Origin of the sequence: Pseudomonas khorasanensis (genome assembly GCF_014268505.2) — a bacterium.
GTDB classification, from domain to species: domain Bacteria; phylum Pseudomonadota; class Gammaproteobacteria; order Pseudomonadales; family Pseudomonadaceae; genus Aquipseudomonas; species Aquipseudomonas khorasanensis.
The window spans coordinates 1-57,671 of sequence record NZ_JABWQP020000012.1; the positions used below are offsets into that span (position 1 = coordinate 1).

A 57,671-nucleotide genomic window follows, 5' to 3' on the forward strand; every position below is an offset into this window, starting at 1 on the left:
TAAATAAGTAACACCAAGCCCCACCCAAGCGCACACATCGTGACCAACGCACCACTTTGGTGCCTTGAATGCACCGCAAAAACCACCCGCAAACGGTCAAATGCGTCAAAACTTACATCAATGCGACATTAAGGTACGTTCGTGCCACCGTTTAACGCCGCCGACCGCTCTGGATCTTGCATTGGGTATGGGGCCTGCATAAGTATCCGCAGGCACGACTCACGAGGTCGTACCTCACAACTAAAAAATGACAACAAATCATGAGGCCAACATGCTTAAACACGCGGTCATTCCGTTTCTAGTCGGCGCAGGCTTGTTAGCCTCCGCACCTTTCGCCCACGCTGCGACTAACCTGGTGTTCTGCTCCGAAGGGAGCCCGGCTGGTTTTGATCCAGGCCAGTACACCACCGGAACCGACTTCGACGCCTCAGCCGAAACCATGTTCAACCGCCTGACCCAGTTCGAGCGCGGCGGCACCGCCGTGATTCCTGGTCTGGCGACCAAGTGGGACATTTCCGACGATGGCCTGACCTACACCTTCCATCTGCGTGAAGGCGTCAAGTTCCACACCACCCCGTATTTCAAGCCGACTCGTGAGTTCAACGCCGACGACGTGCTGTTTACTTTCAACCGCATGATCAACAAGGACGACCCGTTCCGTAAGGCATACCCGACCGAATTCCCGTACTTCACCGACATGGGGATGGACACCAACATCACCAAGATCGATAAAGTCGACGACCACACCGTCAAGTTCACCTTGAAAGAAGTCGACGCCGCGTTCATCCAGAACATGGCCATGAGCTTCGCCTCGGTTCAGTCCGCCGAGTACGCTGCCCAGTTGCTCAAGGACGGCAAGGCTGCCGACATCAACCAGAAGCCGGTCGGCACTGGCCCGTTCGTGTTCAAGAGCTACCAGAAAGACTCCAACATCCGTTACACCGGCAACAAGGATTACTGGAAGCCGGATGACGTGAAGATCGACAACCTGATCTTCGCCATCACCACCGACCCGTCGGTGCGTATCCAGAAGCTGAAAAAGAACGAGTGCCAGGTCACCCTCTTCCCGCGTCCGGCCGACCTGAAGGCGCTGAAAGAAGACAAAGCGCTGAAGATGCCTGACCAGGCCGGTTTCAACCTCGGCTACATCGCCTACAACGTGATGGACAAGGTCAAGGGCAGCAATGAGGCCAACCCGCTGGCTGACCTGCGCGTCCGTCAGGCGATGGACATGGCGGTAAACAAGCCGCAGATCATCGACTCGGTTTACCAGGGCGCGGGCCAACTGGCCGTCAACGCCATGCCGCCGACCCAATGGTCCTATGACACCACGATCAAAGACACCCAATACGACCCTGAGAAAGCCAAACAGCTGCTCAAGGAAGCCGGCGTCAAGGAAGGTACCGAAATCGTCCTGTGGGCGATGCCGGTCCAGCGTCCGTACAACCCGAATGCCAAGCTGATGGCTGAGATGCTCCAGTCCGACTGGGCCAAGATCGGCTTGAAAGTGAAGATCACCAGCTACGAGTGGGGCGAGTACATCAAGCGCTCCAAAGGTGGCGAGAACCAGGCCATGATCATTGGCTGGAGCGGTGACAATGGTGATCCGGATAACTGGCTCAACGTTCTGTTTGGCTGCGACTCGCTGAGCGGCAACAACTTCTCCAAGTGGTGCGACAAAAAGTTCGACGGCCTGGTGAAAGAAGCCAAGCGTACCACTGACCAGGGCAAGCGCACCGAGCTGTACAAACAGGCGCAACACGTCCTTAAAGATGCAGTTCCCATGACACCTATCGCTCACTCGACGGTGTATCAACCCATGCGCGCCAACGTGCAGGATTTCAAAATCAGCCCATTTGGCCTGAATTCCTTCTACGGCGTCAGCGTCAGCAAGTAAGACAGGGCAACGGCGGCGTCTAACGTCGCCGTTACTTTATCTTTCGGGAAACTAGGAAAAGGCCTACACAAAAATCCGCTGCAGATGATTGCATCGGTAGAGGCGTGTCGACTTTTCCTACTGGTTTTCAGGCAATTACGTATTTACTGCCAGCAGCACGGTGCCTACCGTCGCGTACTGACCAGTGTCTGCGTGGGCCACCGGTTTTGCCGTACGTATTGGATTGAGCGCAAAGCGACCAAAACGTCTCAGGATTGAGACCGAGGCGCGTTGCACAACACTAAAAAAGAGGGAGCGTCATGCGCCATACCTTGGTTTTTTCCGCACTGCTGGGCGCCGGCCTGTTGGCCGCCACGTCTGCAAGCTACGCCGCCAGCAATAGCCTGGTGTTTTGCTCCGAAGGCAGCCCGGCGGGTTTCGATACCGCGCAATACACAACGGCTACCGACAACGACGCCGCCGAGCCGCTGTACAACCGCTTGGTCGAGTTCGAAAAAGGCGAGACCAATGTCGTACCCGGTCTGGCGACCAACTGGGATATTTCCGAGGATGGTCTGAAATACACCTTTCACCTGCGTGAAGGTGTGAAATTTCATACAACGCCGTACTTCAAACCAACCCGGGATTTCAACGCCGACGACGTGCTGTTCACGTTTAACCGCATGCTCGATCCGCAACAGCCGTTCCGTAAGGCGTATCCGACAGAATTCCCGTATTTCAACGGGATGAGCCTGAACAAGAACATCGCCAAGGTCGAGAAGACCGGGCCGCTGACCGTGGAATTCACGCTTAACAGCGTTGACGCCGCGTTCATCCAGAACATCGCCATGAGCTTCGCCGCGATTCTGTCCGCCGAATACGCCGACAAACTGCTGGCCGAAGGCAAGCCGAGCGACATCAACCAGAAACCGATCGGCACTGGGCCGTTCGTGTTCAAGAGCTACCAGAAAGACTCCAACATCCGCTACACCGGCAATCCGCAATACTGGGATCCGAGCCGGGTGAAGCTGAAGAACCTGATTTTTGCAATCAACACCGACGCGTCAGTGCGAGTGCAGAAGCTCAAGGCCAACGAGTGCCAGATCACTTTGCACCCACGCCCTGCTGATGTTGAAGCGTTGAAAACCGATCCGAAGCTGCAACTGATTTCCAAGCCAGGCTTCAACCTCGGCTACATCGCCTACAACGTGCGCCACAAGCCTTTCGATCAACTGGAAGTGCGTCAGGCGCTGGACATGGCGGTGAATAAACAGGGAATTCTCAACGCCGTTTATCAAGGCGCCGGTCAACTGGCCGTCAACGCCATGCCGCCGACACAGTGGTCCTACGACGACACCATCAAGGACGCCGCTTACAACCCGGAAAAAGCCAAAGAGCTGCTAAAGGCTGCCGGGGTGAAAGAAGGCACCGAGATCACTTTGTGGGCGATGCCGGTGCAGCGTCCGTACAACCCGAACGCCAAACTGATGGCCGAAATGCTCCAGTCCGACTGGGCGAAGATCGGCCTTAAAGTGAAGATCGTCAGCTACGAATGGGGCGAGTACATCAAGCGCACCAAGAACGGCGAGCACGACGTCAGCCTGATCGGCTGGACCGGCGACAATGGGGACCCGGACAACTGGCTGGGCACGCTGTACAGCTGCGACGCCATCGGCGGCAACAACTATTCCATGTGGTGCGATCCGGCGTACGACAAGCTGATCAAGCAGGCCAAGGTCGTCACTGACCGCGACCAGCGCACCGTGCTTTATAAACAGGCCCAGCAATTGCTTAAACAGCAAGTGCCGATCACGCCTGTCGCCCACTCGACGGTCAACCAGCCGTTAAGCACCAAGGTCGAAGGGTTCAAAGTCAGCCCGTTCGGCCGCAACGTGTTCTCGGGTGTCAGTATCGATTAAACCAACCGATTAGCCGCAACGCTGAGGGGAGCCGTCTACTCCCCTCACGCAAGCGCTTTGCCGAAATTCGTCAATCCCGGATTTTGCAAACGTTTGCGATGTGTGAACGAGTTCTAAACCAAATAACCGGCCCACCCAAAAAAGCCGGCATAAAAAGAAAGTAAAGGAGCTTCACCCATGAAACTGAGCAGCACCGCGATACTGGCCCTGGCCATCAGCAGCATCACCGCCACGGCTTATGCGGAAACCCAAAGCCAGGCGTTTACCCCGGTGACCGTCAACGAAAAGAGCGCCCAGGCCGAAGCCACCGGTTTCCTCGAAGGGCAATCGATCAGCGGTTCGACCCGTAACTGGTACGCCAACGAACAACTCAAGCGTGGCGGCAAGTTCGCTTACCGCAAGGACGGCCAGTCCAACGAGACCGACCGTCGCATCAACTGGGTGCAAGGCACGATCATCAAGTACAACTCGGGCTTTACCGAAGGGACTGTCGGCTTCAGCACCGAAGTTGCGGCTTACAACGCAATCGCGCTGGAGCGTGACCGCGAGAACCTCGCCGCCAACAACGGCGGCGCTCCGGGCACTCGTCCAGGCGCCGGCAACAACCGTACCCTGACCCGTGAAGGCGGTGACGCGGTAGGCCAGTGGAGCAAGCTGGGCCTGGCCAACGTCAAGGCGCGCGTTTCCAACACCACGCTGACCGCCGGCCGCATGAACTTCAGCAGCCCGCAAGTCGATGTGATCGGTAACCGTCCGCTGCCATCGAGCTTCGAAGGTATCGCGATCCACAGCGAAGAGCTGAACAACCTGGCGTTCGATGTGGCCACTTTCGATCGCGTTTCCCCGCGTACCGAAGAAAGCCTGAGCAAATTCCGCTCCGAGTACGGCGACATCAACGCCGAAGCCGATCACGTCAACACTGCAGGTATTTCGTACCAGCCGTTCGCCAGCCTGACCACCAGCCTGTGGGGCACCCAGGCCGAAGACCTGTGGAACCAGTACTACTTCGGCGCTACTCACGTTCTGGGGGACAGCTCGGTGCTGAGCCTGACCACCGGCCTGAACTACTACAAGACCGTCGACGAAGGCAAAAAACTGCTGGGCGACATCGACAACGACACCTACTCGCTGTCGTTTGGCCTGACGCATCAGGCTCACACCGTGACCTTCTCCTACCAGGAAGTGAACGGTAACGAGTACTTCGACTACCTGCACGAAACCAACGGCATCTACCTGGCCAACTCCCTGCTCTCGGACTTCAACGGCCCGAACGAGAAATCCTTCCAGGTTTCCTACGGCATCAACATGGCCGAGTACGGCGTGCCAGGCCTGAAATTCAACATCTACCAGGCACGCGGCTGGGGCATCGACGGCACTCACTACAAGGGTGGCGGCTACGACGGCGTGCAGGCGATGGACGGCGAGCACCATTATGAATACGGCGTCGGTGCAACCTACGCGGTACAGAGCGGCCCACTCAAAGCTTCCACGATTCGTGGTACCTACACCGCTCACCGTGCCAGCGAAAACCAGGCTGATGGCAGCATCAACGAGTTCCGTCTCGTGACCACCATCCCGTTCAACATTCTGTAAAAACGCCAACCGACGGCTGACTCATGATGAGTCGGCCGTTCGGTTTTTTGTCTTCAACCGATTGCAGAGGGTTATCGATGAAAATGCTTCCCCTACGTGCGGCCATTGCGGCTGCGTTGTTGAGCGTCGCTGTCGGCGTCTCGGCCAAACCCTTGGTGGTCTGCACCGAAGCCAGCCCGGAAGGCTTCGATATGGTCCAGTACACAACTGCAGTCACGGCGGACGCTGTGGCCGAAACCATCTTCAACCGGCTCGCCGATTTCAAGCCCGGCACCACCGAAGTGATCCCGGCGCTCGCCGAGTCCTGGGACATCAGTGAAGACGGCCTGACCTACACGTTCCACCTGCGCAAAGGCGTCAAGTTCCACACTACCGAATATTTCAAGCCGACCCGCGACATGAACGCCGACGATGTGGTCTGGAGCTTCCAGCGTCAGCTGGACCCGAATCATCCGTGGCACAAATTGTCGAGTGTGGGCTTCCCGTACTTTGAAAGCATGGGCTTCAAAGAGCTGCTCAAAAACGTAGAAAAAGTCGACGACAATACCGTCAAGTTCACCCTGACCCGCCGCGAAGCGCCGTTCCTGGCCGACATCGCGATGGCGTTCTCCTCGATCTACCCGGCCGAATACGCCGACCAGTTGCTCAAGGCCAACAAGACTGGCGACCTGAACAACAAGCCGATCGGCACCGGCCCGTTCATCTTCCAGCGCTACGCCAAGGATGCGCAGGTGCGCTTCAAGGCCAACCCGGACTATTTCCGTGGCAAGCCACCGGCCGATGCACTGATTCTGGCGATTGCCACCGACAACAACGTGCGCTTGCAGAAGCTCAAGGCCAACGAATGCCAGATCGCTCTGTATCCGAAGCCGGATGACATCCCGAGCATCAAGAAAGACAGCAACCTCAAGGTCGACGAACTGGACGCGATGACCGTTTCCTACATCGCCATGAACACCCAGCACAAGTACATGAGCGACGTGCGTGTGCGTAAAGCCATCGACATCGCCTTCGACAAGGAAGCCTATGTCAACGCGCTGTTCGGCAAAGGCAACGCTTCGGTGGCGGTCAACCCGTACCCGCCGACGCTGCTCGGCTACAACCACGACCTGAAGAACCCTCCACGCGACCTGGATGCAGCACGCAAGCTGCTCAAGGAAGCCGGGGTTCCGGAAGGCACCGTGTTTACCCTGTTTACCCGTAACGGCGGCGGTCCGACCAACCCGAACCCGATGCTCGGCGCGCAAATGATGCAGGCTGACCTGGCGAAAGTCGGGATCAAGATCGACATCCGTGTGATGGAATGGGGCGAGATGCTCAAACGCGCCAAGGCCGGCGAGCACGACATGGTCTCGGCCGGATGGGCGGGCGACAACGGCGACCCGGATAACTTCCTGACGCCTATGCTCAGTTGCGAAGCGGCCAAGAACGGCGAAAACTACGCGCGCTGGTGCAACGAGAAATTCCAGGCGCTGCTGGATCAAGCGCGGGCTACCGTAGATCCGGCCGAACGCGCGAAGCTCTACGAACAGGCTCAAGTACTGTTTAATCAGGACCAGCCATGGATCAGCATGGCTCATACCAGAATGTTTACCGCAATGCGCAAGAACGTAGAGGGCTACCACATCAGCCCTCTCACCACTAATAACTTCGCCACCACCCAGGTGAAGTAGATAAGAAACGCCCGGCGTCCCTGATCAGGGGACGCCGGACACGCCTAACCGGCTGATGAGGTACCACACAAGATGTTTAGTTTTATTGCCCGCCGACTGGGGTTGTTGATCCCCACGTTTTTCGGCATCACCTTGCTGACTTTCGCGTTGATTCGCATGATTCCGGGCGACCCCGTGGAAGTGATGATGGGCGAACGTCGGGTCGACCCCGAAATGCACGCTCAGGCAATGGAACGCCTGGGGCTGAACAAGCCGCTGTATGCCCAATATCTGGACTACATCGGCAAACTGGCCCAGGGCGATCTCGGTGAGTCACTGCGTACCCGTGAAAGCGTGTGGACCGAGTTCACCTCTCTTTTCCCGGCGACCCTGGAACTGTCCATGGCCGCCCTGCTGTTCGCCGGCATTCTGGGCCTTCTGGCCGGGGTGATCGCGGCACTCAAACGAGGGTCGCTGTTCGACCACGGGGTGATGGGCATCTCGCTCGCGGGGTATTCGATGCCGATCTTCTGGTGGGGCCTGATCCTCATCATGTTCTTCTCGGTGAGCCTGGGCTGGACACCGGTTTCCGGACGGATCGACCTGCTGTATGACATCGAGCCGCGCACCGGCTTCATGCTGATTGACACGCTGCTGGCCGATGACGTCGGCGCGTTCTTCGATGCCCTGCATCACCTGATTCTGCCGGCCATCGTGCTCGGCACCATTCCGCTGGCGGTGATCGCACGGATGACCCGTTCCTCGATGCTCGAAGTGCTGCGCGAGGACTACATCCGCACCGCCAGGGCCAAAGGCCTGTCGCCGTCGCGCGTGGTATTCGTTCACGGCCTGCGTAACGCGCTGATTCCGGTTCTGACCGTGGTCGGCCTGCAAGTCGGCACCCTGCTGGCCGGTGCGGTTTTGACCGAAACCATCTTCTCCTGGCCCGGCATCGGTAAATGGCTGATCGAAGCCATCGGCGCCCGGGACTACCCGGTTGTGCAAAACGGCATCCTGTTAATCGCCTGCCTGGTGATTCTGGTCAACTTCGTGGTGGACATCCTCTACGGCTTTGCCAACCCACGCATCCGTCATCAGCGCTGAGGTCAATACCCATGAGCACTCCAACATCCTCAGTAGTCGCCGCCACGTCCGCCGTGGACCAAAGCCTGCTGTACCCGTCGCCGTACAAAGAATTCTGGCAAGCGTTCTCGAAAAACAAGGGCGCCGTTGCCGGCCTGCTGTTCATGCTGCTGATCATCTTCTGCGCGATTTTCGCGCCGTGGGTCGCGCCGCATGACCCGAGCGAGCAATACCGAGACTTCCTGCTGACGCCGCCGGCGTGGCTGGAAGGCGGGCAGATTCAATTCCTGCTCGGCACCGATGAACTGGGTCGCGACCTGCTGTCGCGTCTGATCCAGGGTTCGCGCCTGTCGCTGCTGATCGGCTTGTCGTCGGTGGTGATGTCGCTGATTCCGGGGATCCTGCTGGGTCTGTTCGCCGGTTTCTTCCCGAAGATGATCGGCCCGACCATCATGCGTCTGATGGACATCATGCTAGCCCTGCCGTCCTTGCTGCTGGCTGTGGCGATTGTCGCCATCCTCGGCCCTGGCCTGATCAACACCGTGATCGCGATTGCTGTGGTTTCGCTGCCGTCCTACGTGCGTCTGACCCGTGCAGCCGTCATGGGCGAACTGAACCGCGACTACGTCACTGCCGCGCGTCTGGCCGGTGCCGGTCTGCCGCGCCTGATGTTCATCACCGTGCTGCCCAACTGCATGGCGCCGCTGATCGTTCAAGCGACCTTGAGCTTCTCTTCGGCGATCCTCGATGCCGCTGCACTGGGCTTCCTCGGCCTTGGCGTACAACCGCCGACTCCTGAGTGGGGCACCATGCTGGCCTCGGCCCGCGACTACATCGAACGCGCCTGGTGGGTAGTCAGTCTGCCTGGTTTGACCATTTTGCTCAGCGTGCTGGCAATCAACTTGATGGGCGACGGCCTGCGCGATGCGCTGGACCCGAAACTCAAGAACGCCGCCTGAGGAGATTCAAATGTCACTGTTGGAAATCAAGAATCTCAACGTTCGCTTCGGCGACAAAACCGCTACGCCAGTCGTCGACGGCCTCGACCTGAAAGTCGACAAAGGCGAAGTCCTGGCCATCGTTGGCGAGTCGGGTTCGGGTAAATCCGTGACCATGATGGCGCTGATGGGCCTGATCGAGCATCCCGGCATCGTTACGGCCGACTCGCTCAGCTTCGACGGCAAGGACATGCTCAAACTGAGCAACCGTCAGCGTCGGCAAATCGTCGGCAAAGACCTGTCGATGGTTTTCCAGGACCCGATGACCGCGCTGAACCCGAGCTACACCGTCGGTTTCCAGATCGAGGAAGTGCTGCGCCTGCACCTGAAAATGTCCGGCAAGCAAGCGCGCAAGCGTGCCATCGAACTGCTCGAAAAAGTTGAAATCCCGGGTGCGGCCAGTCGTATGGACGCTTACCCGCATCAACTCTCGGGTGGCATGAGCCAGCGTGTCGCGATCGCCATGGCAATCGCCGGCGAGCCGAAACTGCTGATCGCCGACGAACCGACCACGGCACTCGACGTGACGATTCAGGCGCAGATCATGGACCTGCTGCTGGCGTTGCAGAAAGAGCAGAACATGGGCCTGGTGCTGATCACTCACGACCTCGCGGTGGTGGCTGAAACCGCCCAGCGCGTCTGTGTAATGTACGCAGGCCAGGCCGTGGAAGTCGGTCAGGTGCCACAACTGTTCGACATCCCGGCGCACCCGTACAGCGAAGCGCTGCTCAAGGCGATTCCCGAGCACAGCCTCGGCGCCTCACGCCTGTCGACTTTGCCGGGCATCGTCCCGGGCCGCTACGACCGTCCGCAGGGTTGCCTGCTGTCGCCACGCTGCCCGTACGTGCAGGACAACTGCCGCGCGCAGCGTCCTGGCCTCGACCCGAAAAGCAACAGCCTCGCCCGCTGCTTCTACCCGCTGAACCAGGAGGTGGCGTAATGGCCGTCGTACTTACCGCCCGCGACCTGACCCGTCACTACGAAGTCTCCCGTGGCCTGTTCAAGGGCCACGCGACCGTGCGCGCACTCAACGGCGTGTCGTTCGAACTGGAAGCCGGCAAGACCCTCGCCGTCGTTGGCGAATCGGGTTGCGGCAAGTCCACCCTCGCCCGCGCGTTGACGCTGATCGAAGAGCCGTCTTCGGGCTCGCTGCAGATCGCCGGGCAGGAAGTCGCCGGTGCCGACAAGGCGCAGCGCAAGCAACTGCGCAAAGACGTGCAAATGGTCTTTCAGAGTCCATACGCCTCGTTGAATCCACGGCAGAAAGTCGGTGATCAACTGGCCGAGCCGTTGCTGATCAACACCAACCTGTCGGCCACCGAGCGTCGCGATAAAGTCCAGGCGATGATGAAGCAGGTCGGCTTGCGTCCTGAGCACTACCAGCGTTATCCGCACATGTTCTCCGGCGGCCAGCGCCAGCGTATCGCCCTGGCTCGCGCGATGATGCTGCAACCGAAAGTGCTCGTGGCGGACGAACCGACCTCGGCGCTGGACGTGTCGATTCAGGCGCAGGTGCTGAACCTGTTCATGGATCTGCAGCAGGAGTTCAACACCGCTTACGTGTTCATCTCGCACAACCTGGCGGTGGTGCAACACGTGGCCGATGACGTGATGGTGATGTATCTCGGTCGTCCGGTAGAGCTGGGCCCGAAGAACGACATTTACGAACGTCCGTTGCACCCCTACACCCAGGCGCTGCTGTCGGCGACCCCGACCATTCACCCGGACCCGCACAAGCCGAAAATCAAGATCGTCGGCGAACTGCCCAACCCGCTGAATCCGCCACCGGGTTGCGCCTTCCACAAGCGCTGCCCGTACGCGACCGAGCGTTGCAGCACAGAAGAGCCGCTGTTGCGCGAACTGGATAACCGGCAGGTGGCTTGCCACTACGCCGAGCAATTCCTCGACGGCGCGGCGTAGACCAATACTGAGACCTCCACAAAACCTGTAGGAGCTGACGAGTGCAACGAGGCTGCGATCTTTTGATTTTCAGAAGCAAGATCAAAAGATCGCAGCGTTCCGCAGCTCCTACAGGGGATTTGCATTGAACCAGAGTTAACAACACCCCTTCCATTTCGATTGCGCATCAGTCGAGGCCGAAGGGGTTTTCTTTTGCCAACGATTTACGTCTGGCTGTCGCCCTCATCACCCATATCGTCAGTATCCGGATCATCCGTGGTCGCGTCGTCATCGTCGGCGCTGCCACCCTGCCCTTGATCACCCGGTTCCGATTCAGACTTGGCGATCATAAAAGCGCTCTGCCCCGTCTTCCCATTGAAGGCCTGCGAATCATGATCCTCGCACTCGGCCCAGGCCGTCGCTGTGCCGAGGGATAGCATCACCATGACTTTCAACAACAATAAAATTCGTAAAAACCTGCTTTTCATAGCTGACTCCATCCGTTGCGAATTGAGACCTGCATGCCCGGAACGGCGCTGTGTGAAATCTAGTTGCGATCCGAGCGGCTCACCACTTAGGACGCGACCGCACGGGCAGAAATGCCATCGACAGACAGATTGCTTTCGAATAACGCCAATAACCGAAACAGCTAAGCGCTACGTGTGGCCTGCCAGGTCAACGGAATGGAGAACAGCACCAGCACCGAACTCATCAGCCAGACACTGTGCCCGCCAAACTGGCCGTAGAGCTGACCGCTGAGCACCGGCGACAAAAGCGCGCTGGCACTCCAGCTCATGAAGAACAGCCCGAAGTACTGCCCGCTCTTGCCACTCTGGGCAAACTGCATCGCCAGCACATTCAACGGCGGCATGAACAACGCCTCGCCCAGCGTCCAGATCAGCGTCGACAGACAGACGAAAACCAACCCGGAACCGAACGGCAACATCCCCAGCCCACAGGCCAGCAACAGGCTGCCCACGAGCATTTGCCAGCGCGAGCCCCAGCGTTCGACCGAGTGCGACAGCGGGATCTGCAGCGCGATTACCAGCAGCGCATTGAGCCCGAACTGCCAGCCGATCGCTTCGGTGCTCAGGTGGTAGTAATCGCGCAGATAATTGCCCAGCGTGCTGTAGACCGTGTCGAACGCGATGCCGAGCACGGCCGTCGCCGCCAGCAACCAGAGAAACGGCTTGTCACGGAACGGCACACTTGCGCCATCTGCGGATTGGTCTTCAAGCACCAGCACCGGCCGCCGCCACGTCGTGCGCACAAACCACAGCAAGGCCAGCAGCGTCATCGCCGCACTGGCGAAAAACACCCAGCGAAAATCCGCCTGAGCCAGAACCCCGCCCGCCACCCCGGCGGTCGCCATCCCGAGATTACGCGCCACCCGGCTCAAGGCCTGAGCCCGCGAGCGTTGCGCGACTTCGCAATATTCCATGATCAGCCGCTGATGCAGCGTACGAATCGCGCCATCGAGGACACCGCTGAGCAGCAACAAACCGGCCAGCAACGGCACCTGTGTCACCAGCCCCAGCAACATCAACACCCACACCGAAACGAAAAACAGCGCCGCCGTCAGCCGCGCCGTTCGCACATGATCACTGAGCCAACCGCCGAGCATCGAACCGACCAGCAACCCCGCGCCATACCCCGCCAGCAGCCAGCCAACCGTCTCAATCGCCAGCCCCAATTCCTGACGCAGATAAAGCGCCATGAACAACTTGACCATGGCACTCAGGCGATTGATGAATAAAAGCGCTGCGAGGACCCAGGCCATCGGGCTGAAATAGTGCCTGAGGCGCATCAGGTGCTTCAGTTCACTTGTCACTCCATTGACCTCTCAAAACTGTTTCTCGAGCCGGAACACTAACGGCCAGACAGACAGTTGTCGCGCCTCAGAATGCGTCAGACAACAAAAACAGAGACGCCCTACAGACCGGTGTAGGAGCAGCCTTGCCCGCTTAGTTGGATTGGGTGCATTCAATTAGAAAATGGTCGGCTTTCAGGCCGCCATCGCTGGCAAGCCAGCTCCCATATGGACCGATTACATCTGACAGAGAAAGGTCGGCTGTCAGCCCGCTTTCGCGAGCAAGCTCGCTCCCACGGGAAAGCAAAAGCAGAAGCGAGATCAAAAGATCGCAGCCTTCGGCCGCTCCTACACCAACGCGGCGCAGCCGCACCACTCCAGGATGAGCGCAAGCTCGGCTGCTGCCCTTGATCTTGATCTTGATCCACGGGCGACGTCGGCAGGCTGAGTGGAGGGATTGATCCGGGGGCAGGCGCGAAGCGCCGTACGACGCAGTCGTACACATCGAAAGGAGGTGCAGCGAAGCAAACCGGAAGCGATGCGCCCGGATCGATCCCGCAGCGAAGGAACCCGAGCCTGCGAGGGCCGAACGCAGGAGCAAGCGTTTTTTGCTAACTTTTTTTGGCGCTTGTAAAAAAGTAGGTCGCCGTAAGGGCGAAACCGCCAGACGCAGCACCCGCAGAAACGGATATACACCCAAAACCAACCAAGCAAAAAAAGCCCCCAAGGCATGCACCTAGGGGGCTTTCAGAAAAACAGCTCAAACCTTAATGATGTTCCCGCGTCGCACGGAATTTCACATCCGGCCAACGCTCCTCCATCAAGGCCAGATTCACCCGCGTCGGCGCCAGATAGGTCAAATGCCCACCGCCGTCGAGCGCCAGGTTCTCCACAGCCTTGTTGGAAAATTCCTCAAGCTTCTTCTTGTCGGCGCACTCAATCCAGCGCGCGGAATACACAGTGATAGGCTCGTACGAGCACTCAACCTTGTATTCCTCTTTCAAGCGGCTCGCGACCACATCGAACTGCAGCACACCAACGGCGCCCAGGATGATGTCGTTGCTGCGCTCCGGGAAAAACACCTGCGTCGCGCCCTCTTCCGCCAACTGCTGCAGACCTTGACGCAGTTGTTTGGATTTCAGCGGATCACGCAGACGCACACGGCGGAACAGTTCCGGGGCGAAGTGCGGGATGCCGGTGAAACTCAGGGCCTCGCCTTCGCTGAAGGTGTCGCCGATCTGGATGGTGCCGTGGTTGTGCAGACCGATGATGTCGCCCGCGTAGGCTTCTTCAAGCTGTTCACGTTCGGAGGAGAAAAACGTCAGGGCGTCGCCGATGCGCACATCCTTGCCGGTGCGCACGTGGCGCATCTTCATGCCTTTTTCGTACTTGCCCGAGCAGATGCGCATGAAGGCGATGCGGTCGCGGTGTTTCGGGTCCATGTTCGCCTGGATCTTGAAGATGAAGCCCGAGAACTTCTCTTCGACCGGCTCCACGGTGCGCTCGTTGGCCACACGGGCCAGCGGGCGTGGCGCCCAGTCCACCACGGCGTCGAGCACGTGATCAACACCGAAGTTGCCCAGCGCGGTACCGAAGAACACCGGGGTCAGTTGACCGTCGAGGAATTCCTGCTGATTGAACTCATGGCAGGCGCCCTGCACCAGTTCCAGCTGCTCGATGAAGCGGTCGTACTCGTCACCGAGGTGCGCGCGCGCCTCGTCGGAATCGAGCTTCTCGATGATTTTGGTTTCGGTGCGTTCATGCCCGTGACCGGCGGTGTAGACGATGATGTAGTCGTCCGCCAGGTGATAAACACCCTTGAAGTCGCGGTAGCAACCGATCGGCCAGGTGATTGGCGCAGCCTTGATCTTCAGGACCGCTTCGATCTCGTCGAGCAGTTCAATCGGGTCACGGATGTCACGGTCGAGTTTGTTGATGAAGCTGACGATCGGCGTGTCGCGCAGCCGGCAAACGTCCATCAGCGCAATGGTCCGTGGCTCTACGCCTTTACCGCCGTCGAGAACCATCAATGCCGAATCCACCGCGGTCAGGGTGCGGTAGGTGTCTTCGGAGAAGTCTTCGTGGCCCGGGGTGTCGAGCAGGTTGACCATGTGGTCGCGATACGGGAACTGCATGACCGACGTGGTAATGGAAATACCCCGCTGCTTCTCCATCTCCATCCAGTCGGATGTCGCATGGCGATCGGATTTACGGGATTTCACCGTACCGGCCACTGCAATCGCCTTGCCCATCAACAGGAGCTTCTCGGTGATCGTGGTTTTACCGGCATCGGGGTGGGAAATAATGGCGAAAGTGCGGCGTTTCGCGACTTCGGCGGCCTGTTGGGTCATGGGAAATCGCCTGGCGGTGATTCAAAAAAGGGCGGCGAGTATAGCTTAAAAAGTAACCGCCGAACCACCGTCCCTCGGCCCCGCAAAACCCCGTAGGAGCTGCCGCAGGCTGCGATCTTTTGATCTGTAGTTCTAGAACAAAGTCAAAAGATCGCAGCCTTCGGCAGCTCCTACAGGTGGCCAGATGGCATCTTATGTGGGAACCTTTCAGCGCTCGGAGACGTCCATCCCCTGTTACGAATTTTCGTCAGGGGCTGAAAAATCAGCAAGTTAGCCTGACGAGGCTGCGCTCATGGCTCGCTTTCAGACCGCTTTGCCGGGATTGAAAAACGGCTACTTTTCGCGAATGACTTTCCCGGCAGCCATGCGCGGCATGCCACACGGGACTGCGCTCGCCGACTACAAAAAAAGGAGTCCGCCTGTGGCTATCCGCTATGGCAAAGGGCTGATGGGAGGTGCGGTGGTGATCGCGCTCCTGGCCCTGCTGGTCCACTGGATCGGCATCAACACGATCGAACACTACCGCGACGATTTGTTGTTTTACCTGCAAGCTCATCTGATTCTCGTCCTCGCCTCCATGCTGGCCGCCCTCGTCGTGGGCATCCCCGCCGGTATCTATCTCAGCCGCCCGACCATGGTCGGCCGCGCCGAACGCTTCATGCAGATCTTCAATATCGGCAACACCGTGCCACCGCTGGCCGTGCTCGCGATTGCCCTGGGCATCCTCGGCATCGGCAGCGGCCCGGCGATCTTCGCCTTGTTCCTCGCCTCCCTGCTGCCGATTGTGCGCAACACCTACGAAGGCCTGCGAAATGTGCAGGGCTCACTGAAGGAAGCTGCCGTCGGCATCGGCATGACCCCGCGCCAGGTGCTCTGGAAAGTCGAGTTGCCGAACGCCGTGCCGATCATCGTTGGCGGCGTGCGCGTGGCACTGGCAATCAATGTCGGCACCGCTCCACTGGCATTCCTGATCGGCGCCAACAGCCTCGGCAGCCTGATCTTCCCCGGCATCGCCCTGAACAATCAGCCGCAACTGCTGCTCGGCGCCGCGTGCACCGCGCTGTTGGCCCTGCTGCTCGATGGCGTGGTCACCCTCGCCAGCCGTCTCTGGCTGGAACGCGGTTTGCGCCCGTCTTAAAGGCTTTGCGAAGGAATACCTATGAAACGATTTAGCTTGATTCTAAGCCTGATGCTGAGCAGCGCCCTGCTGTTTGCCGGCGTTGCCCAGGCCGCCGACAAACCGGTTATTCGCCTCGGTGCCCGCGTATTCACCGAGCAAACCCTGCTCGCCGAAATCACCGCGCAATACCTGCGCAGCAAAGGCTACGACGCGCAGATTACCGGCGGGCTGGGCAGTAACCTCGCCCGCAGCGCCCACGAAAGCGGCCAGCTGGACCTGCTCTGGGAGTATACCGGCGTGTCGCTGGTGGCCTACAACCATGTCGCTGAAAAACTCGACAGCGCGCAGTCCTACGCCCGGGTGAAAGAACTCGATGCGAAAAAAGGCCTGATCTGGCTGACCCCGTCGAAATTCAGCAACACCTACGCCCTAGCCCTGCCGAAAAAAGTCGCCGAGCAATATCCGCAGATCGGCAACATCAGCCAACTCAATGAAGTGCTGCGCGCGGAGGCCGAGACCAATCACCTGGTGGCGCTGGATACCGAGTTCGCCAACCGCTCTGACGGCCTGATCGGCATGGTTGATCTCTACGACATGAACCTGACCCGCAAGAACATCCGTCAAATGGACGCCGGGCTGGTTTACACCGCGCTGCGCAACGGCCAGGTATTCGCCGGTCTGGTTTACACCACCGACGGTCGTTTGAATGCTTTCGGCCTGAAATTGCTGGAAGACGACAAGCACTACTTCCCCGACTACACCGCCGCGCCCGTGGTGCGTCAGGCCACGCTGGACGCTAACCCGAAACTGGCCGAACAACTCAAGCCGCTGGCCGAACTGTTTGACGATGAAACCATGCGCCAGCTCAACGCGCGGGTCGATGTCGATCATGAAAGCCCATCGTCCGTTGCCGCCGATTTCCTGCGCCAGCACCCACTGAATTAAGAGAGGAGAAGTCATGGAATTCCTGAACGCTTTTTCCCATCTCGACTGGCAGCAGGTGATGCACCTGACCTGGCAGCACATCACGCTGGTCGGCATCGCCGTGACCCTGGCCATTCTTGTCGGCGTGCCACTGGGTATTTTGATGACGCGGTTCCCGACGCTCGCCGGGCCGCTGCAAGCGAGCGCCACGGTGCTGCTCACCGTACCGTCGATTGCGTTGTTCGGCCTGCTGCTGCCGTTCTATTCGAAATTCGGCCAGGGCCTGGGCCCGATGCCGGCGATCACGGCGGTGTTCCTTTATTCGCTGCTGCCGATCATGCGCAACACCTATCTTGCCCTGACCGGCGTTGAGCCGGGTATCCGCGAAGCCGCGCGCGGCATTGGCATGACCTTCGGCCAGCGCCTGCGCATGGTCGAGCTGCCGATCGCCGTGCCGGTGATCCTTGCCGGCGTGCGCACCGCCGTGGTGATGAACATCGGCGTAATGACCATCGCCGCCACCATCGGCGCCGGCGGCCTCGGTGTGTTGATCCTCGCCTCCATCAGCCGCAGTGACATGTCGATGCTCATCGTCGGCGCACTGCTGGTCAGTCTTCTGGCCATTTTTGCTGACCTGTTTCTCCAATGGCTGCAACGCTCGTTGACTCCAAAAGGACTCCTCAAATGATCGAACTTCAAAACCTCAGCAAGACCTTCCAAAGCAACGGCAAAGATGTCAAAGCCGTGGACTCGGTAAGCCTGACCGTCAATGAAGGCGAGATTTGCGTGTTCCTCGGGCCGTCGGGTTGCGGCAAAAGCACCACGCTGAAAATGATCAATCGCCTGATCAAACCGACCTCGGGCAAGATCCTGATCAACGGCGAAGACACCACCGACCTCGACGAAGTGACCCTGCGCCGCAACATCGGCTACGTGATCCAGCAGATCGGTCTGTTCCCGAACATGACGATCGAAGAAAACATCGTCGTGGTGCCGAAGCTGCTCGGCTGGGACAAACAGAAATGCCACGACCGCGCTCGCGAATTGATGAGCATGATCAAACTTGAGCCCAAGCAATATCTGCATCGTTATCCGCGTGAATTGTCGGGCGGTCAGCAACAGCGCATCGGCGTGATCCGCGCGCTGGCGGCCGACGCACCGTTGCTGTTGATGGACGAGCCGTTCGGCGCAGTCGACCCGATCAACCGCGAGATGATCCAGAACGAGTTCTTCGAGATGCAGCGAGCGCTGAACAAGACCGTGATCATGGTCAGCCACGACATCGACGAAGCCATCAAGCTGGGCGACAAGATCGCGATCTTCCGCGCGGGCAAGTTGCTGCAGATCGATCACCCGGACACCCTGCTTGCACATCCGGCAGACGACTTCGTCAGCAACTTCGTCGGCCAGGACAGCACGCTCAAGCGCCTGTTGCTGGTGAAGGCCGAGGACGCGGCGGACAACGCGCCGTCGGTGAGCCCGGAAACGCCGGTCGCCGATGCGCTGGAACTGATGGACGAACACGACCGCCGCTATGTGGTCGTCACTTGCGCCGACAACAAAGCACTGGGTTACGTGCGCCGTCGCGACCTGCACCGCCAGACCGGCACCTGTGCGCAGTTCCTGCGCGAATTCAACGCCACGGCAGCGTACGACGAGCACTTGCGCATTCTGTTGTCGCGCATGTACGAGTTCAATCGTTCATGGCTGCCGGTGATGGATGCCGAGCGCGTGTTCCTTGGTGAGGTGACGCAAGAGTCCATCGCGGCTTACCTGAGTTCGGGGCGTTCGCGTGGGATGAAGACCAATATCGTCTCGCCGGCTGAGACCGTGGTCGCATAAACCATCTGCGCGGTTGAAACCCGATCCCTGTGGGAGCGAGCCTGCTCGCGAAAGCGCAATATCAGTCGACGCCGATGGCGGCTGTGAAAATGCCTTCGCGAGCAGGCTCGCTCCCACAGGATCTACGCAATTTTGTTGATCTTCACTGGGTGACAAAGAATCTCAACAGTCCCGCATAGAAAAGCGCTGTCCATCTACCTTCTTTTGGGCTCAAAATCCCCCTCACTAACGTCCCTCGCTGCCAACGTCGCCGAAGTTACCCCCATCACACTTACCCGCGATCTAGCTGACAAAAGCCACGAACGTGCAGATATGTTTAACACTCGAAAATTCGCCGGGAACATCTGCCCGTCATCTCGGTCGGGTAGAAGGAGTGATGAACGCGACGCACGTCAGAAGCGTGCAGAAACGCGACATTTTTTGTTGATCTCAGGCCCCTCACGCCCTAAAGTTCGCGCCGAACGTCCATGCTGGAAACGATCCATCCGGCTCAAGTACTGACGACGAGACAGCAAGGCCAAGGGAAAGCAGCGCTTCCCATGGCCTTTTTGCTTTCGGCGACATGCCTTGGGAAGTAGGCGAACCAAAGTGGGGATACGGAGGACGTTCATTGCACCCATTGATTACTAACGTTTGCCAGTAGGAGTTCCCAGCATGTCGATCAACGTCGAAGATTATTTCGCGCGCGCCACGTTTGACAAAATGAAGGCGTTTGCCGACAAACAGGAAACCCCGTTCGTGGTGATCGACACCGCGATGATCAGCCAGGCCTACGATGACCTGCGCGCCGGTTTCGAATTCGCCAAGGTCTACTACGCGGTCAAGGCCAACCCGGCCGTCGAGATCATCGACCTGCTCAAGGACAAAGGCTCAAGCTTCGACATCGCCTCGATCTACGAGCTGGACAAGGTCATGGATCGCGGCGTCAGCGCCGACCGCATCAGCTACGGCAACACCATCAAAAAATCCAAAGACATCCGCTACTTCTACGAGAAGGGCGTGCGTCTGTTCTCCACCGACTCCGAGGCCGACCTGCGCAACATCGCCAAGGCTGCGCCGGGCTCGAAAGTCTATGTGCGCATCCTCACCGAAGGCTCGACCACGGCCGACTGGCCCCTGTCGCGCAAGTTTGGTTGCCAGACCGACATGGCCATGGATCTGTTGATTCTCGCCCGCGACCTGGGTCTGGTGCCGTATGGCATCTCGTTCCACGTCGGCTCGCAGCAGCGCGACATCAGCGTCTGGGACGCAGCGATCGCCAAGGTCAAAGTGATCTTCGAACGCCTGAAAGAAGAAGACGGCATCGAACTGAAGCTGATCAACATGGGCGGCGGCTTCCCGGCCAACTACATTACCCGTACCAACAGCCTGGAAACATACGCCGAGGAAATCATCCGCTTCCTGAAGGAAGATTTTGGTGACGACTTGCCGGAAATCATTCTGGAGCCGGGCCGTTCGCTGATTGCCAACGCCGGCATTCTGGTCAGCGAAGTGGTGCTGGTCGCACGTAAATCGCGCACCGCCGTCGAGCGCTGGGTCTATACCGATGTGGGCAAGTTCTCCGGCCTGATCGAAACCATGGACGAAGCGATCAAGTTCCCGATCTGGACGGAGAAGAAAGGCGAAATGGAAGAAGTCGTCATCGCCGGCCCGACCTGCGACAGCGCCGACATCATGTACGAGAACTACAAGTACGGTTTGCCGCTGAACCTGGCGATTGGGGACCGTTTGTACTGGTTGTCGACCGGTGCGTACACCACCAGTTACAGCGCAGTTGAGTTCAATGGGTTTCCGCCGTTGAAGTCGTTCTACGTCTAAGCGCTTCAAGCTGAAAGGCCCATCTACATGGGCCTTTTTTATTTTCGCAACCACGCCTCGAGATGATCCAGCATCCTCAACAGCTCTTCGACGCCTTCCCGAACGATTCCCAGTTTAAAATTCAGTCTACCCAAGGTGGACATATCGGTCGTTTCCAACAGATCGCTTCTAGCGTCATCCGTTCGCCGCTTCATTTCTTCGGCAAAGACGCTCATTTGGGTGCTCAATAAAACAAAGTCCTTGAATAACTTCGTAACGTCACTTTCGTATTCCCGCGCCTTGATCACAGGATCTGATGAAGAGTAGGTAATATCCCAAACCGGAGTGGTGCCCGTCTCTTTGAACAACTCTTGCCCGGCTGACGGTTGCTGATGACAGTTACAAGAGGGAAAGCCCATTGCCCTGGTGAATATCGCATGGAGCCCGAACGAAAATTCCTGCATCCCCAGCAATTTGAATTTTATCGGGTCGTAATGCCCTCCCAAATCAAAAAAAAGACTGCCCAACCCATGCACCATTTGCCTTACAGACGTTGGCGGGCGTGAGTTCCAAATGGCTGAGCGGGACAGGCTGAAGACTCCTACAGCCACTTGATCAAGCGGATGATTGCGTGATGTTCGCAAGGTTAATTCCAGAGACTCTTGAGCAAATTTCGCCAACTCTTCGACTAAAATTCTGGTTGGCTTTCGGACGCTTTCGATACGTTCCCATAATGCTTTCAGGTATCGCTCATCAAAGACGGCCTGGTTCAACCGGGAGTCATAGGCTATCCATGAAAGTCCATGACCGCTCCTTCGACGACGCTCAAACACCATGGAAACCTTATCGTGCAATGGCACCAGGGAACCCAGCAAAACGGTATAGCGATCCAGCACCCGCCGTTGCGCGGCAGATAATTCGCAGGCAAGTGTAATCATGACAATTGGGAGGCGATGAGCGCCAGGCTCACCGCCCCAGACTCCTTAAGATTGAATGGTTGTCAGATACTTGACTACGTCACCCACCCGGGCTATTGCGGCGACAGTTCGTTGCTCGACAGGTTGCGACGTGTCTTGTTTGAAGTCTCGGGCAAAGGACTCAACGACGGCCACCAGACTCGAGAATTCATTCACGTAAACCCAGCGCTCTTCGTCCAGTTGGTCGAGGACTTCCACCAGAGAAATCTTTCCGTCGATCTGGGCAAGTTCGTTGACGTGCCGCTTCGCCTGCGTCCTCAGTCCACCCGCCTTATCTTTGAGTTGGTTGTAAGCCGCCAGCATGTTCAGATAAGAAATTGCATCACCAATACCCGAGATCAGCTTTTTCAGGGTATCAATCGCTAACAGTGCAACTTGAACCTGCGGTGGCGCCAATCCAAGTGCCTTGAGGTTATCCAGCGTCAACTGGGCCTCCTGACCGAATTTCTCCACCCCGGCTTTTGCGAGCAGGTCGATAGCTTCCGATACCGACTTCATCTGTTCTTCAAGGTCGACGACTTTTTCTTCGGCTTTGATTTTCAGCGTGTCGGTGAAACTCCGATCCTGCTGCAGCGTCACGATCCATCGCGCAGAGGCCAATCGGTCATACGCGGTGCTCAAGCCGTTGTGCGTCACCTTCAAATCGTCCGCGTGCTCTGAGACTATCGTCGCTACATTCTTGAGTTCGCTTCCCATTTCCTCTCGAATCTCGTCCGCATCTTCCGGGTAGTCGCGAAGTTCGCCCTGCGCCATTTCCAGCTTTCTCAGCGAACGCTCCAAATGGATGCCCGTTGTCTGGGCCTGATTACGAAGTTCAAAGGTAGCTTTTTGGATAGCGGCCGCCAGCCCATCCATTGTGCGAACGGTACCTGGCAGATAATCGAACTGTGCACCGAGCATTCGTGCGGTGACATTGCTTGTTTGAATGGCCGCAGCGTGGGCACGTAAAGCTGCGACGTCAAAGTCCGAAGCGGCTGGATGATTAATTAGCGAAAGACTCACTGCTTTACTCCTGAACATCGTGAAACTGCTTCCATACTCTTTATCTGCCGCCGCAAACACGCCCAACAGCTGATCAGAACTTGTCTTTATCTGTTCCCACGGCTCAATAATACCGAGAATCTGGTTCTTGAACTTTCTCAAGGAAGTTGCCTCCTCAATCGACTCAACTTCTTTAACAGACGCACTGATATAGGTACTTAGCGCATTCCATACCAGCATCAGATTCTGCGTGGCGACTTCGGCCTCAATCGCTACATAGCTCAGGTTCTGCAAATCATCGCGAACTTTGTTCAGGGAACTCAGCGTTTGGTTTTTACTAGCCATTAGAAGATTGGAAGCCTGTTGCTCTGCCTTCAACCTGTTTCGCTCCTGGCGAATATTTTCAGCCTTCACGCCTTGGTAGATACCGAGAATCAAACCGCCGATATTCAGTGTCGCTGCTGCCTTGATAGCTTCCTGAACCAACTGATCATATTGCTTGTTCAGTTCATCGATTTCTTTCGAGCGCTGGTCGATTTCGTTCTGCAGAGCCTGAATATCTGCCTGATAAGTATTGCGCGACACAAACTCCAGTCGCAGCCTGATCTCGGGCAGCACGATCTCGCGCATGTCGGCGCCGAAACTATCAAGTTCGGATCTCACGTCCTCGGCCTTCTCGTGACACTGCTTGACTTTGGTCAGCATGTCGTTGAGGTAGGCCTTTATTTCTGGGACATCACCCGACGGCAAGCCCAGGTCAGGAAGATTTGGCAGCGTGAGCTTGAGTTTCAGATACTCTTGCGGCGTATTGATATCGTATTCTTCCAGATATCTGGAGGCCTTCAGATCCTCGTAAATTTCTACGATGCCTCTACCCGTGCGAATAATACTGCCGGCAAAAATCTTGAGGTCAGTGCCAGTGAGCATGATTTTTTCACGCAACGGCGACCAGCGTTTGGCATGGGCGTAGGTGTAGGTGAATGTGCGCAAAAAGTCCGCTGCCTTAAGACCAACCCCCCCTGCATCCCCGGCGCCATAGTTTAGATAGCTGACGACATCCGCCAGCAGAATGGGCAGCGACAGCCCCAGAACTTCATATTTGCGCAGGCTAATGATCTGCTCTTTGGTCAATTGAATACCGGTTTCCCGGTTATATTCTTCACCCTCGCCGAGCGAAGCACTTACAAACACCCGAGGCGCCTTTGCGGCGGCCTCGACAATCTTGCCATCCATCTTGAATTCCATAAGAGACTCCTTGTCTTCTTCGGATATTTAATAAAAGTCATTTTAGAAACACGACATTATTGAGCAACCGATTGCAACTTAAGCGCTGCCATCGCAAAATAACCTTAAGACAACAATGCAAGAACGAACAAGTACTAAAACATTAGCAATCAAGACAACCCAATCAACCATCCTGTTATCGAATAACAATCCAGCGAACTTTATTGCATTGATCATCCGAGAAATGAATCACCACAGGACAACTTATTCTGGCAGCCGTAACTTATAAGCTTCGGCCATTGCGCGAATTTTCGGATGTCGAGCATTCAACAAGGACACACTGGCGACTCGCAGGAAATTCACATTGCCCGTATCCAGTGCCTTGCGCAGCCAGCCGAGCGCGTCATCGATGCGCCCTTCATCAGCAAGCATCGCGGCGTGACTGAACTGCCCACGAAAGTCGCCGCCCTCGGCCGCTCGGCGATACCAGTCACGCGCCGCTGGCAGGTCTTGCGGGCAATAGCGCCCCTCTTCCAGATACCGCCCCAACAGATTCATCGATTTGGCATGCCCCGATTCGGCAGCGCGGCGATACAAGGCCAGGGCCTCTCTCTGGTTCTCGGCTACTCCACGCCCCGTTGCCAGCAGATTGGCCAGGTTGTACATCGCCCAATCCAGACCTGCCGCGGCGGCGATTCGATAATGCCGCGCCGCGACCGAGGCATCCGCCGCACAGCCCCAGCCTTGTTCATGGCAACGGCCGAGCATGTTGCGCGCCATCAGATGTCCTCGCCCGGCGGCAATAGCGAACCAGCGCAGCGCCAATGGCTGATCCTGGGCGATGCCTTGGCCATCCAGCAAAATCTGCCCCAGCAACGCCTGCGCCTCGACAACGCCCTCGCCCGCCGCCAGTAAAATAGCCTGCGCCGCGCGGGCGGGACTTTCGGCTAGCATGGCGCGCAGCTGTTCACTGTCGAGGACTTCTTCGCGGCGCAGCTGGAAACTCATACCTCGACCCAACGGCGCAGCAGGTTGTGATAAGTGCCGGTAAGGCGGATCAGCGAAGGATGATCGGGGACGTCTCGGGTCAGCTGCTGAATCGCGCCGTCCATTTCGAACAGCAAGGCGCGCTGGCTGTCTTCGCGCACCAGGCTTTGCGTCCAGAAGAACGACGCATAACGCGCGCCGCGAGTGACGGCATTGACCTTGTGCAAACTGGTGCCGGGATACAACACCATGTCGCCGGCCGGTAGCTTCACTCGCTGGGTGCCGTAAGTGTCCTGGATCTCCAGCTCACCGCCGTCGTAATCCTCGGGTTCGCTGAAAAACAGTGTGGCCGACAGATCGGTGCGCACTCGTTCGATGCTGCCTTTGGGCTGGCGCACGGCGTTGTCGATATGGAAATCGAAACTGCCGCCCGCCGTGTAACAGTTCACTAACGGCGGGAAGACCTTGTGCGGCAGCGCGGCGGACATGAACAGTGAGTTTTTCCACAACCGCTCAAGCATCGCCGCACCGATTTCCTTGGCCAATGGATGACCTTCGGGCAGTTGCAGGTTGTGCTTGGCCTTGGCCGACTGGAAGCCGGCGGTGATCTTGCCATCAGCCCAGTCTGCCTGCTCCAGCGCCTGGCGAATGCGCTGCACTTCGTCTTTTGCAAACAGCCCGGGAATGTGCAGCAGCATGGCGATGTCACCTGATGGCAAAGAGGCGGCAATGGTATTGATTCTTATTGACCGTGTAAAACCCGCAAGACGAATGAACGGGCGAAAACCGTAAGGGCAAATTGTAAAGAATGTAAATTCAATGCGAATAACAATGTTTCGCAATTGATACGAATACCTGTTTACCCTATATTCCGCCGCCTCAAATCCTTGGGGAGGGGAATAAAAATGGCACGTCAGCACGCACAATTACCGGTCAGTTCACCACGTCTGCTCGCCTCGGCAATCGGTGTCGCAATCACCGCCGGCTCCGCTGGCCAGATGGTGTTCGCGGCGGAAAAAACCGAGAGCAAGGCCTCCGGCAATGCCATCGCCCTGGACGCCACCGCCATCACCGGCGAAGCTCAGGACCCGACCTCCTACCAGGTCGAAAAAGCCTCCTCGCCCAAGTACACCGCGCCGCTGGTCGACACACCGCGCTCGGTCACAGTGATCCCGCAACAAGTGCTCAAGGACACCGGCGCCCTCAACATGCAGGATGCGCTGCGCACTGTGCCGGGCATCACTTTCGGCGCCGGTGAAGGCGGCAACCCGCAGGGCGACCGTCCATTCATCCGTGGTTTTGACGCCCAGGGCGATACTTATCTGGATGGCGTGCGCGACACCGGTGCGCAGAGCCGCGAAATCTTCGCCGTCGAAAACATCGAAGTCAGCAAGGGCCCGAACTCCGCCATCGGCGGTCGCGGCGCGGCTGGCGGCAGCATCAACCTGGTGAGCAAGAAAGCGCACCTGGGCAATTCGTTCGACGGCGGCTTCACCTACGGCTCCGATCAGACCCAGCGCTACACCCTCGACGGCAACTACCAGTTCAGCGACAGCGCTGCCGGCCGTCTCAACCTGATGAGCCACGAAAGCAACGTCGCCGGTCGCGACAAGGTCGACTACGACCGCTGGGGTATCGCGCCGTCTCTGGCGTTCGGCCTGGGCACCGACACCCGCGTCAACCTCGACTACTACCATCTGGAAAGCAACGACACGCCGGATTCCGGCATTCCCTACACCATTCCAACCAGTGGTTCGGCGGCACGCACCAAGTCCAACCCGGACAAGCCGTACGCCGGCGGCGATCACGAAAACTTCTACGGTCTGGACCGCGATTTCCGCAAGGGCCGCACCGACACCGCGACCTTCGCCATCGAACATGACCTTAGCGATTCGCTGACGATCAAAAACACCCTGCGTCACGGCACCAGCATGCAGGATTACATCCTCACCCAGCCGGACGACAGCAAGGGCAACGTCAACAACGGCACGGTCTGGCGCCGGGCCAATACCCGCGTGAGCAACACCGAAACCACGACCAACCAGACCGACCTGTTCGGCACGTTCTATGTCGCCGGTTTCAAGAACAGCTTCTCGACCGGTGTCGAATACACCCGCGAGCAGAGCGAGAAATCCTCGTACAACGTCAACACTGACACCACGCCACGCACCGGTGCTGTTACCACCAACTGCAACCCAGGCCTGATCGGCGCCTCCAGCGGCTACAACTGCACCTCGCTATCGAACCCGAACCCGAACGATCCGTGGAACGGTGCGATCTCGCGCAACTACGCCGGCACCGATACCCAGGCCGATACTTACGCGCTGTACGTGTTCGACACGCTGGAGCTGTCCGAGCAATGGCTGGTGAACATGGGCCTGCGTTACGACCACTTCGACACCGATTACAAAACCTACAACGCCGCCGGCCGCACCACGTCCAAGGGCGATGACACGAGCGAGTTCGTCACCGGTCAGTTCGGCGTGGTCTACAAGCCTGCGGAAAACGGCAGCATCTACGCTTCCTACGCGACCTCGGCGACACCGCCGGGCAACACCTTGGGCGAAGGCCAGGAAGGTAACCCGTTGGGTGGCACACCGGATCGCAGTGGCAACCTGCTGAGCAGCGACATGGAGCCGGAAACCACCAAGAACTACGAAATCGGCACCAAGTGGGATCTGCTCAATGATCGCCTGTCGTTGACCGCCGACATCTTCCGCACCGAGAAAGAAAACGCACGCGTGCAGGTCGATACCAGCTCGTACGAAAACGCCGGCAAGACCCGCGTGCAGGGCTTTGAACTGTCGGCCAGCGGCAAGCTCACCGACAAATGGCAGGTGTTCGCCGGTTACGCGTTCATGGACAGCGAACAGGTTGACGGTGGCCCATTCGGTCGCGCCAACGACGGCAACGACTTGCCGAATACGCCGAAAAACAGCGCCAGCCTTTGGACCACTTACCAGGTCACGCCGAAGCTGACGATCGGTGGTGGCGCGTTCTATGTCGACGACGTCTATGGCAGTACGGCCAACACCACGATGGTCGATTCGTATGTGCGTTACGACGCGATGGCGGCCTACAAGCTGACCAAGAACGTCGACCTGCAACTCAACGTGCAGAACCTGACTGACGAAACCTATTACGACAAAGCCTTCTCGACCCACTTCGCCAACCAGGCGGCGGGCCGTACGGCGCTGTTGAGCACCAATTTCCACTTTTGACTGCTGTGAGAAATGTGGGAGCGGGCCTGCTCGCGAAGGCAATCTTTCAGCAACATCGATGCTGACTGACACACCGCTTTCGCGAGCAGGCTCGCTCCCACAGAGAATGTGCCGTGAGGCTCGGCCCCGTTCATTCAGTTGAACGGGGCTTTTGTGTGTTACGCAAAACGCTTCTTGATAACCCACGGCATAATGCGCGCCGTGATGACAATTTCCGAACGGACGGCGAGTGACGTGTTGAAGAAAACCCTGTTCCAGTTGCACTGGTTTTTTGGCATCACCGCAGGGCTGGTACTGGCCCTGATGGGCATCACCGGCGCGGCCTATTCGTTTCAGGACGAAATCCTGCGGGCGCTGAACCCGTCCGTGCTGCAGGTGGAAAAACAGGTTGCCGGGGTGTTGCCGCCGGTTGAACTGGTGGAGCGCATCGAAGCCGCGTCCGGCAAGAAGGTCGCGATGCTCTGGGTCGAAACCGACAGCGGTCACGCTGCGCGGGTTTTCTTCACTCCGCCCAAAGGTGAGCGTCGTGGCGAGATGCGCTACTTCGATCCCTACACCGCCGAGTTCAAGGGCGACGCCACTGGCCAGGATTTCTTCGGCCTGATGCTGCAGCTGCACCGTTTCCTCGCCATGGGCGATACCGGACGCAACATCACCGGCGCCTGCACCTTGATGTTGCTGTTCTTCTGCCTTTCCGGCCTCTATCTGCGCTGGCCACGTCAGTGGCACAGCTGGCGTGTTTGGCTGACCCTGGACTGGAAGAAAAAAGGCCGCGCGTTCAATTGGGACCTGCACTCGGTGGCTGGCACCTGGTGCCTGCTGGTCTATCTGCTGCTGGCGCTGACCGGGTTGTCGTGGTCGTACGAGTGGTACAATAAAGGCCTGACCAAACTGCTGTCCGACGCGCCGCAGAACGAACGCGTGCGCGGCGGCCGCGGACCAGCGCCGGAAGGCCCGGCGCCGACCGCCGACTACGCAGCGATGTGGAGCAGCATCTACAGCGCCGCCGGTCCAGGTCTTGCCGCCTACAACATCCGCATGCCCGCCGTGGCCGGCCAACCGGCAACCGTGTTCTATCTGCTCGACAGCTCGCCGCACGACCGCGCGCTGAATCAGATCACCCTCGACCCGGCCACCGGCGTCGTCAAACGTGTCGACCGCTACGCCGACAAAAGCTTCAAGGCGCAACTGCTGACCAGCATTTACGCGCTGCACGTCGGCAGCTATTTCGGCCTCGTCGGCCGCATCATCGTGACACTGGCAGCGGTGTGCATGCCGCTGTTCTTCATTACCGGATGGCTCCTGTACCTGGACCGCCGACGCAAGAAAAAGCAGATCAAGGATGCCCGTCAGGGCCTCGCCCAACCCTCAGACGATGCCTCGGCGTGGCTGATCGGTTTCGCCAGCCAGAGCGGTTTCGCCGAACAACTGGCGTGGCAGACGGCGGGCCAGTTGCAGGCCGCCGGGCTGCCGGTCAACGTGCAGCCGCTGGCCAATGTCACCGAGCAGGATCTGCGCGATTCGAACAATGCGCTATTCGTCGTCAGCACCTTCGGCGACGGCGATGCGCCGGACAGCGCGCGGGGTTTCGAGCGCAAGGTGCTGGCCAAAGCGTCGTCCCTCGACAGCCTCCACTACGCAGTCCTTGGCCTCGGCGATCGGCAATACGCGCACTTCTGTGGTTTTGCCAAACGGCTTCATCAGTGGCTGGGCGAGCATGGCGGCAAAAGCCTGTTCGCCCCGGTGGAAGTCGACAGCGGCGATCCTTACGCCCTGCGTCATTGGCAAACCCAGCTAGGCCAACTCACCGGACAGGCTCCGGTCGAGACCTGGCAAGCACCGAGCTACGACAACTGGACGCTGGTGCGCCGCGAACTGATGAACCCTGACAGCAGCGGCGCGCCGGTTTATCTGCTCAGCCTCAAAGCCCCGGACACCCGCAGTTGGCTGGCCGGTGACCTGGTCGAAGTGCTGCCGCGCAACTGCCCGTGGGCTATCGAACATTTCCTCGACGGCCTTGGCATTCGGGGCGAGACAATGGTCAAGGTCAACGGCCTCGACGAGCCGCTGGACGTCGCTCTGGCCTCGCGCCAACTGCCGGAACACCGCGCGCATCTGGTCGGTCTGCACGCGCAGTCACTGGTCGATGCGATGGTGCCGCTGGCCATGCGCGAATACTCGATCGCCTCGATCGCTGCCGATGGCGTGCTGGAGCTGATCGTGCGTCAGGAACAGCACAGCGACGGCAGCCTCGGCATCGGTTCCGGCTGGCTCACCGAGCACGCACCGGTGGGCGGCAGCATCAGCTTGCGAGTGCGGCGTAATAGCGGTTTCCATCTGCCGAACGAGCCAGTGCCGATGATCCTGCTGGGCAACGGCACCGGTCTGGCCGGCTTGCGCAGCTTGCTCAAGGCACGAATCGCCGACGGCCAGCAGCGGCAGTGGCTGCTGTTTGGCGAGCGTAACCGAGAGCACGACTTCCTCTGCCGCGCAGAGTTGGAGGAATGGCTGATCAATGGTGATCTGGCGCGGCTGGACCTGGCGTTTTCCCGGGATCAGGCCGAGAAGATCTATGTGCAGGATCGCTTGCGTGAGTCGGCTGATGAGCTGAAGCAATGGCTGGCGGAAGGCGCAGTGATTTACGTCTGTGGCAGTCTACAAGGGATGGCATCGGGGGTGGATCAGGTGCTCAATGAGGTGCTGGGTGCCGCTGAAGTCGAACGGCTGACTGAGCTCGGACGCTATCGCCGGGATGTTTACTGAAAACACCCATACTTTGTAGGAGCTGCCGAAGGCTGCGATCCGTTGATCTTGTTTCAAAAAACCAAAGTCAAAAGATCGCAGCCTTCGGCAGCTCCTACATAGAGCATTAGACCGGCTGCAACTTCTGCTCAAAAACCTGCACCCCATCCAGATCCCTCAGCACCACGCTCATTTCCCCGCTTTGCCCTTCGATATTCACCTCTCCAAAAAACTGAAACCCGGCAAACGGTGAGGTGTTCTGCGCGGGGGGCGCCTTTTCAAACACCACTTCGGGTCCAAAGGTTTTATCCAGTGGATTTGGCCCGAAACTGCCGGCGTTCAACGGCCCGGCGACGAATTCCCAGAACGGCTCGAATTCCTGAAAGGCCGCGCGATCCGGGTGATAGTGATGCGCCGCGCAGTAGTGCACGTCCGCCGTCAGAAAGACGAAGTTGCGCACCTGCTGTGCGCGCAGGAATCCAAGCAACTCGGCGATTTCCAGCTCGCGTCCCTGCGCCGGACCGGGGTCGCCGTTGGCCACTGCTTCCCAACGCGCGACGCCAGGACTGACCTCGCCGTCCGGTACGCCAAGTCCGATTGGCATGTCCGCCGCAATAACCTTCCACTGCGCGGTGGACGCCTTCAACTCACGCTTGAGCCAGTCCAGCTGCTCGCGCCCCAGAAACGGTTTTGCCGCACCCAGATTGTCGTCATTGGCTTGGCGATAGCTGCGCATATCCAGCACAAACACGTCGAGCATCGGCCCGTAACTCAGCTTGCGATAAATCCGTCCGCCACCGTCGGCGGCCTGCAACCGCATGGGTGCATATTCCAGCCACGCCTGCCGTGCGCGACCCACCAGGGCGCGGATATCTTTCTCCTGGTAGCGCTCATCCAGTTGCTTGCCCGGCGACCAGTTGTTGACCACTTCGTGGTCGTCCCACTGCCAGATCTGCGGTACTTCGGCGTTGAAGCGGCGGATGTTTTCGTCCATCAGGTTGTAGCGATAATTACCGCGATAGTCGTCGAGGGTTTCGGCAACTTTGCTTTTGGCTTCGCTGGTGAGGTTGCGCCAGAGGCGCCCACTCTCGGTGGTCAACTGAGCAGGCACCGGCCCGTCGGCGTAGATGGTGTCGCCGCTGTGGATAAAGAAGTCCGGCAAGCGCAGGCGCATGGCTTCGTAGATGCGCATGCCGCCGATGTCCGGGTTGATGCCGAACCCCTGGCCGACAGTGTCGCCGCTCCAGACAAAACGAATGTCGCGTTTTGCTGTCGGCGCACTGCGCAGATGACCGAACCAGGGCTCGCTGGCGACCCCGGTTTGGGCGTCTTCGAAATACACGCGATAGAAAATCGCCTGGTTCGCCGGCAGACCGGTCAGTTCGACGCGCGCGGTGAAGTCGGTGCGGGCATCAGCCAGTGGCGAAATGAATTTGCGCGGGTTGCCGAACAGGCTGCGGGTGTCCCACTCGACCACCATGCGTGCCGGGCGATCGCTGCGGCTCCAGATCATCGCGCGGTCGCCGAGCAGGTCGCCGGACTGCACGCCATCGGTGAGTTGCGGACGATCCTTGACCGAGGCAATCACCGCCGGCGCCAGCCCCGGCAGCAACAGCCCGGCGCCGACCGCTTGCATCACCCGACGACGAGCAAGGTTGAAATCGCTCATGGTGTTCTCCCTGCAAAAGAGAAAACTTAAGCATGGGTTCATGAACCCGGAATGACAACGCAGACTCCTGTGGGAGCGAGCCTGCTCGCGAAAGCGGTGTATCAGTCAACTTGGATGTCGCTGGCAGACCGCCTTCGCGAGCAGGCTCGCTCCCACAGGGTTTGGCGGGTGTCAGGCGTTGGCGGGTTCCAGCGCCAACTCCACAACCTCGGGCCGCTTGAGCAGCGCATAGACCACCGCCGTCACCAGGCTACCCGCGACAATCGCCAGCAAATACAGCAACGCATGGTTGATCGCGTTGGGAATCGCCAGCACAAACAACCCACCGTGCGGCGCCATCAGTTTGCAGCCGAAGTACATCGACAGTGCACCGGTCAACGCGCCGCCCGCGATGCTCGCCGGAATGACCCGCAACGGGTCCTTCGCCGCAAACGGAATCGCCCCTTCGGAAATAAAGCACAGGCCCAGCACGAATGCCGCTTTGCCGGCCTCGCGTTCAGTCCGGGCAAACTTGCGCCGCGCAATGAACGTGGCGATCCCCAGCCCGATCGGCGGCACCATGCCGGCAGCCATGGTTGCGGCCATCGGTGCGTAACTCTGCGAAGCCAGCAACCCCACCGAGAAGGCGTACGCAGCTTTGTTGATCGGTCCGCCGAGGTCGACACACATCATGCCGCCGAGCAGCACGCCGAGCAGAATCGCGTTGGTGGTGCCCATGCTGTCGAGGAACTGGGTGAGCGCGGCCAGCATGCCGGCCACCGGTTTGCCGACCACGTAAATCATCACCAGCCCGGTGAACAGACTGGCGAGCAGCGGGATGATCAGAATCGGTTTCAACGCTTCCAGGCTTTGTGGCAATTTCACATAGCGGGCGATAGCTTTGGCGGCGTAACCGGCGATGAAACCGGCAATAATCCCGCCGATGAAACCGGCGCCCAAAGTGCCCGCCAACAAGCCGCCGATCATCCCCGGCGCGAGGCCCGGACGGTCAGCAATCGAGTAGGCAATGTAACCGGCCAGCAGCGGCACCATCAGCTTGAACGCGGTTTCACCGCCGATCTGCATCAATGCCGCCGCCAGCGTTCCCTCTTCCTTGTAAGCGGTGATGCCGAAAACGAACGACAGCGCGATCAGCAAACCGCCCGCCACCACCATCGGCAGCATGTACGACACCCCGGTGAGAAGGTGTTTGTAGACGCCGGTTTTTTCAGACTTGGCCGCAGCCTTGCCATCGCTCGCCGCGCTTTCCTGCTGTCCTTCGGCCAGTGCTTTTTTGAGTGTGGCTTCGGACTGCTTCAACGCGATCCCCGTGCCGCAGCGGTAGATCTTCTTGCCGGCGAAACGCTCAGTGGCGACGTCGATATCCGCCGCCAGCAGCACCACGTCGGCTTCGGCGATGGCCGTTGCGCTGAGCGGTGTTTTCGCGCCCACCGAGCCCTGGGTTTCGACCTGCAGTTCATAGCCCAGACGCTTGGCGGTTTGCTGCAAGGCTTCGGCGGCCATGAACGTATGGGCGACACCGGTCGGGCAGGCGGTAATGGCAACGATGCGCGGCGCACGCGGCGCATCGATAGCCGGCTCGGCCTCGCTGGCAACGTAGACTTCGGCCTCTTCAGCCCCCCGACGCAGCACCGCTTCGACATCCTGCAGCGCCTGCGCCGGTGCAATCCGGAACACGCGCTTGCCGACGAACCGGGTCATGTCCACCGCGCCGGTGGCGACCAGCAACACCCACTCGGCGGCTTCGATGGTCGCCGCCGACAACTCGCGTTCCGGGTGCGCCGGATCGACCACTTCCACGCTGGTGCTCCAGCCCTGACGCTGCGCCGCGGCATCGAGCAAACGCGCGCAGAGGACACTGGTGACCATGCCGTTCGGGCAAGCCGTAACAATGGCTAACTTCATGACAAACCCTCTTATTGTTCTGTCAGGGGGCGCACGCGCACGCCCTGTTCGAGCTGCGCCAGGTGCGCGGCGTCGTTGATGCCGAAACCGATCTGGGTCACCGCCATCGCGGCAATCGCCGTGGCCGTGCGCAGGGTCTGCTCGGGTGTGTGGGCGCTGAGCAATCCATGAAGCATGCCAGCCAGCAATGAATCGCCGGCACCGACCGTGCTCGCGACGCTGACCTTTGGCGGCGTAGCGTGCAAGGCCGAGCCGACACTGAACCAGTTCACCCCGTCAGCGCCGTGGGAGATCACCACGTGCTCGATGCCCTGGGCATGCAAGCGTGCAGCCGCTTGCGCCTCGGCCATTGGTGAAACCACGTCGCAACCGAGGGCGTCGGCCAGCTCCTCGGTGTTCGGTTTGATCAGCCAGGGGCTGGCCTGCAATGCGGCGCGCAACGCTTCACCACTGGAGTCGAGGGCGACTTTCAAGCCGAGCGCATTCAGTTTTTCAATCAGCTCACGCAACCATTGCGCGGTGACGCCACGCGGCAAACTGCCGGCGACCACCACCACATCGTGACCCGGCGCAATCTGCAGCAGGCGATCAAGCAACGCTTGTTGCGCGGCTCCATCGACCACTGGCCCCGGGCCGTTGATGTCGGTGATGCGCCCGTCCTGCTCGGCGACTTTGATGTTGCTGCGGGTTTCGCCCGGCACGCGGATAAACGCGTCGACAAAACCGCGCTTGGCGAACAGCGTTTCGAACGCCTGCTGATTGTCCTCGCCGAGAAAGCCGCTGACCGTCAGTTGATGGCCGAGGTCGGCCAGCACTTGCGCGACGTTCACGCCTTTGCCGGCAGCGTGGCTGTGCATCTCTTCGCTGCGATTGACCTGACCGGCATCCAGCCGTGTCAGCTCGACGGTGAGGTCGAGCGCCGGGTTGAGGGTCAGGGTAAGAATCTTGGCCATTACAGGGCCTCCACTAATGCGCGCACTTCATTCGCGCTGCCCACGGCCAGGGCTTGTTGAGCAAGGGTTTGCGCCTGGGTCAGGCTGAGTTCACGGATGCGTGCCTTGACCTCGGCAATGCTGCGCCCGGACACGCTGAGTTCATCGACGCCGAGGCCAACCAGCACCGGCACCGCCAGCGGATCGGCTGCCAGCTCGCCGCACACGCCGACCCATTTGCCGTGGGCATGGGCCGCGCGGACGGTGATGTCGATCAGTTGCAGCACCGCCGGGTGCAAGCCGTCAGCCTGCGCCGACAGTGTCGGATGACCACGGTCGATCGCCAGGGTGTACTGGGTCAGGTCGTTGGTGCCGACGCTGAAGAAATCGACTTCCCTGGCCAGAACCGGCGCAAGCAATGCGGCGGACGGCACTTCGATCATGATCCCCAGTTGCAGATCGGCCACCGGAATTTCCAGACGCAGACGTTCAGTCATGTCGCGGGCCTGACGCCACTCTTCGACACTCCCGACCATCGGGAACATGATTCGCAGCGGACGGTTGTCCGCCGACCGCAACAGGGCACGCAATTGCGCTTCCATGATTTGCGGACGCTGCAAGGTCAGGCGAATGCCGCGCACGCCAAGGAAGGGGTTTTCCTCTTTGGCGATCGGCCAATACGGCAGCGGTTTGTCGCCGCCGACATCCAGCGTACGCACCACCAGCGGCCGACCGGCGAGGCCATCGAGCACGCGGCGGTATTCGGCTTCTTGCGTCGCCTCATCCGGAGCCTGCGGATGGGCCATGAAAATCAGTTCGGTACGCAGCAGACCGATGCCTTCGGCGCCCTGCTCTACCGCGCTGGCCACCCCGGCGCTTTCGCCAATGTTGGCGAACACTTCGACGGCGTGGCCGTCGGTGGTGTGCGCCGGTTGGTGACGCTGCTCGGCGGCAATCTTCAGACGCTGGTCACGGGTGTCGCGTTCTTCGGCGGCGCGTTGCAGGGTGGCGGCATCCGCGTCGACATGCAGGCGTCCGCGCTGACCGTCGAGCAGTAATGGCGTGCCCGGATTTAGCAACAGCACGGCGGGGCCTGCGCCGACCAGCGCCGGGATGCCCAACGCGCGGGCGACGATTGCACTGTGCGCCGTCGCCCCGCCGCGAGCGGTGAGAATCCCCGCCACTCGCGCCGGGTCCAAACGCGCGACATCGGACGGACCGACCTCGTCCATCACCAAAATGTACGGCTGCTCCGGTTCGTTCGCCGTCTGTATGCCGCACAGTTGCGCAAGCACTCGACGACCGATGTCACGCAGGTCGGCGGCGCGCTCGGCGAGCAACGCGTCCTGTAGCGACTCCTGCTGTTTGGCGGCCGCTTCGATCACCGCCATCCAGGCCGCTTCGGCGCTTTCGCCTTGCTTTAGACGCGTGTCGACTTCGTCGGTCAGATCCGGGTCGTCGAGCATTTCCTGGTGAGTGATGAAAATTTCGCGGATCGCTTTAGCCTTGCTGCGCTCGATCAGGCCTTGGATATCGCGGCGGACATCCGCCAGAGCCTGGAAGAGGCGCTCGCGCTCGATGGCGGCGGACTCGCCGCGCAACGGGTAATCAATGGTTTGCTGCACTTGAATATGCGCCGGGCCGATGGCAATGCCCGGTGCGGCAGGGATCGCTTGCAGCAGGCTGCCGGACGCCGGGGCAACCACGACTTCGGCGATGTCGGCAATGACTTCGCGCTGTTGGCTCACGGCCGGCAGCGGCTCGACTTCCTCACCCAGGCCCTCTTCAATCGCGGCGAGCAAGGCCGGCAAGGCATCGGCAGCGATGCCCGGTTCGGCGATCAATTCCAGGATCTGACCGCGACGGGCGCCGAGGCTGAGTAGTTTACTCAAGCTCTTCACCGACACGGCGCTGTCCTGGCTGTCGACGATGCGCACACGAATCTCGCCGTCGAAGCTTTTCGCCAACTGCGCGAGGATCTTTGCCGGGCGCGCATGCAAGCCGTGTGCATTGGCCAGCGCAATGCGTGCGCTAGGCCAGTCGGCCGGTAACTCACCGCCGAGCACTTCGAGGACTTTACGGCTGCTGGTGGCGCGGCCCAGTTCGTGGCCGCGTCCCTCGATCAGTAACGCGCACAGACGCTCAAGCAGGGCTTGATGCGCCTCGCCAAGGCTGGCCAGACAAAACAGACCGCTGAGCGGCTGACCCAGATAGCGCATCGGTTTGTCGGGAGTGACGAAGGCCAGGCCCGGGCGCTTCACGGTCTGCTCGCTGTGCAACCACCACAGGCCATCGCCCAACGGCAGCGCTTCGACCTGCTGCAACACACCGGCAAAACCGTTGCTGACACAATCGGCCTGTCGCAGCAGACGCGCGCCGCGCCAGACCAGTTCTTCGAAATCGTCGGCCGATACGCCGAGGCCAATCATCTGCGCATCCAGCGCCAGTTCCTGCGGCGCGCCTTGCAGCAGTTTCAGCAGCGCTTCTGGCGAACTGGCGCGACGCAGGGCCTGACCCAGGTCGGTCTCGCCCAGCGCACGGGTGAGCAACTGCAGCAGGCGCAGATGTTCATCGGATTTGGCCGCAATGCCGATCGCCAGGTAAACGATCTGGCCGTCTCCCCAATCCACGCCCTCGGGAAACTGCATCAGACGTACGCCTGTAGCGAACACCTGATCGCGGGTTTCGGGGGTTCCGTGGGGAATGGCAATACCTTGGCCGAGAAAGGTCGAACCCTGGGCTTCCCGGGCCTGCAAGCCGGCGAGGTAACCCTCGGCGACCAGACCATCGGCCACCAGATGGTTGGCGAGCAATTGCAGGGCAGCGGGTTTATCCACGGCCGATTGGCCCATGGATATCTGCTCTATAGTGAGCTCGAGCATGCGATCTCCTTTTTGGCGCGGATGACGCCAGGTATTGTTTTGGTTGGTCACAGCTTAGGCGCTTGCAGCGTTGCTTTTCAGCAGCTGTTTTGGCGGTTTCACGGCCGAACCGGCCAAAGGCGTCTAAAACGTAGAAAATACGCTTGCTGAAACGTTTAATCTAGATTGATCGGCACGTTACTCGATAATGTCTCATCCTTGAAGTCCAACTTGTCGGATGCGCTGCGACAATGCTCGTCTGCCTGAATCGGGTAGGATTGGCGAAAATCTTGCGGCAAGCTCGCAAAAACAAGGAAATCCCGGGTTGAAACTCAGTGATATCGCGCGGTTGGCCGGAGTGTCCGTGACCACCGCCAGCTACGTCATCAACGGCAAGGCCGAACAGCAACGCATCAGCAACGCGACGGTGGAGCGCGTGCGCGCGGTGGTCGATCTGCACGGCTTCACGCCCAATCCGCAAGCGGCCGGCCTGCGCAGCCGGCACACGCGCACCCTTGGTTTTATCCTGCCGGACCTGGAAAACCCCAGTTACGCACGGATCGCCAAGCTGCTGGAGCAAGGCGCGCGGGCACGCGGTTATCAACTGCTGATCGCCAGCTCCGATGATGCGCCGGACAGCGAACGCCAGTTGCTGCAACTGTTCCGCGCCCGCCGCTGTGATGCGTTGATCGTCGCCAGTTGCCTGCCGGCCGGTGACGACAGTTACCATCAGTTGCAGGCCAAGGGGCTGCCAGTCATCGCCATCGACCGGGTCATGGAGCCAGAGCATTTCTGCTCGGTCATCAGCGACGACCGCGAGGCCAGCCTGCACCTGACCCAGAGTCTGCTCGATCCGCAGCTCAAGCAAATTGTCCTGCTCGGCGCCCGCGCGGAACTGAGCATCAGTCAGGAGCGTGCTGCCGGTTTCAAGCAGGCCCTCAGCGATTTCGAAGGCGAAGTGCTGATCGAACACGCGGAATCCTTCAGTCGCGAATGCGGCAAGCAATTGATGGAAGAACTCCTGCAACGTCTGGGGCATTTACCCGATGCGCTGGTGACCACTTCCTACGTACTGCTGCAAGGCGTGTTCGATGCGCTGCACGATTTCCCGCTGAAATCGCGACCGCTGCGCCTCGGCACTTTCGGTGATACGCAGTTGCTGGACTTCCTGCCGCTGCCGGTCAACGCCATGGCCCAGCAGCATCAATTGATTGCCGATAAAGCGCTGGAGCTGGCCTTGGCCGCCGTCGAGCAGTCGGAATACAAGCCGGGCGTGCAGGCCATTGCCCGTACCTTCAAGCAGCGTATTCGCCGGGACTGAATCGTGGAGCTGATCGACAGCCACACCCATCTGGACTTCCCCGACTTCGACGCCGATCGCTCGGCGTTGCTGGCCGAAAGCCGAGCATTGGGCGTGCGCCGCATGGTGGTGCTGGGGGTTTATGCGGGTAACTGGCAGCGCGTCTGGGACCTGGTGCAAAGCGATGCCGATCTGTACGCGGCGTTCGGTCTGCACCCGGTGTATCTCGACCAGCATCGTCCCGAGGATTTGCATGCGTTGGGTGATTGGCTGACGCGCTTGCGCGGCCATCGGCAGTTGTGCGCGGTGGGCGAAATTGGCCTGGATTACTTCATCGAAACGCTGGATCGCGAACGGCAGCAGGCGTTATTCGAAGCGCAGCTGCAACTGGCAGCAGATTTTGAATTGCCTGCGCTGATCCACGTACGCCGCAGCCACGCAGCAGTGATCGCCACGCTCAAGCGCTTCAAACTGAAACGCGCCGGGATCATCCATGCTTTCGCCGGCAGCCGTGAAGAAGCACGGGAGTACATCAAGCTTGGTTTCAAACTGGGCCTGGGGGGCGCGCCGACCTGGCCGCAAGCGTTGCGCATGCATCGGGTCCTGCCCGAACTGCCGCTTGACTCGGTGGTACTGGAAACCGACTCACCGGACATGGCGCCGGCAATGTTTCCCGGGCTGCGCAACAGCCCGGCGCATCTGCCGGCGATTTGCGCGGCACTGGCCCAGCTGATGAATATCACCCCTGAACAACTCGCCAGCGCCAGCACGGCCAACTGCAGCGAAGTCTTCGGCTGGTTACACGAACCCTTGTAGGAGCTGCGGCACGCTGCGATCTTTTGATTACCGATCATTCCCACGCTCCGCGTGGGAATGCAGCAAGGGACGCTCTGCGTCCCATAGCCGACGCAGAGCGTCGGAAGAGGCATTCCCACGCAGAGCATGGGAACGATCAGTTGATAAGATCGCAGCGTTCCGCAGCTCCTACAAGGGATGTGTGTTCGGCTTAGACGCGGAATGCGCTGATCAGCTGTTTAAGCTCCACCACCTGAGCCGATAGCGCGCGGCTGGCATCTTCGGTCTGGTGCGCTCCCTGCGCCGTGCGCTCACCGGCGCGGTTGATCTCGACGATGTTCTGGTCGATATCGTGGGCCACTGCCGTTTGCTGTTCCACAGCGGCGGCGATCTGCTGGTTCTGGTCTACGATCATGCCCACCGCGCCAAGGATGTTTTCCAGCGCTTGCTGGACCTTTTCCGACTGCCCGACCGTGCCGTTGGCCATCTCATGACTGACGCCCATCGCCTTCACCGCCGCGCTGACGCCGCCATGCAATTTGGCGATCATCTGCTCGATCTCTTCGGTGGACTGCTGGGTGCGTTTGGCCAAGGTACGAACTTCATCGGCCACCACCGCAAACCCCCGCCCTTGCTCGCCAGCCCGCGCCGCTTCGATCGCGGCGTTGAGCGCCAGCAGGTTGGTCTGTTCAGCGATGCTTTTGATCACTTCCAGTACGCGGCTGATCGACTGACTGTCGCTGGCGAGCTGATTGATCACTATCACTGACTGATCGATCTCGCTGGCCAGCGCGGCAATGCTGCCCTGCTGCGATTCCACCAGACCACGACCGCTGACGGTTTCTTCATTGACGCTGTGGGCGCTGCTCACCGCCGCCGCGGCACTACGGGCGACTTCCAATGACGTCGCCGACATCTGGTTCATCGCTGTTGCCACCTGTTCGATTTGCGTGCGCTGCCCGGCCACGGCGAGGTTGCTTTGCGCCGAGACACTTTCCACCTGGCCGGCCTGGCGCTCGACTTCGTTGACGGTCTGGCCCACGCGTTCAATCAAATCGTGGATCTTCTTCACCGTGCCGTTGAACACCTCGCCCAACTCGCCCAGCTCATCACGGCTGCTGGCCTTGAAGTTGACGGTCATGTCGCCGGCCGCGACTTTGTCCATCATCGCGCCCAGGCTTTTCAGGGTGGTGCGGGTCGAGGCGTAGAAACCGCCGTAGAGATAGAAAATCAGCACAAACACGACGGACAGCGCCGTTGCCTGCAGAATCATGTGCGTGCGGTTCTGCGCCAGTCGCTGCTGCAACTGCGTGTCGAGGAATTTCAACGTGGCTTCGTTGAGCTGGTAGGTCTTGTCCATCAAACCGGTAACCTGGTCATAAAACGCCTGCCATGGCGCATCAAGCGTGTCGGCCATGACCACCTGTTCTTCGAACTGTTCGCCGGCCTGCTTGAGCGACGCCTTGCTCACATCGGCCTGGGCGCTGAGTGAGTCGTGGGCGGCTTTGCTGGAACCGAGAGCGTCCTGCAATTTCAGCGCATATTCGGCCTGGAGCTTTTCAAGCTGCACCAGCAACTCGTCAAAGCGTGTGCTGGACGCACTGTTGAGAAAGCCCTGCCCCAACGAATAAGCGCCCATCGCCCGCCCTTCGCCGAGGGCTTGCGTCACGCTCGGGGTGATCAGCGTCACCAGCTCGCTGAGCTGACGGATATCGCTCTGGTTATCACGACTCAGACCCGCCTGACTGGTGATGATCTGGCTGAAGATTTGCGCGCTGGCCAGCAGTTTGCCAATCAGGGCACTTTTGCTTTGCAGCGAGCTTTCCGTTTGCTGAGCCTTGAACGCGGCGATCATCTCGTCGCGCTTGGCGTCGAACTGCTTGATCTGTTCGGGATCCTCGGTCATCGCCGTCAGCCCTTCGAGGCGTGCAAGAACGGCTTGCTCCAGCGTGTTGATCTGCGCTTCAACGTTGCCCGCCTTTCCGGACTGGCCGAGGGTGACGTCGATCTGCACCAGATTATTGAGGGTTTCCAGATCCCGGCGTAGGGTCAGGCTGCTGCCCAGCAGGTCGAGGCTCTGCAGTTCGACGCGGGTGCCCTCAAATTCGCGATAGGAATCGCGCACCAGATAGAAATTGGTCACCAGCATCGGCACCAGAAACAGCACGCTGATCAGGCTGAACTTCATGCCGAAGCTCAGACGGTTCATCAGCGAGACGGCGGGATAGAGCAAGCTCTTCACTGGAAGTCTCCCTTGGTTTTTCTTGTTTTTATTGGCAGGCGCGCGGGGACAGCAGATAGCCACTATCGGCCGCTGTCTCTGTATAGCTCAAATTGGGGGGAGGTTTTGTAACTTAAGGTTAACGACGGGAGGGCGAGAGAAAATCCCTCGCCACAAATATGATTCACTTTGGATTGTCAGTGAACCAGAACTGTCCACAACGCAAACCCGGCATACCACAGCACCGCCGCGCGCAGCAGCAGTTCCCAGAGGCAGTCGAGTGTGTTGATGCCTTCCGGCCCGACGACCGGCGCAGGGACTTCCCCAGCCGCCAGGCCGACCTTGTTGATCAGTTGCGCGGCGCTGATATTCCAGTTGAGCAACTCGTGCAGCATCACGCGGCTGACCGCAACAAAATTGCCGACCAGTGCCAGACTCGCCGCCAGCAGGCGCACCGGCACCCAGTCGAATGCGTGACGCATCTGTGCTGCACGCTCGATCAGCGCGGGGTTAGTGCCGTGTTCCTCGGCCAGCGCCAACAAGCGGTAGGCCAGCGCCGCGACCGGGCCGAGCAGGAAATACCAGAAAATCACCGCGAAGAAACTTTGATAGGCCTGCCACAGCAGATGAGCCTGCACCGCTTCAAGCAGTTGCTCACCGCTGTCGGCGCAGATATTCAGATCGCGTTTGGCCACGTGCGCCGCCGCTTGCAGATCCTCGCGGCGCCAGGCATCGCGAAACGGCCCGAGACCGCCGAGCAGGTCGCCGCGCCCCAGGCTGTAAATCACCACCAACAGATGCACCGGCAAGGCCAGCAAGCCGTACGCCACCGGTTCCAGCACGAGCAGCAACAACGCCAGTAAAGCGACCGGAAAAAGCACCAGAATCGCCAGCACCAGCCAGGGTTGGCTGGCCAGTCGTTCGCTGGTTTCGAGTTTGTTCAGTTCGCGGATCCATCCGCCATCGCGTTGAACCCGGTGGCGCAGGGCCGAAAACTTCTCGATCCAGACTGCCAGCAGTAACACCAGAAAACTCATTGTCCTTCCTCTTTTGCCAGGGCCGCGCGGTAACGCGCCCAGTCGAATGCCGGGCCAGGATCGGTCTTGCGCCCGGGTGCAATGTCGCTGTGTCCGCAAATGCGTGCGCCGGTGATCGCCGGAAATGCCGATTGCAACTGCCGGGTCAACGTCGTAAGCGCCTGATACTGCGCATCGGTGAACGGCAGGTCATCGGTGCCTTCGAGCTCGATGCCCACGGAAAAATCGTTGCAGGTTTCACGACCGTCGAACATCGACACGCCGGCATGCCACGCCCGCTCAAGACAAGAGACAAACTGCGTGACCTTGCCGTCACGTTCGATCAGAAAATGCGCAGACACGCGCAAGTCGGCAATCCCTGCAAAGTAGGGATGCTCGGTGACATCCAGACGGTTCTGGAAAAATTCCTGCACCTTGCCCGTGGCAAACTGCGCCGGCGGCAGGCTGATGTTGTGGATGACCAGCAAGGACACTTCGCCCGCCGGGCGCTCATTGAAGTTGGGCGATGGGCAGATCTGCACGCCATGACACCACCCGCTCGCGGGATCCAACTGCATACCGATTCCTTCAACGCCGATCATGTTGGCGCCCAGTATGCCGCGATCCGCCCCTGTCGCGCGATCACTTGCCGCGATTGAGTCGCCGCAGATCACCCAATACCGATTCCAGCGCGCGGTCGAACAGCAAAGTATCGTCAAGCGCTCTTGCGGCCCCCCGGCTGAACGCCAGCGCCAGTTCGGTACGGCTGCGCTCACGCACCTTCATGCCGGTACGATCGACAAAAACGTATTTACCGGTCTCCTCGATGATCGCGGCGAGCTTGCAGCGCAACGCCTGATCGTCGTCTTCGTCGAACACAACCCAGTTGCCCAATCGCAACTGTCCGACCTGACGCAGACCGGCATCGTCATGTGGCAAGGTCGGCGAAGGTGTCGCAACCGCAATGGGGGCGCAGGTCTGCTGCAGGACCTGAGGCGAGACTTCAATCAGCGGCGTGGCGCTGTGATCGGCGTCGTCGGAACGCTCCAGCACACGCACATGCAGCGCCTCCAGCTCACTGAAAAATTCGCTGGTGGCGAACGGATCGAACGCCGCGCTGCTCAGGCCATCGCGCAGTGACTTGAGCAGCCCCGGCACCAGCGCCAGCAGGCGCAGGCTCGACTCAGCGTCGTCATGCCGTTGCACGCTCCAGATCAGTTGCTCCATGGTCTGCAGGTCGGCCCGCCATTCCGCGGATTGATCGCCATGTTTGAGACAGGTGAGCAGGAGCACTTTGCTCCACGCCTGTTGTACGAACGTCACCACCGAGACCGGCAACACTTCGCCCAGCAGCGCCTGATTCAGCGCCTGCTCAACGCGAAGCCCTGCCAGTTCAGCTTTCGCCCGGCCTTCTTCGGCGTCACGCAGGCGTTGTTCAAGCAGTTCGGTGCGTCGGCGTTCGTCCTGGGTGAACGCCAAAAACTCAGCCAGCAGTTCGGAAAAAACAGCCGGGTCATCGACGAATTCCGTCAGCAGGCGCTGCACCACTTGCTCAATGCGCACATACAGCGCGTCCTGCGCATCGCTGTCACAATCACTCCAGCCCATCGCGGCATCGGCAATTTCATTCAGCAGACGCCGCGCCGGGTGTGTGCTGCGGCTGAAAAAACTCTTGTCCAGCACGGCAACTTTGAGCATCGGAATCTGCAAACGGGCGATCAGCGCCTTGAGCGCGTCAGGGACATTGCGATCCTCAAGGATGCAATCAAAAACCATGGCGATAAGGTTGATGACGTCTTCGTCGGCAGTACCGACCACGCGGGACTTGCCGCTCCGGACGCTGACGCGGGTCAGCAGCTGCTCGAGCTGACTGCGCAGGTCGAAGTCTTCCTGAGCCTCAAGCGACGGCACGTATTGCTGCAAGTGCGAGAGCAAGCGCAGCAGATCGCGCGTGTTGATCGGTTGCGCCGTGGCGCCGGCCTCCAGTGTCGGCGCAACACGCCCGCGTACGTGCGCTAGCAAGCGCTGCAACGACGCGAAGACTTCCTCCACGCCATCGTCCGCTTGCTGCGAGTCGCTGAGGCCTTCGCTGGGCGGATCGGCCTCTGCGCGCTCAACTGCGCGCCGCCGGGTAGCCGGTTTCAAATGCGGCAATACACCGGTGGCAAGCAGCAGTTGATTAGCCTGGGCGTATAGCTGTTCGGTGTCGGCGAGCACGTAGCGTTCGAACAATTTGAGCAGGATCAGCTTGACCTTGATCTCGACACCCAGGTTGCGTCCGGCCTGCAGAAAGTACTCGCAGAGCATCGCCGGGCCGAGCGGATTGTGTGGATTTTCAAGTCGATTTCCGAGTAACGCGCTGAACCGTGCAGTCAGTTGATCGAGGGCGAAGCCATCACGCTTGAGCACACGGCTGACCATGGCTTGCACGGCGACGGTGCGCTCCGTGTCATCGTTGCGCGGCGCCGACTCTTCAATGATCAACGTGCGTGGCAGGCGATTGGCGGTAGGGTCGTATTGAGTGAGCCCGGCGAAGGCTTCGAAGAATTGCTCCAGGAAGCCGCGCTCGATGTTTTTGCGCTTGAGGCGCAGGTCGCGCATGGCTTCGAAAAAAATGTTCTGATCAACGTCGTTGCGCGCCCGATCAGCCATTTCGAACAACGTGTCGTCGGCGTTATCGAACAGTTCCTGCAAATCGTGGCGTAACTGTTGAGCAGCCTTGTCGCGCACCTGAAGCAGAATCACCGGCAGGCGGGCAAGCCGCGAGTGGTCCGCCTGATCGGCAGCCGCCCGGTGCAAAGGCACTACTTTCCCGTCGTTGTGCATCCAAGCCTCCTGGAACGGTGATTGGTCGTCAAAGCCATGACGTCAAATACAAGGCGGATTATCTTGCAAAAGATGTCCGCGATGCTATAGGCGTCAGGGTTTCCCCTATCCCGAAGCGCGATGAATTGCTCAGCCCATACCGCGCACTTATCGGCAAATCGACCAATTGCAGGCAACCGCGCGCGTTCTCGCCTTGGGTTGGCTCAGGCGCTGCCCCTATAATCGAACCACTTTGTTTGTGGAGTCCGTTATGCCGAATCTACGTCTCGCCGATCTGTCCGCCGAAATCGAAGCCAACGTGCGCCGTGCGTTGCTCGAAGATGTCGGCAGCGGCGACATCACCGCGCAACTGATCCCGGCCGAACGCCTGGCCAAAGCCACCATCATTACCCGAGACGACGCCGTCATCTGTGGCACCGCGTGGGTCGATGCGGTGTTTCGCCAGCTCGATCCGCGCGTGGCGGTGCACTGGCAAGTGGTCGATGGCGAACGGGTCAAACCCAATCAGGCGCTGTTCCATCTGGAAGGCCCGGCTCGCTCGCTGCTGACGGGCGAACGCAGCGCGCTGAATTTCCTGCAATTGCTTTCCGGCGTGACGACGCGTGCGCAGTATCTGGCGGACTTTGTTGCCCAGACTCAGGTCAAGCTCCTCGACACTCGCAAGACCCTCCCCGGCCTGCGCCTGGCGCAGAAGTACGCGGTAACCTGCGGTGGCTGCCACAACCACCGCATCGGTCTGTACGACGCGTTTCTGATCAAGGAAAACCACATCGCCGCCAGCGGCGGCATCGCCGAAGCCGTGGCCGCCGCGCATAAGATCGCCCCGGGTAAACCGGTGGAAATCGAAGTGGAAAGTCTTGCAGAGCTGAAGGAAGCGCTGGAGGCCGGCGCCGACATCATCATGCTCGACGAACTGAGCCTGGATGACATGCGCGAAGCCGTGCGCCTGACCGCCGGCAAGGCGAAACTGGAAGCCAGCGGCGGCATCAACGAAAGCACGCTGCTGCCGATCGCCGAGACGGGTGTGGATTACATCTCGATCGGTGCGATGACCAAGGATGTCAAAGCGGTGGATCTGTCGATGAGACTGAGCCTCTGAGCTGCAAGCTGCAAGCTGCAAGCTGCAAGCTGCAAGCTGCAAGCTGCAAGCTGCAAGCTGCAAGCTGCAAGCCAAGCGATTCTGCTTTGACTTGTAGCTTGCCGCTTGAAACTTGAAGCTGCTTTATACGACCAGATTATTCATCTCGCAGTATTCATCCCATTCGACACCCAACACCTCAGCCGCCTCCTTATGCAATACGAGGCGCTGCTCCTCAAACTCTTCCGGCGTGCTGGTGTACTTGAGCGTCAGCTCCCACGGCTGCAAACCCTGCGCTTCGGCTTCGTCTTCGAAGGCCCACTGGATCTGGTCTTTCTGATCGTCGGGACTCAGTTCCTTTATTTCTTCCTTCAGGTCTGGCACGTCCAGCAGATATTTTTCCAGCGCTTGTTCGTGGCGTTGCTCTTGCGTTAATTCAGTCATGGGGTTCTCGCTGATCTTGGAATGGAGGATGGATCTGGATCATCAAGGATCTCTCTGACGCGGACTGACCGGCCTTCGGAACCATTCGGGATCATCTGAAAACTGCTGGGCGATGCTCATGCAGAAACCGAATATAGGACGTTTGCATGACGAATTACATGGCTGTTTACATCTATTGGACAAAAAGCTGACCTGCGGAACATAGTTGCGAATTTTTAGTCATAGCGATGTGCCATACCGGCACATCTTATGCTGTTCACAAGGAAACCCAGTGATGCGCAGCTTTTCCAGTTTATCTGCCGTTGTGTCCGCTACCACTTTGATCGCCGTGCTGGCCCTCCCCGCAAGTGCAATGGCGGTTGAGCTGAGCTCCAGCAGCCCGTCCTACAACGACAAGCTCTCGCTGATTCACAACGACTACGGCAAAGACGTGGTGATCAGAAGCGACATCAGCATCGATGAGTTAAAGAAAATGCGCGATACGGTCAGCGAACAATCGCGCCAGATCGAGGAGCTCAAGCGCAACAGCGGTTCGAGCTCAAGCTCCAGCGGCAAGGACATCGATGAGCTGAAAAACAAGGTCAAGGAGCAGGACCGTGAACTGGATAGCCTTGGTCGCCAGGTGGAAGAACTCAAGCGCAACAGCGGTTCGAGCTCTAACTCGAGCAGCAGCGAGATCTCCAGTCTGAAGCACAAGGTAAACGATCAGGATCGGGCGATGGATCAGCTCAAACGCAGCGTCGAGGAGCTGAGTCGCAAGGTGAAATAAACAGGGATGGTGCCCGAGACAGGAATCGAACCTGCGACCTTCGCGTTACGAGTGCGCTGCTCTACCGGCTGAGCTACACGGGCGGTGGGCTAAACCTAGCACCGGTCTCGGGCTGCGGCAACTTTGTGGCTTGCCGTTGTGGCGAGGGAGCTTGTCGAAGCGTCGCACCGTCCCGCTCGGCTGCGCAGCAGTCGTAAAAACGCCAGCCAAAAACATGGGGTCGCTTCGCAACCCGGCGGGAGCAAGCTCCCTCGCCACAAGATCTTTATGGCAGACAAAAAAAGCCCCCGCCGTTTGCACGGCGGGGGCTTTTTCATTGCGCTAGAGCGTTGGGGTGATTAAACGCCCGAAGCCTTTGCAGCTGCCACGTCTTTGATGGACAGCTTGATACGGCCGCGGTTGTCCACGTCCAGTACCAGCACTTCCACTTCCTGGCCTTCTTTGAGGATGTCGGTGACTTTCTCTACGCGAGCGTCGCTCAGCATCGAGATGTGCACCAGACCGTCCTTGCCCGGCAGGATGTTGACGAACGCGCCGAAGTCGACGATGCGCTCAACCTTGCCGACGTAGATCTTGCCGATCTCGGCTTCGGCAGTAATGCTCAGAACGCGCTGGCGCGCAGCTTCTGCGGCATCCTTGGTCTCGCCGAAGATCTTGATCGAGCCGTCGTCTTCGATATCGATCGAAGCCTTGGTTTCTTCGCAGATCGCACGGATGGTCGCGCCACCTTTACCGATAACGTCACGGATCTTGTCGGTGTCGATCTTCATCGCGATCATGGTCGGAGCGTTGGCCGACAGCTCGGTACGCGACTGGCCAATGATCTGGTTCATTTGGCCGAGGATGTTCAGGCGCGCTTCAAGGGCCTGGCCCAGAGCGATTTCCATGATCTCTTCGGTGATGCCCTTGATCTTGATGTCCATCTGCAGCGCGGTCACACCTTTGGCGGTACCGGCTACCTTGAAGTCCATGTCACCCAGGTGGTCTTCGTCACCGAGGATGTCGGTCAGGACGGCGAACTTCTCGCCTTCTTTAACCAGACCCATGGCGATACCGGCAACCGGAGCCTTCATCGGCACACCAGCGTCCATCAGGGCCAGGGAAGCGCCACACACGGAAGCCATCGAGCTCGAACCGTTGGATTCAGTGATTTCCGACACGACACGGATGGTGTACGGGAACACGTCAGCGGCAGGCAGCATCGCCGAAACCGAACGACGGGCCAGACGGCCGTGACCGATTTCGCGACGACCGGCGCCGCCCATGCGACCACACTCGCCCACCGAGAACGGAGGGAAGTTGTAGTGCAGCATGAAGGGGTCTTTCTTTTCGCCTTCCAGGGTGTCCAGCAGCTGTGCGTCACGGGCGGTGCCCAGTGTTGCAACAACCAGCGCCTGGGTTTCACCACGGGTGAACAGCGCCGAACCGTGGGTCTTCGGCAGAACGCCGACTTCGATGTTCAGCGGACGTACGGTGCGAGTGTCGCGGCCGTCGATACGTGGCTTGCCGTTTACGATGTTTTCGCGAACGGTGCGGTATTCGATCTCGCCGAAAGCAGCTTTCACTTCAGCAGAGGTCGGCTGGCCTTCTTCGCCGGACAGCTTGGCAACCACTTGATCCTTCAGCTCACCCAGGCGCGCATAACGGTCGGCCTTGATGGTGATGGTGTAAGCCTGGGAGATCGCTTCGCCGAACTCGGCACGGATCGCGCCCAGCAGTTCGGTGGCTTCAGGCTGTGGAGCCCAGTTCCAGGTTGGCTTGGCGGCTTCTGCAGCGAGTTCCTTGACAGCGTTGATCACAACTTGGAACTCGTCGTGAGCAAACAGCACCGCACCCAGCATCTGGTCTTCGGTCAGCTCTTTGGCTTCCGATTCAACCATCAGCACGGCGTCGGAAGTACCGGCAACGACCATGTCCAGGCTCGAAGCGGCTTGCTGCTCGTAAGTCGGGTTCAGCAGGTAGCCGGTGCTTTCATGGAAAGCCACACGAGCGGCGCCGATCGGGCCGTCGAACGGAATGCCGGAAATGGCCAGGGCAGCCGAGGTACCGATCATCGCAGCGATGTCCGGATCGGTCTTCTTGCTGGTGGAAACGACGGTGCAGACAACCTGCACTTCGTTCATGAAGCCTTCAGGGAACAGCGGACGGATCGGACGGTCGATCAGTCGGGAGGTCAGGGTTTCTTTTTCGGAAGGACGGCCTTCGCGCTTGAAGAAACCGCCAGGGATCTTACCGGCAGCGTAAGTCTTTTCCTGGTAGTGAACGGACAGCGGGAAGAAGCCCTTGCCCGGATCAGCTTGCTTTGCACCGACGACAGTCACCAACACGCTGACGTCGTCGTCAACGGTGACCAATACTGCGCCGGAGGCCTGACGGGCGATACGGCCTGTCTCGAGGGTAACGGTCGATTGACCGAACTGGAATTTTTTGATTACCGGGTTCACGGTGTCCTACCTTCTTTGTGGCTCTTGGGGAAATCGGTTTCTTGCGAATTCTTGGGCAATGTCGGGAATCGGCCCGATGGCAGTTGTCCGGGTGTTACAGGGTAAAGCCATGCTGCAGATAAAACTTGAGGCTGGGAGCCTGTAAGACGCCAGCGGAAAACCGCTGACGTCCGACAGACCACCAACCTCATAGCGCAATCGCTGATTAGCGACGCAGACCCAGGCGAGCGATCAGAGCGGCGTACCGGCTCACGTCCTTGCCTTTCAGGTAGTCCAGCAGCTTGCGACGCTGGTTTACCATGCGGATCAGACCACGACGGGAGTGGTGATCTTTACCGTTGGCCTTGAAGTGACCTTGCAGTTTGTTGATGTTGGCGGTCAGCAGTGCAACTTGCACTTCTGGCGAACCAGTGTCACCAACAGCTTGCTGGTAGTCAGCAACGATTTGAGCTTTTTCTTGAACGTCGAGAGCCATGAGGCAATCCTTCCTTATCAGGAAACTGTTTCAGGGAAACAGCTTCAACAGGCCAGGGACAAATCCCTGTATCTATAAATGAGTAGTGACCATGCCTGTTAACAGCCACACTCGCCGGCCTGCTGTTACGCAGACCGGTTCCGGTCATTCTGACCGAATCAAACGACGCGGCGCGATGCGCCCGTCTTCGCTCACTTCACCGATACCGATGAAGCGACCATTGTGATCCTGTACCCGCACCATGCCGAACTTCGGAGCATCCGGGGCACGCACCGGCTGACCGTTGAGCCAGTAGAACGCGCTCGCTTCCGAGAAGTGCAGCAACGGCCAATCCAGCAAGCCGCTGTCCGATGGCATCAGGAAGCGATCGACCGCTTCGTTGCCGCCTTCGGCATGTACCGCTTCCAGCTCTTCGAGGGTCACGGTCTGCGCCAGGGTGAAAGGCCCGGCCTGGGTACGGCGCAGTTCCGCGACGTACGCACCACAACCGAGTTGCTCACCGATATCCTCCACCAGGGTACGAATATAGGTGCCCTTGCTGCAGTCCACCGCAAGCCGCGCAGTATCGCCTTCGAAGGCCAGCAATTCCAAGCGCGCAATAGTAACAGAACGCGGTTCGCGCTCCACTACTTCGCCTGCACGTGCCAGTTTGTACAGCGGCTGGCCATCACGCTTGAGTGCCGAGTACATCGGCGGTATCTGACTGATTTGCCCGCGAAATTTCGGCAAGGCCGCTTCGACATCGGCGCGACCAACGGTCACCGGGCGCTCCTGCAAGACCTCACCTTCGGCATCGGCCGTGGTGGTGGTCTTGCCCAGTTGCGCCAGGGTCTCATAGCCCTTGTCGGAATCGAGCAGGTATTGCGAGAACTTGGTCGCCTCGCCGAAGCACAGCGGCAACACGCCGGTGGCCAGCGGGTCGAGGCTGCCGGTGTGCCCGGCTTTCTCGGCATTCAGCAGCCAGCGCACTTTCTGCAACGCGGCGTTGGAGGTGAATCCCAACGGCTTGTCGAGCAGGATGATACCGCTGACGTTACGACGGATACGTTTGACCTGAGCCACCGACTTACTCCTTGGCGTCTTCAGGTGCAGCGGTATCGAGGTGCTGATTGTCTTCAGCGACGGCGCGCTCGATCAGCGCCGACAGGTGCGCGCCACGCACGACGGATTCGTCGTAGTGGAAGTGCAGTTGCGGCACGCTGCGCAGCTTCATCTCACGGGCCAATTGCATGCGCAGGAAACCTGCGGCGGCATTCAGCACCTTGATGCTTTGCGCGATGTCTTCGGCGTTGTCCTGGCCCATTACGGTGATGAAAATCTTCGCGTGACCAACGTCACGGGATACTTCCACAGCGGTAATGGTGACCAGGCCGACGCGCGGGTCTTTGACTTCACGACGGATCAGCTGGGCCAGCTCACGCTGCATCTGATCGCCGATACGTTGGGTACGGCTGTATTCTTTTGCCATGATTTGTTACCTGTTACTGCCCAGCGGCGAAACCCGCAAGGTCTGAAAGCGGCAAACGCCCGGCCTGACAAAAGCCAGACCGGGCGTTGCGTTTAGAGTCCGGACGCTGCGCCGCGCATTTGCATGCTACGGCTCATCGTGGCCCTTGAAGTGCGCGAGTCAGAGGCTGCGAGCAACCTGGACCTTCTCGAAGACTTCGATCTTGTCGCCGACTTTGACGTCGTTGTAGCTCTTCACGCCGATACCGCATTCCATGCCGGCACGTACTTCAGAAGCGTCATCCTTGAAGCGGCGCAGGGATTCCAGCTCGCCTTCGAAGATAACGATGTCTTCACGCAGTACGCGGATCGGACGGTTACGGTGCACAACACCTTCGATCACCATGCAGCCCGCGATCGCGCCAAACTTCGGCGAACGGAACACGTCACGCACTTCGGCCACACCCAGGATGTTCTCGCGAACATCGCTGCCGAGCATGCCGGTCAGGGCTTTCTTGACGTCTTCGATGATGTCGTAGATCACGTTGTAGTAACGCATGTCCAGACCTTCCTGCTCGACGATTTTCCGTGCGCCAGCATCGGCACGCACGTTGAAGCCGAACAGTACAGCATTGGAAGCCAGTGCCAGGTTGGCGTCGGATTCGGTGATACCACCGACACCGCCACCGACCACGCGTACTTGCACTTCGTCGTTGCCCAGGCCATTCAAGGCACCGTTCAACGCTTCCAGCGAGCCACGGACGTCCGATTTGAGGACGATGTTGAGCGTCTTCTTCTCGGCCTGACCCATGTTTTCGAAGATGTTCTCAAGCTTGCCGGCGTGAGCGCGAGCCAATTTGACTTCGCGGAACTTGCCTTGACGGAACAGAGCCACTTCACGGGCTTTCTTCTCGTCGGCAACCACACTCATTTCGTCGCCAGCATCCGGGGTACCGTCCAGGCCGAGAATCTCGACTGGGATGGATGGACCGGCTTCCTTGATTGGCTTGCCGTTCTCGTCGAGCATGGCGCGCACGCGGCCATAGTTCGAACCGACCAGCACCATGTCGCCTTGGCGCAGGGTACCGTCTTGAACCAGAACGGTCGCCACCGGGCCACGGCCCTTGTCGAGACGCGATTCAACCACAACACCGCGGCCAGGAGCCGATGGGGTTGCTTTAAGTTCGAGAACTTCAGCTTGCAGCAGAACGGCTTCGAGCAGTTCGTCCACACCCGTACCGACTTTCGCCGAAACCGGTACGAACGGCGTATCACCGCCCCACTCTTCCGACGTCACGCCGTGAACCGACAGTTCGCTACGGATGCGATCGAGATCAGCGCCCGGCTTGTCGATCTTGTTCACTGCAACAACCAGTGGAACGCCAGCCGCTACCGCGTGCTGAACAGCTTCAATGGTCTGCGGCATCACGCCGTCGTCCGCTGCAACTACCAGGATCACGATGTCGGTCGCCTTGGCACCACGGGCACGCATTGCGGTAAACGCAGCGTGACCCGGGGTGTCGAGGAAGGTAACCATGCCGCGTTCGGTTTCAACGTGGTAAGCACCGATGTGCTGGGTAATGCCGCCGGCTTCGCCAGCCGCTACCTTGGCACGACGGATGTAGTCGAGCAGCGAGGTTTTACCGTGGTCAACGTGGCCCATTACGGTCACAACCGGCGCACGGGAGAACGACTCGCCTTCAAACTTCAGGGACTCGGCCAGGGAATCTTCCAGGGCGGTGTCGCTGACCAGGGTCACTTTGTGGCCCAGCTCTTCAGCTACCAGTTGAGCAGTTTCCTGATCAAGCACCTGGTTGATGGTCGCCGGGGTACCCAGTTTGAACATGAACTTGATGATTTCAGCAGCCTTGACCGACATCTGGTTGGCGAGGTCGCCAACAGTGATGGTCTCGCCGATCTGCACGTCACGCACGACAGGGCCGGTAGGGCTCTGGAAACCGTGGGCGTTGCGCTTTTTCAGCTTGGCCTTGCCGCGACCACCGCGACGGAAGCCATCGCTTTCTTCGTCGGTAGTGCGTGGGGCCACACGTGGCGCCGGCGCTTTTTCTTTTACCGATGCGCGATGCGGAGCGTTTTTGCGCTCGCCATCACCACCACCGCTGCGACGATTGTTATCGTCGGCACGTGGCTTGTCCGGACGGCGCTGTTCGTTCTGCTTGTTGCGAACGTCAGCGGACGGCGCTGGAGCAGCGGCGACTACCGGCGCGCTTTCACGCACGGGTTCGGCAACTGCAGCAGGGGCTGCAACGGCGTCGCTGGTAGCGTTCTGCGCAGCACCAGGCTGGCGGCGCGCTTCTTCTTCGGCGCGCTGCTTGGCTTCTTCTTCAGCCTTCTGACGAGCCGCGTTTTCTACTGCGCGACGCTCATCCAGTTCACGCTTGCGCTCGGCTTCGATTTCTTCCGGGCTGCGCTGTACGAAAACTTTCTTCTTGCGAACTTCAACGCTGATGCTCTTGCTACCAGCCACACGAAGAGTGCTGGTGGTTTTACGCTGCAGCGTGATCTTGCGTGGTTCTTCCACTTTCGCCTTGTGACTGCTCTTCAAGTGAGTCAGCAGGGATTGCTTCTCACTGTCAGTCACATTTTCGTCGGCGGCGGTGTGCGGCAGACCTGCCTCACGCATCTGCTGCAACAGGCGCTCTACCGGTGTTTTGACCTCATCGGCCAGTTGTTTCACCGTGACTTGCGTCATGCACTTCTCTCCTCAGGCCGCGCCTAATTACTCGAACCAGTGGGCTCGGGCGGCCATGATCAACTTGCCGGCACGATCATCGTCAATGCCGTCGATGTCGAGCAGGTCGTCAATAGACTGCTCGGCCAGGTCTTCGCGGGTAATTACGCCGCGCACCGCCAGTTCCATCGCCAAATCCTTGTCCATACCCTCAAGCGAGAGCAGGTCTTCGGCCGGATGGGCGTCTGCCAGCTTTTCCTCAGTAGCGATGGCTTTGGTCAACAAGCGATCCTTGGCGCGAGCACGAAGCTCGTTGACGATGTCCTCGTCAAAGCCGTCGATGTTGAGCATTTCCTCCACCGGTACGTAGGCAATCTCTTCCAGGCTGGTAAAGCCTTCATCTACCAGCACCTGCGCCAGTTCTTCGTCGACTTCCAGCTCGTCGATGAAGTTGCGCAGGATGTCGCCGGTTTCTGCTTGCTGCTTAGCCTGGATGTCCGATTCGGTCATCACGTTCAGGGTCCAGCCAGTCAATTGGCTCGCCAGACGCACGTTCTGACCACCACGACCGATGGCCTGAGCCAGATTGTCTGCGCCAACGGCGATGTCCATTGCATGGGCATCTTCGTCAACGATAATTGCCGCAACCTCAGCCGGGGACATGGCGTTGATCACGAACTGAGCCGGATTGTCGTCCCACAGAACGATATCAACACGCTCACCGCCCAACTCGCCCGACACTGCCTGGACGCGCGAACCGCGCATACCGATGCAAGCGCCCTGCGGGTCGATGCGTTTGTCCTTGGAACGAACGGCGATCTTGGCGCGCGAACCTGGATCACGGGACGCAGCCATCACTTCGATCAGGCCTTCGGCAATTTCCGGCACTTCGATGCGGAACAGCTCGATCAGCATTTCCGGCGCGGTACGCGACAGGATCAACTGCGGGCCGCGATTCTCGGTGCGGATTTCCTTGAGCAGCGCACGCAGACGCACGCCGACACGGAAGGTTTCGCGAGAAATGATGTCTTCACGAGCCAGCAACGCCTCGGCGTTGTTGCCCAGATCGACGATCACGTTGTCGCGGGTGACTTTTTTCACGGTGCCGGAGATGATTTCTCCAAGGCGCTCGCGATAGGCGTCGACCACTTGAGCGCGCTCGGCTTCACGCACTTTCTGCACAATAACCTGCTTGGCAGTCTGCGCAGCAATGCGGCCGAACTCGATGGATTCGATCTTCTCTTCAACGACGTCGCCAACCTTGGCACCAGGATGCGTTTCGGCAACCTTGGTCGGCCAGGTTTCGATGGCCGGATCGTCAAGATCATTCTCTTCGACGACCGTCCAGCGACGGAAAGTTTCGTAGGCCCCGGTGTGGCGGTTAATTTCCACACGAAGGTCAACTTCGTCTTCAAAACGCTTTTTGGTAGCAGTGGCCAGAGCCAGCTCCAGCGCTTCAAAAATTACGCTTGCCGGTACGCCCTTTTCATTGGATACCGACTCAACAACCAGCAGTACTTCTTTGCTCATCGTACGCCTCGCCTTTCGCAAGCCATTGGATCCGCGGGATCCGCGTCTCAGTCAAAACTGGGAATAATGTTGGCCTTGTCGATCATATCGATCGGCAACAGGAACTCGTGGTCTTCTACCTGCACCACGACGTCCTGCTCTTCTACACCGCGCAGAAGGCCCTGAAAGTTGCGTCGTCCTTCGAAAGGCGAGCGCAGCTTGATCTTCACTTGTTCACCGGCAAATTTTGCAAACTGCTCAAGAGTGAACAGCGGGCGCTCCATGCCAGGCGA

The 57,671-nt window shown here is 59.4% G+C and carries 42 protein-coding genes, 1 tRNA gene and 1 pseudogene (1 of these 44 running past the window's edge); 19 read left to right on the forward strand and 25 right to left on the reverse strand.

All coding sequences use genetic code 11. The features are described 5' to 3' along the window. Positions 1–271: 271 nt before the first annotated feature. The 8 genes from HU727_RS20765 (at position 272) to HU727_RS20800 (ending at position 11,041) form a co-directional block, all read left to right on the forward strand. Positions 272–1,897, forward strand: coding sequence for an ABC transporter substrate-binding protein (locus HU727_RS20765; protein WP_186533654.1), 1,626 nt, complete (start codon positions 272–274; stop codon positions 1,895–1,897). 299 nt (positions 1,898–2,196) lie between these two features. Next, positions 2,197–3,795 (forward strand): ABC transporter substrate-binding protein, encoded by a 1,599-nt coding sequence (locus HU727_RS20770; protein ID WP_186533653.1) that lies wholly within the window; start codon positions 2,197–2,199, stop codon positions 3,793–3,795. Between the two features lie 177 nt (positions 3,796–3,972). Continuing rightward, positions 3,973–5,388: an OprD family porin gene (locus HU727_RS20775; RefSeq protein WP_186533652.1), complete on the forward strand. Its 1,416-nt coding sequence runs from the start codon at positions 3,973–3,975 to the stop codon at positions 5,386–5,388. A gap of 77 nt (positions 5,389–5,465) precedes the next feature. Beyond that, entirely contained in the window at positions 5,466–7,061 is a 1,596-nt protein-coding gene (locus HU727_RS20780) for an ABC transporter substrate-binding protein (RefSeq protein ID WP_186533651.1), read from the forward strand. 72 nt (positions 7,062–7,133) lie between these two features. After that, positions 7,134–8,144, forward strand: coding sequence for an ABC transporter permease subunit (locus HU727_RS20785; protein WP_150749576.1), 1,011 nt, complete (start codon positions 7,134–7,136; stop codon positions 8,142–8,144). An 11-nt stretch (positions 8,145–8,155) separates the two neighbouring features. Beyond that, entirely contained in the window at positions 8,156–9,082 is a 927-nt protein-coding gene (locus HU727_RS20790; RefSeq protein WP_186533650.1) for an ABC transporter permease subunit, read from the forward strand. A 10-nt stretch (positions 9,083–9,092) separates the two neighbouring features. Next, on the forward strand, positions 9,093–10,061 hold the full coding sequence (locus tag HU727_RS20795) for an ABC transporter ATP-binding protein (RefSeq protein WP_186533649.1): 969 nt from the start codon (positions 9,093–9,095) through the stop codon (positions 10,059–10,061). Beyond that, on the forward strand, positions 10,061–11,041 hold the full coding sequence (locus HU727_RS20800; protein ID WP_186533648.1) for a peptide ABC transporter ATP-binding protein: 981 nt from the start codon (positions 10,061–10,063) through the stop codon (positions 11,039–11,041). The genes HU727_RS20795 and HU727_RS20800 overlap by 1 nt, the downstream gene beginning before the upstream one ends. A 203-nt stretch (positions 11,042–11,244) precedes the next feature. Here the strand turns inward: HU727_RS20800 and HU727_RS20805 are convergent, their stop codons facing one another. The 3 genes from HU727_RS20805 to HU727_RS20815 form a co-directional block, all read right to left on the reverse strand. Beyond that, positions 11,245–11,508 (reverse strand): hypothetical protein, encoded by a 264-nt coding sequence (locus HU727_RS20805; protein WP_186533647.1) that lies wholly within the window; start codon positions 11,506–11,508, stop codon positions 11,245–11,247. 161 nt (positions 11,509–11,669) lie between these two features. Then, positions 11,670–12,851 (reverse strand): MFS transporter, encoded by a 1,182-nt coding sequence (locus tag HU727_RS20810; RefSeq protein WP_437180431.1) that lies wholly within the window; start codon positions 12,849–12,851, stop codon positions 11,670–11,672. 746 nt (positions 12,852–13,597) lie between these two features. Beyond that, on the reverse strand, positions 13,598–15,181 hold the full coding sequence (locus HU727_RS20815) for a peptide chain release factor 3 (RefSeq protein ID WP_186533646.1): 1,584 nt from the start codon (positions 15,179–15,181) through the stop codon (positions 13,598–13,600). Positions 15,182–15,629: 448 nt separating this feature from the next. Here HU727_RS20815 and HU727_RS20820 point away from each other — a divergent pair, with 448 nt between their 5' ends. From HU727_RS20820 to HU727_RS20840, 5 genes are all read left to right on the forward strand, one after another. Continuing rightward, entirely contained in the window at positions 15,630–16,319 is a 690-nt protein-coding gene (locus HU727_RS20820; protein ID WP_186533658.1) for an ABC transporter permease, read from the forward strand. Positions 16,320–16,340: 21 nt separating this feature from the next. Further along, the gene (locus tag HU727_RS20825) at positions 16,341–17,246 is read left to right on the forward strand and encodes a glycine betaine ABC transporter substrate-binding protein (protein ID WP_186533645.1); all 906 of its coding nucleotides are present in this window, start codon (positions 16,341–16,343) and stop codon (positions 17,244–17,246) included. Between the two features lie 13 nt (positions 17,247–17,259). Continuing rightward, positions 17,260–17,913 (forward strand): ABC transporter permease, encoded by a 654-nt coding sequence (locus HU727_RS20830; RefSeq protein ID WP_186533644.1) that lies wholly within the window; start codon positions 17,260–17,262, stop codon positions 17,911–17,913. Further along, positions 17,910–19,067, forward strand: a complete 1,158-nt coding sequence (locus HU727_RS20835; protein WP_186533643.1) for an osmoprotectant ABC transporter ATP-binding protein OsmV — start codon at positions 17,910–17,912, stop codon at positions 19,065–19,067. Before HU727_RS20830 ends, HU727_RS20835 begins: the two co-directional genes overlap by 4 nt. A 654-nt stretch (positions 19,068–19,721) precedes the next feature. Next, the gene (locus tag HU727_RS20840; RefSeq protein WP_003188470.1) at positions 19,722–20,885 is read left to right on the forward strand and encodes a type III PLP-dependent enzyme; all 1,164 of its coding nucleotides are present in this window, start codon (positions 19,722–19,724) and stop codon (positions 20,883–20,885) included. Positions 20,886–20,923: 38 nt separating this feature from the next. Here HU727_RS20840 and HU727_RS20845 read toward each other — a convergent pair whose 3' ends face one another. From HU727_RS20845 to HU727_RS20860, 4 genes are all read right to left on the reverse strand, one after another. After that, the gene (locus HU727_RS20845; RefSeq protein WP_186533642.1) at positions 20,924–21,802 is read right to left on the reverse strand and encodes a hypothetical protein; all 879 of its coding nucleotides are present in this window, start codon (positions 21,800–21,802) and stop codon (positions 20,924–20,926) included. Positions 21,803–21,847: 45 nt separating this feature from the next. Further along, positions 21,848–24,067 (reverse strand): alpha-xenorhabdolysin family binary toxin subunit A, encoded by a 2,220-nt coding sequence (locus tag HU727_RS20850; protein ID WP_186533641.1) that lies wholly within the window; start codon positions 24,065–24,067, stop codon positions 21,848–21,850. A gap of 243 nt (positions 24,068–24,310) precedes the next feature. Then, positions 24,311–25,054, reverse strand: a complete 744-nt coding sequence (locus HU727_RS20855; protein ID WP_186533640.1) for a tetratricopeptide repeat protein — start codon at positions 25,052–25,054, stop codon at positions 24,311–24,313. After that, entirely contained in the window at positions 25,051–25,731 is a 681-nt protein-coding gene (locus HU727_RS20860; protein ID WP_186533639.1) for a Fe2+-dependent dioxygenase, read from the reverse strand. Before HU727_RS20860 ends, HU727_RS20855 begins: the two co-directional genes overlap by 4 nt. A 207-nt stretch (positions 25,732–25,938) precedes the next feature. On the opposite strand from HU727_RS20860, the gene HU727_RS20865 reads away from it, so the two are divergent. Both HU727_RS20865 and HU727_RS20870 read left to right on the forward strand, forming a co-directional pair. Next, entirely contained in the window at positions 25,939–28,254 is a 2,316-nt protein-coding gene (locus HU727_RS20865) for a TonB-dependent receptor (RefSeq protein ID WP_186533638.1), read from the forward strand. Positions 28,255–28,488: 234 nt separating this feature from the next. After that, positions 28,489–31,017, forward strand: a complete 2,529-nt coding sequence (locus tag HU727_RS20870) for a PepSY domain-containing protein (protein WP_186533657.1) — start codon at positions 28,489–28,491, stop codon at positions 31,015–31,017. A 106-nt stretch (positions 31,018–31,123) separates the two neighbouring features. Here HU727_RS20870 and HU727_RS20875 read toward each other — a convergent pair whose 3' ends face one another. The 4 genes from HU727_RS20875 to ptsP all read right to left on the reverse strand — a co-directional run bounded on the left by HU727_RS20875 (position 31,124) and on the right by ptsP (position 38,384). Continuing rightward, on the reverse strand, positions 31,124–32,665 hold the full coding sequence (locus HU727_RS20875; RefSeq protein WP_186533637.1) for an alkaline phosphatase D family protein: 1,542 nt from the start codon (positions 32,663–32,665) through the stop codon (positions 31,124–31,126). 171 nt (positions 32,666–32,836) lie between these two features. Next, on the reverse strand, positions 32,837–34,570 hold the full coding sequence (locus HU727_RS20880) for a PTS fructose-like transporter subunit IIB (protein WP_186533636.1): 1,734 nt from the start codon (positions 34,568–34,570) through the stop codon (positions 32,837–32,839). A gap of 11 nt (positions 34,571–34,581) precedes the next feature. Beyond that, on the reverse strand, positions 34,582–35,523 hold the full coding sequence (gene pfkB, locus HU727_RS20885) for a 1-phosphofructokinase (RefSeq protein ID WP_186533635.1): 942 nt from the start codon (positions 35,521–35,523) through the stop codon (positions 34,582–34,584). Then, entirely contained in the window at positions 35,523–38,384 is a 2,862-nt protein-coding gene (gene ptsP / locus HU727_RS20890; protein WP_186533634.1) for a phosphoenolpyruvate--protein phosphotransferase, read from the reverse strand. The genes pfkB and ptsP overlap by 1 nt, the downstream gene beginning before the upstream one ends. 304 nt (positions 38,385–38,688) lie before the next feature. Here ptsP and cra point away from each other — a divergent pair, with 304 nt between their 5' ends. Both cra and HU727_RS20900 read left to right on the forward strand, forming a co-directional pair. After that, complete coding sequence (gene cra / locus HU727_RS20895; RefSeq protein WP_186533633.1) at positions 38,689–39,684, forward strand: catabolite repressor/activator; 996 nt, start codon at positions 38,689–38,691, stop codon at positions 39,682–39,684. Between the two features lie 3 nt (positions 39,685–39,687). Continuing rightward, positions 39,688–40,479, forward strand: a complete 792-nt coding sequence (locus tag HU727_RS20900) for a TatD family hydrolase (protein ID WP_186533632.1) — start codon at positions 39,688–39,690, stop codon at positions 40,477–40,479. Between the two features lie 190 nt (positions 40,480–40,669). On the opposite strand, the gene HU727_RS26175 is transcribed toward HU727_RS20900, so the two are convergent. The 5 genes and pseudogenes from HU727_RS26175 to HU727_RS20920 form a co-directional block, all read right to left on the reverse strand. Continuing rightward, positions 40,670–41,599, reverse strand: a complete 930-nt coding sequence (locus HU727_RS26175; RefSeq protein WP_437180432.1) for a methyl-accepting chemotaxis protein — start codon at positions 41,597–41,599, stop codon at positions 40,670–40,672. Next, a pseudogene (locus HU727_RS26180) lies at positions 41,576–42,667 on the reverse strand (methyl-accepting chemotaxis protein); the annotation flags it as partial. The gene HU727_RS26175 and the pseudogene HU727_RS26180, both read right to left, overlap by 24 nt. A 209-nt stretch (positions 42,668–42,876) precedes the next feature. Continuing rightward, a complete protein-coding gene (gene ampE / locus HU727_RS20910) occupies positions 42,877–43,716 on the reverse strand; it encodes a regulatory signaling modulator protein AmpE (RefSeq protein WP_186533630.1) in 840 nt (279 codons plus the stop codon). Continuing rightward, entirely contained in the window at positions 43,713–44,273 is a 561-nt protein-coding gene (gene ampD, locus HU727_RS20915; protein WP_186533629.1) for a 1,6-anhydro-N-acetylmuramyl-L-alanine amidase AmpD, read from the reverse strand. Before ampD ends, ampE begins: the two co-directional genes overlap by 4 nt. Before the next feature lie 64 nt (positions 44,274–44,337). Then, positions 44,338–46,521, reverse strand: coding sequence for a DUF1631 domain-containing protein (locus HU727_RS20920; protein ID WP_186533628.1), 2,184 nt, complete (start codon positions 46,519–46,521; stop codon positions 44,338–44,340). A gap of 250 nt (positions 46,522–46,771) precedes the next feature. On the opposite strand from HU727_RS20920, the gene nadC reads away from it, so the two are divergent. Beyond that, positions 46,772–47,620 (forward strand): carboxylating nicotinate-nucleotide diphosphorylase, encoded by an 849-nt coding sequence (nadC, locus tag HU727_RS20925; protein WP_186533627.1) that lies wholly within the window; start codon positions 46,772–46,774, stop codon positions 47,618–47,620. Positions 47,621–47,743: 123 nt separating this feature from the next. On the opposite strand, the gene HU727_RS20930 is transcribed toward nadC, so the two are convergent. Beyond that, complete coding sequence (locus tag HU727_RS20930; RefSeq protein ID WP_186533626.1) at positions 47,744–48,043, reverse strand: DUF6388 family protein; 300 nt, start codon at positions 48,041–48,043, stop codon at positions 47,744–47,746. 274 nt (positions 48,044–48,317) lie between these two features. Between HU727_RS20930 and HU727_RS20935 the strand changes: the two genes are divergently transcribed. After that, complete coding sequence (locus tag HU727_RS20935; protein ID WP_186533625.1) at positions 48,318–48,812, forward strand: hypothetical protein; 495 nt, start codon at positions 48,318–48,320, stop codon at positions 48,810–48,812. 7 nt (positions 48,813–48,819) lie between these two features. Here the strand turns inward: HU727_RS20935 and HU727_RS20940 are convergent. From HU727_RS20940 to rimP, 8 genes are all read right to left on the reverse strand, one after another. Continuing rightward, positions 48,820–48,895, reverse strand: a tRNA-Thr gene (locus tag HU727_RS20940). 255 nt (positions 48,896–49,150) lie between these two features. After that, positions 49,151–51,256, reverse strand: coding sequence for a polyribonucleotide nucleotidyltransferase (gene pnp / locus HU727_RS20945; RefSeq protein ID WP_186533624.1), 2,106 nt, complete (start codon positions 51,254–51,256; stop codon positions 49,151–49,153). Between the two features lie 205 nt (positions 51,257–51,461). After that, the gene (gene rpsO, locus HU727_RS20950) at positions 51,462–51,731 is read right to left on the reverse strand and encodes a 30S ribosomal protein S15 (protein WP_016771751.1); all 270 of its coding nucleotides are present in this window, start codon (positions 51,729–51,731) and stop codon (positions 51,462–51,464) included. Between the two features lie 144 nt (positions 51,732–51,875). Continuing rightward, positions 51,876–52,793, reverse strand: a complete 918-nt coding sequence (truB, locus tag HU727_RS20955) for a tRNA pseudouridine(55) synthase TruB (RefSeq protein WP_034154423.1) — start codon at positions 52,791–52,793, stop codon at positions 51,876–51,878. A gap of 4 nt (positions 52,794–52,797) precedes the next feature. Then, positions 52,798–53,199 (reverse strand): 30S ribosome-binding factor RbfA, encoded by a 402-nt coding sequence (gene rbfA, locus HU727_RS20960; protein ID WP_186533623.1) that lies wholly within the window; start codon positions 53,197–53,199, stop codon positions 52,798–52,800. 159 nt (positions 53,200–53,358) lie between these two features. Further along, positions 53,359–55,890, reverse strand: a complete 2,532-nt coding sequence (infB, locus tag HU727_RS20965; protein ID WP_186533622.1) for a translation initiation factor IF-2 — start codon at positions 55,888–55,890, stop codon at positions 53,359–53,361. A 27-nt stretch (positions 55,891–55,917) separates the two neighbouring features. After that, positions 55,918–57,399 (reverse strand): transcription termination factor NusA, encoded by a 1,482-nt coding sequence (gene nusA / locus HU727_RS20970; protein ID WP_186533621.1) that lies wholly within the window; start codon positions 57,397–57,399, stop codon positions 55,918–55,920. 47 nt (positions 57,400–57,446) lie between these two features. Next, positions 57,447–57,671: the 3' portion of a ribosome maturation factor RimP gene (gene rimP, locus HU727_RS20975; protein WP_007993601.1), read on the reverse strand. Its footprint extends 234 nt past the window's final position; 225 of the gene's 459 nt are visible here — the last part of the coding sequence; the start codon falls outside the window, past its right edge — the gene reads right to left on this strand; the stop codon is at positions 57,447–57,449.

Coding starts and splice junctions, on each gene's coding strand:
- HU727_RS20875 (WP_186533637.1), bottom strand. CDS start 32,665: ATGAGCGATTTCAACCTTGCTCGTCGTCGGGTGATGCAAGCGGTCGGC.
- HU727_RS20765 (WP_186533654.1), top strand. CDS start 272: ATGCTTAAACACGCGGTCATTCCGTTTCTAGTCGGCGCAGGCTTGTTA.
- HU727_RS26175 (WP_437180432.1), bottom strand. CDS start 41,599: ATGACCGTCAACTTCAAGGCCAGCAGCCGTGATGAGCTGGGCGAGTTG.
- HU727_RS20855 (WP_186533640.1), bottom strand. CDS start 25,054: ATGAGTTTCCAGCTGCGCCGCGAAGAAGTCCTCGACAGTGAACAGCTG.
- HU727_RS20795 (WP_186533649.1), top strand. CDS start 9,093: ATGTCACTGTTGGAAATCAAGAATCTCAACGTTCGCTTCGGCGACAAA.
- rbfA (WP_186533623.1), bottom strand. CDS start 53,199: ATGGCAAAAGAATACAGCCGTACCCAACGTATCGGCGATCAGATGCAG.
- HU727_RS20920 (WP_186533628.1), bottom strand. CDS start 46,521: ATGCACAACGACGGGAAAGTAGTGCCTTTGCACCGGGCGGCTGCCGAT.
- HU727_RS20845 (WP_186533642.1), bottom strand. CDS start 21,802: ATGATTACACTTGCCTGCGAATTATCTGCCGCGCAACGGCGGGTGCTG.
- HU727_RS20830 (WP_186533644.1), top strand. CDS start 17,260: ATGGAATTCCTGAACGCTTTTTCCCATCTCGACTGGCAGCAGGTGATG.
- HU727_RS20800 (WP_186533648.1), top strand. CDS start 10,061: ATGGCCGTCGTACTTACCGCCCGCGACCTGACCCGTCACTACGAAGTC.
- HU727_RS20820 (WP_186533658.1), top strand. CDS start 15,630: ATGGGAGGTGCGGTGGTGATCGCGCTCCTGGCCCTGCTGGTCCACTGG.
- HU727_RS20935 (WP_186533625.1), top strand. CDS start 48,318: ATGCGCAGCTTTTCCAGTTTATCTGCCGTTGTGTCCGCTACCACTTTG.
- pfkB (WP_186533635.1), bottom strand. CDS start 35,523: ATGGCCAAGATTCTTACCCTGACCCTCAACCCGGCGCTCGACCTCACC.
- HU727_RS20880 (WP_186533636.1), bottom strand. CDS start 34,570: ATGAAGTTAGCCATTGTTACGGCTTGCCCGAACGGCATGGTCACCAGT.
- HU727_RS20865 (WP_186533638.1), top strand. CDS start 25,939: ATGGCACGTCAGCACGCACAATTACCGGTCAGTTCACCACGTCTGCTC.
- ampD (WP_186533629.1), bottom strand. CDS start 44,273: ATGCAGTTGGATCCCGCGAGCGGGTGGTGTCATGGCGTGCAGATCTGC.
- HU727_RS20840 (WP_003188470.1), top strand. CDS start 19,722: ATGTCGATCAACGTCGAAGATTATTTCGCGCGCGCCACGTTTGACAAA.
- HU727_RS20805 (WP_186533647.1), bottom strand. CDS start 11,508: ATGAAAAGCAGGTTTTTACGAATTTTATTGTTGTTGAAAGTCATGGTG.
- nadC (WP_186533627.1), top strand. CDS start 46,772: ATGCCGAATCTACGTCTCGCCGATCTGTCCGCCGAAATCGAAGCCAAC.
- HU727_RS20770 (WP_186533653.1), top strand. CDS start 2,197: ATGCGCCATACCTTGGTTTTTTCCGCACTGCTGGGCGCCGGCCTGTTG.
- HU727_RS20780 (WP_186533651.1), top strand. CDS start 5,466: ATGAAAATGCTTCCCCTACGTGCGGCCATTGCGGCTGCGTTGTTGAGC.
- HU727_RS20860 (WP_186533639.1), bottom strand. CDS start 25,731: ATGCTGCTGCACATTCCCGGGCTGTTTGCAAAAGACGAAGTGCAGCGC.
- HU727_RS20785 (WP_150749576.1), top strand. CDS start 7,134: ATGTTTAGTTTTATTGCCCGCCGACTGGGGTTGTTGATCCCCACGTTT.
- HU727_RS20790 (WP_186533650.1), top strand. CDS start 8,156: ATGAGCACTCCAACATCCTCAGTAGTCGCCGCCACGTCCGCCGTGGAC.
- rpsO (WP_016771751.1), bottom strand. CDS start 51,731: ATGGCTCTCGACGTTCAAGAAAAAGCTCAAATCGTTGCTGACTACCAG.
- ampE (WP_186533630.1), bottom strand. CDS start 43,716: ATGAGTTTTCTGGTGTTACTGCTGGCAGTCTGGATCGAGAAGTTTTCG.
- HU727_RS20775 (WP_186533652.1), top strand. CDS start 3,973: ATGAAACTGAGCAGCACCGCGATACTGGCCCTGGCCATCAGCAGCATC.
- HU727_RS20930 (WP_186533626.1), bottom strand. CDS start 48,043: ATGACTGAATTAACGCAAGAGCAACGCCACGAACAAGCGCTGGAAAAA.
- HU727_RS20815 (WP_186533646.1), bottom strand. CDS start 15,181: ATGACCCAACAGGCCGCCGAAGTCGCGAAACGCCGCACTTTCGCCATT.
- infB (WP_186533622.1), bottom strand. CDS start 55,890: ATGACGCAAGTCACGGTGAAACAACTGGCCGATGAGGTCAAAACACCG.
- HU727_RS20850 (WP_186533641.1), bottom strand. CDS start 24,067: ATGGAATTCAAGATGGATGGCAAGATTGTCGAGGCCGCCGCAAAGGCG.
- ptsP (WP_186533634.1), bottom strand. CDS start 38,384: ATGCTCGAGCTCACTATAGAGCAGATATCCATGGGCCAATCGGCCGTG.
- HU727_RS20835 (WP_186533643.1), top strand. CDS start 17,910: ATGATCGAACTTCAAAACCTCAGCAAGACCTTCCAAAGCAACGGCAAA.
- nusA (WP_186533621.1), bottom strand. CDS start 57,399: ATGAGCAAAGAAGTACTGCTGGTTGTTGAGTCGGTATCCAATGAAAAG.
- HU727_RS20825 (WP_186533645.1), top strand. CDS start 16,341: ATGAAACGATTTAGCTTGATTCTAAGCCTGATGCTGAGCAGCGCCCTG.